This is a genomic window from Vibrio ostreicida (genome assembly GCF_013074385.2).
GTDB lineage: Bacteria > Pseudomonadota > Gammaproteobacteria > Enterobacterales > Vibrionaceae > Vibrio > Vibrio ostreicida.
Genome location: NZ_JABEYA020000003.1, coordinates 173015 through 230685, shown reverse-complemented (window position 1 = coordinate 230685; position 57671 = coordinate 173015). Strand labels below are relative to the sequence as shown.

The 57671-nt window shown below is 47.3% G+C and carries 51 protein-coding genes (1 of these 51 cut by a window edge); 18 read left to right on the top strand and 33 right to left on the bottom strand.

The features are described from left to right. Positions 1 to 512: the beginning of an NAD(P)/FAD-dependent oxidoreductase gene (locus HLM86_RS08015; protein WP_076588521.1), read on the bottom strand. 1108 nt of this gene lie to the left of the window's left edge; the window shows 512 of its 1620 coding nt (coding positions 1-512); the start codon lies at positions 510 to 512; its stop codon lies off the left edge, out of view. Between the two features lie 215 nt (positions 513 to 727). On the opposite strand from HLM86_RS08015, the gene fdxA reads away from it, so the two are divergent. Next, complete coding sequence (fdxA, locus tag HLM86_RS08010; RefSeq protein WP_076588519.1) at positions 728 to 1051, top strand: ferredoxin FdxA; 324 nt, start codon at positions 728 to 730, stop codon at positions 1049 to 1051. 31 nt (positions 1052 to 1082) lie between these two features. Here the strand turns inward: fdxA and HLM86_RS08005 are convergent, their stop codons facing one another. The 5 genes from HLM86_RS08005 to HLM86_RS07985 all read right to left on the bottom strand — a co-directional run bounded on the left by HLM86_RS08005 (position 1083) and on the right by HLM86_RS07985 (position 7168). Continuing rightward, positions 1083 to 1817: an RNA methyltransferase gene (locus HLM86_RS08005; RefSeq protein ID WP_076588517.1), complete on the bottom strand. Its 735-nt coding sequence runs from the start codon at positions 1815 to 1817 to the stop codon at positions 1083 to 1085. 321 nt (positions 1818 to 2138) lie between these two features. Then, positions 2139 to 3317 (bottom strand): MFS transporter, encoded by a 1179-nt coding sequence (locus tag HLM86_RS08000; RefSeq protein ID WP_076588516.1) that lies wholly within the window; start codon positions 3315 to 3317, stop codon positions 2139 to 2141. Between the two features lie 102 nt (positions 3318 to 3419). Next, positions 3420 to 4421 carry a phosphotransferase gene (locus HLM86_RS07995; protein ID WP_390226243.1) on the bottom strand — a complete coding sequence of 334 codons (1002 nt, stop codon included), beginning with the start codon at positions 4419 to 4421 and terminating at the stop codon, positions 3420 to 3422. Further along, positions 4388 to 4678 (bottom strand): GNAT family N-acetyltransferase, encoded by a 291-nt coding sequence (locus HLM86_RS07990; protein WP_170882555.1) that lies wholly within the window; start codon positions 4676 to 4678, stop codon positions 4388 to 4390. Before HLM86_RS07990 ends, HLM86_RS07995 begins: the two co-directional genes overlap by 34 nt. A 354-nt stretch (positions 4679 to 5032) precedes the next feature. Next, positions 5033 to 7168, bottom strand: a complete 2136-nt coding sequence (locus tag HLM86_RS07985; protein WP_170882554.1) for a TcdA/TcdB catalytic glycosyltransferase domain-containing protein — start codon at positions 7166 to 7168, stop codon at positions 5033 to 5035. 1001 nt (positions 7169 to 8169) lie between these two features. Here HLM86_RS07985 and HLM86_RS07980 point away from each other — a divergent pair. Continuing rightward, positions 8170 to 8907, top strand: coding sequence for a PilZ domain-containing protein (locus HLM86_RS07980; RefSeq protein ID WP_076588510.1), 738 nt, complete (start codon positions 8170 to 8172; stop codon positions 8905 to 8907). A gap of 52 nt (positions 8908 to 8959) precedes the next feature. On the opposite strand, the gene HLM86_RS07975 is transcribed toward HLM86_RS07980, so the two are convergent. Beyond that, positions 8960 to 10390, bottom strand: coding sequence for a methyl-accepting chemotaxis protein (locus HLM86_RS07975; RefSeq protein ID WP_076588508.1), 1431 nt, complete (start codon positions 10388 to 10390; stop codon positions 8960 to 8962). A 272-nt stretch (positions 10391 to 10662) separates the two neighbouring features. Here HLM86_RS07975 and HLM86_RS07970 point away from each other — a divergent pair, with 272 nt between their 5' ends. Beyond that, entirely contained in the window at positions 10663 to 11127 is a 465-nt protein-coding gene (locus HLM86_RS07970; protein WP_076588506.1) for a GNAT family N-acetyltransferase, read from the top strand. On the opposite strand, the gene HLM86_RS07965 is transcribed toward HLM86_RS07970, so the two are convergent. Beyond that, the gene (locus tag HLM86_RS07965; RefSeq protein ID WP_170882553.1) at positions 11124 to 12026 is read right to left on the bottom strand and encodes a DMT family transporter; all 903 of its coding nucleotides are present in this window, start codon (positions 12024 to 12026) and stop codon (positions 11124 to 11126) included. The genes HLM86_RS07970 and HLM86_RS07965 overlap by 4 nt on opposite strands. Positions 12027 to 12252: 226 nt before the next feature. Continuing rightward, positions 12253 to 13404, bottom strand: coding sequence for a tetratricopeptide repeat protein (locus HLM86_RS07960; RefSeq protein ID WP_170882552.1), 1152 nt, complete (start codon positions 13402 to 13404; stop codon positions 12253 to 12255). Between the two features lie 357 nt (positions 13405 to 13761). On the opposite strand from HLM86_RS07960, the gene nagB reads away from it, so the two are divergent. After that, positions 13762 to 14562 (top strand): glucosamine-6-phosphate deaminase, encoded by an 801-nt coding sequence (gene nagB / locus HLM86_RS07955; RefSeq protein WP_076588501.1) that lies wholly within the window; start codon positions 13762 to 13764, stop codon positions 14560 to 14562. A 179-nt stretch (positions 14563 to 14741) separates the two neighbouring features. Here the strand turns inward: nagB and HLM86_RS07950 are convergent, their stop codons facing one another. Continuing rightward, complete coding sequence (locus tag HLM86_RS07950; RefSeq protein WP_076588499.1) at positions 14742 to 15512, bottom strand: PilZ domain-containing protein; 771 nt, start codon at positions 15510 to 15512, stop codon at positions 14742 to 14744. Between the two features lie 454 nt (positions 15513 to 15966). On the opposite strand from HLM86_RS07950, the gene sstT reads away from it, so the two are divergent. The 6 genes from sstT to HLM86_RS07920 all read left to right on the top strand — a co-directional run bounded on the left by sstT (position 15967) and on the right by HLM86_RS07920 (position 20990). Then, positions 15967 to 17217 (top strand): serine/threonine transporter SstT, encoded by a 1251-nt coding sequence (gene sstT / locus HLM86_RS07945; RefSeq protein WP_170882551.1) that lies wholly within the window; start codon positions 15967 to 15969, stop codon positions 17215 to 17217. Between the two features lie 335 nt (positions 17218 to 17552). Beyond that, on the top strand, positions 17553 to 18506 hold the full coding sequence (locus HLM86_RS07940) for an MBL fold metallo-hydrolase (RefSeq protein WP_076588496.1): 954 nt from the start codon (positions 17553 to 17555) through the stop codon (positions 18504 to 18506). After that, complete coding sequence (locus HLM86_RS07935) at positions 18496 to 18810, top strand: hypothetical protein (RefSeq protein ID WP_076588495.1); 315 nt, start codon at positions 18496 to 18498, stop codon at positions 18808 to 18810. Before HLM86_RS07940 ends, HLM86_RS07935 begins: the two co-directional genes overlap by 11 nt. Then, entirely contained in the window at positions 18798 to 19676 is an 879-nt protein-coding gene (locus tag HLM86_RS07930) for an MbnB/TglH/ChrH family RiPP precursor modification enzyme (protein WP_076588494.1), read from the top strand. Before HLM86_RS07935 ends, HLM86_RS07930 begins: the two co-directional genes overlap by 13 nt. Then, positions 19657 to 20388, top strand: a complete 732-nt coding sequence (locus tag HLM86_RS07925) for an HvfC/BufC family peptide modification chaperone (protein ID WP_170882550.1) — start codon at positions 19657 to 19659, stop codon at positions 20386 to 20388. Before HLM86_RS07930 ends, HLM86_RS07925 begins: the two co-directional genes overlap by 20 nt. Beyond that, the gene (locus HLM86_RS07920) at positions 20385 to 20990 is read left to right on the top strand and encodes an HvfX family Cu-binding RiPP maturation protein (RefSeq protein ID WP_076588491.1); all 606 of its coding nucleotides are present in this window, start codon (positions 20385 to 20387) and stop codon (positions 20988 to 20990) included. Before HLM86_RS07925 ends, HLM86_RS07920 begins: the two co-directional genes overlap by 4 nt. Positions 20991 to 21135: 145 nt before the next feature. Here HLM86_RS07920 and pstB read toward each other — a convergent pair whose 3' ends face one another. The 4 genes from pstB to HLM86_RS07900 all read right to left on the bottom strand — a co-directional run bounded on the left by pstB (position 21136) and on the right by HLM86_RS07900 (position 24673). Further along, positions 21136 to 21885, bottom strand: coding sequence for a phosphate ABC transporter ATP-binding protein PstB (gene pstB / locus HLM86_RS07915; RefSeq protein ID WP_076588602.1), 750 nt, complete (start codon positions 21883 to 21885; stop codon positions 21136 to 21138). Between the two features lie 58 nt (positions 21886 to 21943). Continuing rightward, positions 21944 to 22807, bottom strand: coding sequence for a phosphate ABC transporter permease PstA (gene pstA, locus HLM86_RS07910; protein ID WP_076588489.1), 864 nt, complete (start codon positions 22805 to 22807; stop codon positions 21944 to 21946). An 18-nt stretch (positions 22808 to 22825) separates the two neighbouring features. After that, positions 22826 to 23758 (bottom strand): phosphate ABC transporter permease subunit PstC, encoded by a 933-nt coding sequence (gene pstC, locus HLM86_RS07905; RefSeq protein WP_076588487.1) that lies wholly within the window; start codon positions 23756 to 23758, stop codon positions 22826 to 22828. A 93-nt stretch (positions 23759 to 23851) separates the two neighbouring features. Continuing rightward, positions 23852 to 24673 carry a phosphate ABC transporter substrate-binding protein gene (locus HLM86_RS07900; RefSeq protein WP_076588485.1) on the bottom strand — a complete coding sequence of 274 codons (822 nt, stop codon included), beginning with the start codon at positions 24671 to 24673 and terminating at the stop codon, positions 23852 to 23854. A gap of 363 nt (positions 24674 to 25036) precedes the next feature. Here HLM86_RS07900 and HLM86_RS07895 point away from each other — a divergent pair, with 363 nt between their 5' ends. Further along, positions 25037 to 26680 (top strand): methyl-accepting chemotaxis protein, encoded by a 1644-nt coding sequence (locus HLM86_RS07895; protein WP_170882549.1) that lies wholly within the window; start codon positions 25037 to 25039, stop codon positions 26678 to 26680. A gap of 91 nt (positions 26681 to 26771) precedes the next feature. On the opposite strand, the gene HLM86_RS07890 is transcribed toward HLM86_RS07895, so the two are convergent. Further along, the gene (locus HLM86_RS07890) at positions 26772 to 27491 is read right to left on the bottom strand and encodes an SDR family oxidoreductase (protein WP_076588480.1); all 720 of its coding nucleotides are present in this window, start codon (positions 27489 to 27491) and stop codon (positions 26772 to 26774) included. 149 nt (positions 27492 to 27640) lie between these two features. Between HLM86_RS07890 and HLM86_RS07885 the strand changes: the two genes are divergently transcribed. Then, on the top strand, positions 27641 to 28540 hold the full coding sequence (locus tag HLM86_RS07885) for a LysR family transcriptional regulator (RefSeq protein WP_076588478.1): 900 nt from the start codon (positions 27641 to 27643) through the stop codon (positions 28538 to 28540). Positions 28541 to 28640: 100 nt separating this feature from the next. Here HLM86_RS07885 and dsbD read toward each other — a convergent pair whose 3' ends face one another. The 18 genes from dsbD to HLM86_RS07795 form a co-directional block, all read right to left on the bottom strand. Beyond that, positions 28641 to 30398 (bottom strand): protein-disulfide reductase DsbD, encoded by a 1758-nt coding sequence (dsbD, locus tag HLM86_RS07880; RefSeq protein WP_170882548.1) that lies wholly within the window; start codon positions 30396 to 30398, stop codon positions 28641 to 28643. Continuing rightward, complete coding sequence (locus HLM86_RS07875; RefSeq protein ID WP_076588470.1) at positions 30395 to 31276, bottom strand: FAD:protein FMN transferase; 882 nt, start codon at positions 31274 to 31276, stop codon at positions 30395 to 30397. Before HLM86_RS07875 ends, dsbD begins: the two co-directional genes overlap by 4 nt. Continuing rightward, complete coding sequence (locus tag HLM86_RS07870; protein ID WP_076588468.1) at positions 31266 to 32489, bottom strand: DUF3570 domain-containing protein; 1224 nt, start codon at positions 32487 to 32489, stop codon at positions 31266 to 31268. The genes HLM86_RS07875 and HLM86_RS07870 overlap by 11 nt, the downstream gene beginning before the upstream one ends. A 23-nt stretch (positions 32490 to 32512) precedes the next feature. Then, a complete protein-coding gene (locus tag HLM86_RS07865) occupies positions 32513 to 32977 on the bottom strand; it encodes a DUF4266 domain-containing protein (protein ID WP_076588466.1) in 465 nt (154 codons plus the stop codon). Further along, positions 32974 to 33435, bottom strand: a complete 462-nt coding sequence (locus HLM86_RS07860) for a TlpA family protein disulfide reductase (protein WP_245798188.1) — start codon at positions 33433 to 33435, stop codon at positions 32974 to 32976. Before HLM86_RS07860 ends, HLM86_RS07865 begins: the two co-directional genes overlap by 4 nt. 28 nt (positions 33436 to 33463) lie before the next feature. Then, positions 33464 to 34657 carry a vWA domain-containing protein gene (locus HLM86_RS07855; RefSeq protein WP_076588464.1) on the bottom strand — a complete coding sequence of 398 codons (1194 nt, stop codon included), beginning with the start codon at positions 34655 to 34657 and terminating at the stop codon, positions 33464 to 33466. Further along, positions 34650 to 35228, bottom strand: coding sequence for a tight adherence pilus pseudopilin TadF (gene tadF, locus HLM86_RS07850; RefSeq protein ID WP_245798187.1), 579 nt, complete (start codon positions 35226 to 35228; stop codon positions 34650 to 34652). The genes HLM86_RS07855 and tadF overlap by 8 nt, the downstream gene beginning before the upstream one ends. Then, positions 35212 to 35652 (bottom strand): TadE/TadG family type IV pilus assembly protein, encoded by a 441-nt coding sequence (locus HLM86_RS07845; RefSeq protein ID WP_076588462.1) that lies wholly within the window; start codon positions 35650 to 35652, stop codon positions 35212 to 35214. The genes tadF and HLM86_RS07845 overlap by 17 nt, the downstream gene beginning before the upstream one ends. Further along, positions 35646 to 36377 carry a tetratricopeptide repeat protein gene (locus tag HLM86_RS07840; protein WP_076588459.1) on the bottom strand — a complete coding sequence of 244 codons (732 nt, stop codon included), beginning with the start codon at positions 36375 to 36377 and terminating at the stop codon, positions 35646 to 35648. Before HLM86_RS07840 ends, HLM86_RS07845 begins: the two co-directional genes overlap by 7 nt. After that, on the bottom strand, positions 36377 to 37231 hold the full coding sequence (locus HLM86_RS07835; RefSeq protein ID WP_076588457.1) for a type II secretion system F family protein: 855 nt from the start codon (positions 37229 to 37231) through the stop codon (positions 36377 to 36379). The genes HLM86_RS07840 and HLM86_RS07835 overlap by 1 nt, the downstream gene beginning before the upstream one ends. Next, a complete protein-coding gene (locus HLM86_RS07830; protein WP_076588455.1) occupies positions 37228 to 38136 on the bottom strand; it encodes a type II secretion system F family protein in 909 nt (302 codons plus the stop codon). Before HLM86_RS07830 ends, HLM86_RS07835 begins: the two co-directional genes overlap by 4 nt. After that, a complete protein-coding gene (locus HLM86_RS07825; protein WP_245798189.1) occupies positions 38133 to 39425 on the bottom strand; it encodes a TadA family conjugal transfer-associated ATPase in 1293 nt (430 codons plus the stop codon). The genes HLM86_RS07830 and HLM86_RS07825 overlap by 4 nt, the downstream gene beginning before the upstream one ends. A 44-nt stretch (positions 39426 to 39469) precedes the next feature. Next, positions 39470 to 40633 carry a CpaE/TadZ family protein gene (locus tag HLM86_RS07820; RefSeq protein ID WP_076588449.1) on the bottom strand — a complete coding sequence of 388 codons (1164 nt, stop codon included), beginning with the start codon at positions 40631 to 40633 and terminating at the stop codon, positions 39470 to 39472. Positions 40634 to 40635: 2 nt separating this feature from the next. Next, positions 40636 to 41262 (bottom strand): CpaD family pilus assembly lipoprotein, encoded by a 627-nt coding sequence (locus HLM86_RS07815; RefSeq protein ID WP_076588447.1) that lies wholly within the window; start codon positions 41260 to 41262, stop codon positions 40636 to 40638. A 7-nt stretch (positions 41263 to 41269) separates the two neighbouring features. Beyond that, positions 41270 to 42673: a type II and III secretion system protein family protein gene (locus HLM86_RS07810; protein ID WP_076588445.1), complete on the bottom strand. Its 1404-nt coding sequence runs from the start codon at positions 42671 to 42673 to the stop codon at positions 41270 to 41272. A gap of 18 nt (positions 42674 to 42691) precedes the next feature. Beyond that, the gene (cpaB, locus tag HLM86_RS07805; protein WP_076588443.1) at positions 42692 to 43531 is read right to left on the bottom strand and encodes a Flp pilus assembly protein CpaB; all 840 of its coding nucleotides are present in this window, start codon (positions 43529 to 43531) and stop codon (positions 42692 to 42694) included. A gap of 14 nt (positions 43532 to 43545) precedes the next feature. Then, positions 43546 to 43728, bottom strand: a complete 183-nt coding sequence (locus HLM86_RS07800; protein ID WP_076588441.1) for a Flp family type IVb pilin — start codon at positions 43726 to 43728, stop codon at positions 43546 to 43548. 74 nt (positions 43729 to 43802) lie between these two features. Continuing rightward, positions 43803 to 48683 (bottom strand): Lcl C-terminal domain-containing protein, encoded by a 4881-nt coding sequence (locus tag HLM86_RS07795; protein ID WP_170882546.1) that lies wholly within the window; start codon positions 48681 to 48683, stop codon positions 43803 to 43805. A 206-nt stretch (positions 48684 to 48889) separates the two neighbouring features. Here HLM86_RS07795 and HLM86_RS07790 point away from each other — a divergent pair, with 206 nt between their 5' ends. From HLM86_RS07790 to HLM86_RS07765, 6 genes are all read left to right on the top strand, one after another. Beyond that, positions 48890 to 50914: a hypothetical protein gene (locus HLM86_RS07790; protein WP_217702138.1), complete on the top strand. Its 2025-nt coding sequence runs from the start codon at positions 48890 to 48892 to the stop codon at positions 50912 to 50914. A gap of 202 nt (positions 50915 to 51116) precedes the next feature. Continuing rightward, entirely contained in the window at positions 51117 to 51839 is a 723-nt protein-coding gene (gene nfsA, locus HLM86_RS07785; RefSeq protein ID WP_170882545.1) for an oxygen-insensitive NADPH nitroreductase, read from the top strand. Between the two features lie 392 nt (positions 51840 to 52231). Then, entirely contained in the window at positions 52232 to 53992 is a 1761-nt protein-coding gene (locus tag HLM86_RS07780) for an SgrR family transcriptional regulator (RefSeq protein WP_170882544.1), read from the top strand. A 167-nt stretch (positions 53993 to 54159) separates the two neighbouring features. Further along, positions 54160 to 55158 carry an ABC transporter substrate-binding protein gene (locus HLM86_RS07775; protein WP_076588434.1) on the top strand — a complete coding sequence of 333 codons (999 nt, stop codon included), beginning with the start codon at positions 54160 to 54162 and terminating at the stop codon, positions 55156 to 55158. A gap of 69 nt (positions 55159 to 55227) precedes the next feature. Continuing rightward, on the top strand, positions 55228 to 56127 hold the full coding sequence (locus HLM86_RS07770) for an ABC transporter permease (RefSeq protein ID WP_076588431.1): 900 nt from the start codon (positions 55228 to 55230) through the stop codon (positions 56125 to 56127). Next, on the top strand, positions 56120 to 57343 hold the full coding sequence (locus tag HLM86_RS07765; RefSeq protein ID WP_076588429.1) for a quaternary amine ABC transporter ATP-binding protein: 1224 nt from the start codon (positions 56120 to 56122) through the stop codon (positions 57341 to 57343). Before HLM86_RS07770 ends, HLM86_RS07765 begins: the two co-directional genes overlap by 8 nt. The last annotated feature ends 328 nt before the right edge of the window (positions 57344 to 57671 follow it).

Below are 57671 nucleotides of genomic sequence, written 5' to 3'. Positions count from 1 at the left end.
TGACTGTAGAGCTTGCCATCAGAAAAGGTGCCAGCGCCGCCTTCACCAAACTGAACATTAGATTCCGTATTCAACGTACGTTTACGCCAAAATCCGAACGTATCTTTCGTCCGTTCGCGGACTTCCTTTCCACGCTCGACAATAATCGGCTTAAAACCCATTTGAGCAAGCACAAGGCCTGCAAATAAACCACAGGGACCAAAACCAATCACGACCGGACGCTCATTCAGATTATCTGGCGCTTTAGCAACGAATTTGTATTCCATATCCGGCGTCAGTTTAACGTGGGGATCACTGACAAATTTCTCGAGCACGTCTTGTTCGTTTTCAACTTCAACATCAAGCGTGTAGATCAACTGAATTTTGGTTTTCTTTCGAGCATCATAGCCACGTTTGAACATATTGAATGCAAGAACCTGCTCGGGTAGGATCCCAAGCTTTTCAATAATGGCCTCAGAGATTGCCGATTCTTCATGTTGCAAAGGCAATTTAATTTCAGTTAAACGTATCATGTTGCTGTCTCGTTTTGGTCGGTGTCTTAGCCTAGATCGTCATGCGACTGGCTCACAATGGCGCGCATTTTACGAGAAATTGATTTGTCTGTCATACTAAATCCAAACCTTGCTGGTTTTTAGTGGAAGATTAACGAGCTGGATTGTTGAATTTTGCTTTGGGATGGGTATCATCCCTTTTTTCCAATTTTGACTAACCTATAGAGCACAACATCATGGCCTTTGTGGTAACAGACAACTGTATCCAATGTAAATACACAGATTGTGTCTCGGTATGCCCTGCGGATGCCTTTCATGAAGGCCCTAACTTTATGGTAATAAACCCTATCGAGTGCATCGATTGTGGGCTTTGCGTCGACGAATGCGACGCCAATGCGATTTTTCAAGAAGATGAGGTTCCAGCCGAACAATCTCTTTTTGTCGAACTCAATGCACAACTGGCCGAACTATGGCCTGTGCAAACCGAGGTCAAACCCGCACTAGACAATGCTGAAAAATGGAACGGCGTACCAAATAAACTGTCCTTACTTGAGAAATAAAAGCCCTCATGGGATACCTGCCAAAGACTGCCTAACCTTGTTGCCGACACCAATTGTCCAGAATGATGCCAGTTGCCATCGCCACATTGAGTGATTCCGCGCCACCAAATGCTGGGATGGTAATTTTATCTGTGACCCATTTCGCCGCGTCCGGACGCACACCATGAGACTCACTGCCCATCAGCAGAATACCTTGAGCAGCAAAGCCAGTAGCGTGAACACTTTCTCCCTCCAAAAAGGCCCCATAGACAGGCAACTCTGCCTGTTCCAGATAGCGTGGTAAATCCAACTGACTGACACTCACTCGTCCAAAACTGCCCATCGTGGCACTAATGGTTTTTGGGTTAAATGGATCGGCGCAATCGGTACTGGCCACAATGTGCTTAATCCCATACCAATCCGCAACGCGAATGATCGTCCCTAAATTACCTGGGTCAGCCACACCATCTAAAGCAATGATCATCCCCTCAGCGACTGGCGCATCAACAGCTGGCATTTCAACCACAGCGATAGCTGCATTATTGCTGACTAAGGTACTTGCTTTGGTTAACTCTTCCAACGAAGCTTCAATACATTCAAACTGACCAAGTTGGTCATGGTGCTGAACCAGTATCTCAGCCGTCGCAAACACATGCTTTACCTTTAACCCACAGCTGGCTAACTCCAGCACATTTTTTTCACCCTGAACGAGAAACAGGCCCTGAGCTTTACGCTGTTTCTTTTGACCCAGAGCACGAAGGAGTTTGAGTTGGTTTTTTGAAATCATAATTAGTCCAAGGTAAAAACGGGATTTCCCCAAAAAGGCGCGACAATTATAATGTAAAGCGTCACCGGGCTAAAGGGAGAGTATCCTCCCCCCTTTCTCGCCCATGACAAAGTACACCAAAGCTAACGCTTTTTCGTGGTATTGTTGACCAAGTCAGTCTGAAGATAAAATGAGAGCCACGAGTGCATAAGCTTTATCGTACTCCCTCTAATTCGTTATCTTCTTTTTCGTCTTGCCCATGTCACGGTCGCTCTAACGATCACATGGGCTAAGGTCGTAGGGCTTAGAAAAGTTCAACCGATTTAGGCAATAACACCCTTTTTAGTTCCAATGCAGTATGCGAACCTCATTACCTTGTTGCGGTTTAGCGGGCACATTGAGCGACAATATCAGCGATAGTAGCGCCATTGCGGCCCCGATATAGAAGACGGCGGGCGGGAAGACCAACCAGATAAGCCCAAAGGAAGCCGGAATAAACACCGCAGCAATATGGTTTATCGTAAAAGCAACCCCTGCTGTCGAAGCCATATCAGCGGGATCGGCAATTTTTTGCAGGTAAGTTTTAATCGCCAGCGCTAGGGCAAAGAATAAGTGATCAACCACATAAAGCGCCGCAGCCCACTCAGCAGTGTGAACCAAGGCATAACCAATGAATACACCAATCAGACCGGTGTATTCAAAAAGTAACGCAGTGCGTTCACCGACTTTACCAATAAATCGACCAATTTTTTTAGCAAATAGGAAATTAAAAAGGTAATTAATCAAAAAGAGTAGCGTAATATCCGCGGCGGAATAGCCAAATTTTTCAACCATGAGAAATCCAGCAAATACGGTAAATATCTGTCGGCGAGCGCCACTCATAAAGGTCAGAGCGTAATACAGCCAGTACCGCTTTCTTAATACCAACTTCTTATTTTGTTGGACATGTGTTTCAAACTGAGGAAAAGCAAATGCTATCCATACGACCAGCAAAAAGCCTACGCCACCAAAACAGAGATAAACCCATTGAAAGTCGAGCTTTAGCACCTCAAGACAAAACCAGAGAGCACCGTAAGTGGCAAGCGATGCCAAAGCCCCGATAGAAATAAAGGTGCCTAACATTTCTGGTGCTTCTTCTTTGCTCAACCACTGCAAAGACAAAGATTGCTTGAGCGTTTCAAAATAATGAAACCCAGTGGACATCAACAAGGTGGTGAGTAATAAGCCGACGAGGGAAGGGAAAAAGCCTGTTATCGCCGTCCCTAATGTTAAACCACCAAGAGCAAGTAACATAAACCTTTGTTCACGAATAAACAACAAGACAAAAACAGCAGTAAACGCTAAGAAACCGGGGATTTCGCGCACACTTTGCAGCAACCCAATATCGGCACCATCAAAGTTGGCTTTTTCGATAACAAAATTGTTCAACAGCGCCATCCAACTTGAAAAAGCGATGGGCACTATAATGGAGATAAGCATTAAAAAACGTTTTGGGGATTTCCAGTCAGTAGAATTATTCATTATTTTTCCTTATTAACCGACGTCGAATATAGACAATCATCAGGACCCATTAACCTGTTGCACACGAGGAATCATGTTTGGGGCGTCATTGTGGGCTCACTTTCAATAAGCACTCAGTTGCGCCAGAGCCTTTTTCGTCAGTGCTTCGGTATACGCGTTGATTTTCCAGTGGTTAGGACTCCAGCCTTTCACAAACCGTTGGAAATCGGCCCAAGCGATCGGAAAAAGTGGCCGCCATACCAGTTCAACCTCAGCTTGATTCAGCGTCGGCTTTAGGGTCGATAACGCCTCATTAAGGTGGGTAAAGTACGTATCCAAGATCCAATTTTCCATTTCAAAACATTGCTCGGGGGGCACGGAACTGCTCATAAATAGAGCCACATCTTTCATGGCACACCCACCACCTACGTACTGAAAATCCACCGCTGCTGCCTGTTTACCATCATTGGAGAAACAAAAATTGGCCAGCTTGGCATCACCATGAACCAGCGTTTGATAAGGCGAATGTTGTAATATCTGATCAATGCTTTCTGCCGCCGATCTCAAAGGTAAATCAGCCAACGCCTCCAGCTCGTCAGGCCTCGTTCCAAGGTGCCAATACGTGCCAGTCGTCCATAATCTTTCAGTCTCCGGCTTGATGTGAGAGGCGTGGAACCAAGCCAACCATTTTAGACAAGCGTCTTTTTCAACAGACGTGGACGACGTTAAGGTTCGGCGGAATCCCCGTTGAGACAAATCCTCCATCACTAACAACAGCTCATGGCTCCCCTCTTTCACCAAAAGAGGCTTAGGCTGTGGGCAATAAGGATGGGCTTTCTGGGCATAATGCAGATACCAATTGAGTTCGACCTGATAGGATTTTAACTTACGTTGGTGGGCGTGTTGGGTATTCCAACCCCGTGGATGAGAGGACGACTCGGGCAGTTGAATATGTTTGATCACCACACTGGTATCATCGACAAAAAGTCTCACCAACTGTCCATACCCCGCCCACAAGGACTGTATCGTTTCTCTGTCCACGATCCGATTAAAGCCTAGCGACTTGATAAGATCGAGATAGTTTGCCTCACTCATCGCGTTGGCTGCGCGACCAAGTGTGACCATTCAGGGTGCTTTTCAAGGTAGTGAGCCACGTAACTGCACAGCGGTTCAATTTTAACCTCCATACGCTCTAGCTCTGGTAATAAAGCCCTCATCATGACTTTTCCATAGCCCATCCCTTGCAGTGCTTGGGGGACTTTTGTTGACGTTATACAGTAAATACCATGACGAATTTCAAATCTCACAATCGCATCATATTCTGCTGTTAATTGAATGCGAAAAAGGGCGTTAGTCTTATCCAGAAAGAGTTCGTTTGTCATTTACCGCTCCAACAATGATCCTTAGAGTACAATTATGCCATGTTGGTCATTGAATCAACGCCAAAACAGACAACAAGTTAAGCTATCTCTGGCATAGTATAACGAACACGATCAGTGACGAGAAGCTGTCTCCTCACAATAACATGTTAGCGATGATCGGAGCTAGATGAAACAAGCACCAAGCGCGCGCCGGTTCCATCTGCGATCCATTTGCCGATGAACTTTGTCACCGCCATCGGCGAGTGTTCAACCGCAATGTCTCAAGGGCCATGCATCAAGATCACTTGGCAAACATGCCCCTTTCAACTCGCTCCTGTAGGAAAGGGCTGAGACACGTCCTCAGCCCATTCGCTTCTAACACAAAGTAAAATGCCCTTGAGTCTGGCCTGTGGAATCCAGCTTAATGTCAGCAATCGCTCCACGCTCTTCCATGGATTTATGTCCATTTACCACAGCGTCGAATTGGGCTTTATCTTCCTGTTGTCTTACACTTTCAGGGACAGGATTCTCGATCTTTTTACTGACGTCTCTCTGAACACGCCTTTCCATTGACTCGTGATAGTCAACATCTAATTGCACAACCGGATGTTGGTTATCTTTGATCAAATGAGGGACAATGATTCCTTCAATGATGTACGTATCCCCTTTTGGTACATTCACCTTCTTTTGAGCACCGTTAGGATCTCGTTCGCCTCTTGGGTAAGGGTCTGATTCTAAACGAACGTTTTCCTTAAATTGTGAGGGTATCGTATACGTAAACTCTTCCCCTTGACTGATGGCTTTAAGCAACCGTTCCAAACTCTTCTGATCGTACGATTCTGGATGGCCATGAACCACTTGCCACTGCGCAACCGGTTTGCCTTTGTTGGCAGGGTGTTGACTCAGATCAGAAAACGATTTTAAGAAGTGATCCGTTTTGACCGTGACCAGCTTACCCTGACGTTGCTGGAGCGCTTCAGATACCGTCGACTTACCAGAAGCCGAAGGACCCGATAGGAAAACAATGTCTGGTTTACCTGGCTGCGATTTATCTGCAATTTTTTCTTCAAGCAACGCTGTTAACCGCTCAAGATTGATCGTGGAGGCAACGTTCGCAGCAGGTTCTGCCATCGCTTTTGTTGCACTGTCAGCCTGTTCTGGCGTCTCAAATTCAATTAAACCTTCAGGGAACGTAAAATGGGAATCAATGGCTTTCCAAATATCGCTATTGACTTGCTGTGCTTTATCCCAAATACGCTGCGATTTTGAATCAATATCGTTGCGAGGTTGCTTGAGTTCTTTGGCCACCTGCTCTCGAAGCTTGTTTGGACCCGTCCTTTCTATGGTCGCTTTGTTTGCTCTGGCAAAATACCTTGTACCTAAAAAGTCATTCCCTTTGAGGCTATTGTATTCTGTTCCAATGTCCTTGATAAGTTCATTGATCATATCGCTATCCTTATGGGACGCAATAAGCGCATTCGCAAAATACGGGGTTGCGTTTCCTGCCTCTTCTTTTTTGGTCGCCGCCATACCCACTAATATTAGATTAGGGTGACTTTTTATTTGGTCAAAATCTAGGGTTTGCTTACATTCCAAATCAACATCCGTATAAATTCCACCATGCTGGCTAAGGATTTCATATCGAGCAATGTCAGAGGCGGCAGGGTAGGCTCCACCACGGCCTATCATTTCATGCTGATAAGCGTCTTCATTTTTCAACGTGATATCCGATTTATTAGATAGATCTTTGACGTGTATATTATTAAGCCCCAGTTTTTGTAACTCTTGACGCAGATTGGCTAGGCTAGCCGTATCACTATTTAAACCACTTTTGTAATGATCCCAGGACTGAACGGTATGACTGAGCAACTTAGCGTCCGCTTCAAGAAACTTTTCTTCATTTTTTGCCAGAACGCTATTTAAGTTTTTGAGCACTTTCTCACAATTTAACGTCGATACCTTGTCATCTTTTCCTAGCACCGCTTGCTTGAATGTTTTGCAGTCCCCTTTTAGGGACTTGTTCAACTCAGCGATTGATAAATTGAGCGCCGCTTTATCATTTCGTGAAACCGCTAATTGTTGTGTCAGGTTACGAAGTTGATTCTCGACGCTCAGGTTCGCAACATCAATTCTGGCTGCCGTATTGGCTGTTTTGTTTTTTCCATAAGTCTCGAAGTGGCGTGAATCTACCCATAAATTAATCGACGCCGATGGATTTTTTTGCGCCCAATCCTTAACATACTTAACCTGTACGTCCTTGGGCAATGAGGCCACCCAAATCATATGGACTTGCTTAGGAATCGCTTTAAACTCACGTTCTGGAAAGCGAGATTGAGTCAGTTCAAGCAAGCTGATTGCTTTGCCATCGGGCTTACTGAGGTTAGGTAATGACGTCTCGGCCTTGGCGTGAGCGTGAGTGACTTTTTTGGCCTGCAGTGTATCAGACGCATTGTGAGCAGTGACATGAGGTTGGGTATGAGATAATTGGGTTGTCGCGAGGTCAGTTCTCATTATAACTCCTGAGTGAATGATTGATTAAATAAGGTCAATTTTGGGGCAAGACAAGCCCGTCCCGAATGCATTCAGTGTTATTCCGATGTGTTTTTGTCCACAAATGATTAGTTAGTACTTTTTATCGATTTATCATTAAAAAAATCAATAAAGCAAAATACCCATTTCCTCTACTCTCTTTATGTCAGGCGCCCCTTACACACTCTAAATGAGTAATCATGGCATATCTTGAAGAAGGCAGAACCTACACAAACCCTTGATTATAAGTAATTATTAGACGTCATTAACTTTATTTATTTTTCGAAAGAATCCATAGGCGCTATAGATAACTTGAGTTGACATGAGCTCTTTTCCAATGACAAAATCTAAATGGAGCTAAAGAGAAGCTTCCGTTTCGTTTTATCCTACCCGACGTTATTCGCGAAACCATCCAGTGCGATATTGCGTTTTGCCTCAGTAATCAGGAACAGAAGAGATTCAAACGAAAGGCGTTACGCCTTATTACCCATCCAACCACCATTAAAGAGTGCGAAATAGGCGGCTAAATTGCCTTTTATAATGAAAGCCGTTCCTCACCTCGTACAATTGACCGCCTCTTGAGTGCCGGCCACGATAGGTTAGCCATGCTTTTGCAGCAACGTTCTCTTCCTGAATAAGGTGGTGGACCAAGTTCCTCCATGTCAGTCGTCATCAGCCCGAGGTCGGGCACCATAGACTGGCAGTCGGCGTATCCTATTCATATTATTTATGAATGTTACAGGTTCGAAATATTCAGTCATCCATTAAATACGAAAAGGGCGTTGGCTTAAGAAAAAGCATTCATTTGTCATTTTTTGGCGTTAAAAAATGATCCTTTGCGCAAAATTGTTTGCTATGTTCATAATTGAATAAACGTCCAAACGTGCAATAAGGTCAGGCCATCTTGAACCGAGCGTGGCCAAAACGAGAAGGGCTTAGAACCTGTCTTATAACAAGAGCATGGTAGCGATAATGGAGGCGAGATGAATACCGAAGAGGTTGACAATTTAAACCAATTACCGCCTACAGCTGACAGGGAGAAAAGTGTCTCTACGATCAACAGTACGGATGCTTTAGCCATGCTTGAACATGGCGGTGAACTCACCATAGGGATTACCACCCCAGTTGGAACCACCTTCCGATGCAAAACAACCTTCATTGGGAGTCATTCGACTAACGTCATTTTGGCAGAGCTGCCTAAAATCTCCGATAGCGATTTAGATTTTTTCTTTCAAGAGGGCTTTTGGGCGGCGATCCGTGCCATCTCCCAAAGGGGCGAAGGGGCGCTCATTCATTTTCGAAGCCAGCTCAAACACGTGATGAACCTACCCATTCCGATGGTCGCCCTCACTGTGCCCAATGCTATGCAAGTCACACAATTACGCAAAGAGGCACGATACGATGTCAATCTCGCGGCACGCGTTTCGGCCTCAACACATCGATTGGATTGTGAAGTGCGGGATTTATCAAAAAGCGGATGCCGGTTCATTACTACACCACTAAGCAAACCTTTTCAGGTAGGCGATGACGTCATTTTAGAAGTGCGAATTGGCACGAGCAAAAACCCACCCCTCGAACCGTTGTATGGTAAAGTATGTAACTTGCAACGCTCACTGCACTATTCACGCTATGGTGTACAATTTGACGACCAAGGTCAGGAAAACACCAAGCAATTGTTAGCCAGATTAAAATTTGATGGCACCAAATTAACACTGCGTTAAAGTACTTTTCAAAGAAAAAGGCCCGACTGAGTCGGGCCTTTTTAAACAACGATTAAGTTCGGTATTGACTCAGTATTTCAGCCAACGACACCGATGCCTGAGTCAAGTTAGCCACCCCTTGTGAAGATTGCTCTGCCACAGTTCGGATGGTATTAGACTGAGTGCGAATATCACTCAACTCGGCGGCGATACCATTGGCAACCGCACTCTGCTCTTCTGCTGACGCCGAGATCTGAACGCTCATATCAGTGATGCCGCGCGCTGATTCGGAAATGGACTGAACATCATTACCTATGTCTTCAATCAACGCACTGCTTGTTTTCGCTTGCTTGACCGTTTGACTGGTGATCGAAGCAATGTTGTGGCTTTCGGTTTGAAGCATTTCAATCATTGACTGAATTTCTACCGTTGCTCCCTGTGTGCGACTTGCCAAAGTCCGAACCTCATCGGCAACGACAGCAAAACCGCGGCCTTGTTCACCAGCACGGGCTGCTTCAATCGCCGCATTCAGCGCCAACAAATTTGTCTGCTCAGAGATGGCATTAATTGTGGTAATGACTTCATTAATCTGTGAGGCATTCTCATTGAGCGTCGTCACTGAGCTTGCAGCTCGTTCTATATAGCTTGATAAGGTTTCAATCTCATGGATAGCCGATTGAACACGTTGATAGCTAAGGTCAATATGCTGAGAATCCCGCTCAGTTTGTTCCATACATTGCAACGAGATAGACGACACCTCTTTCGCAGAAGCCGTCATTTCTTCCATCGCGGTAGCCACTGAATCCAGAGAGAAATATTGTTGGCCTATTTGGCCTTCACTTAACTTCATCTCCTGTTCAAAAGACGCAGAGGTCTCGTTCATTGTGTGTGCGTTTTTTTTAACGTTATTGACCAAATCACTAAGGGTGTCCATGGCCTTATCCAATGCACAACCAATCGTCCCGAACTCATCCCGGCCGGGATGAAAGCCCAAACGAGAAGTCAAATCCCCTTCGCCAATCTTCTCCGTAGTAGTAAATAGAACCCAAAGCGCCCCTCCAAGAAACGTCGCAACCCAATAGCAAAAGACAGCAAATGGGATCGCCCAAACATAGCTTAACAACAGGTCAGACAAGGCGTCGGTGCGCGCTTTCTGATCATCGATTTTATTGTTCAAGGTCAATTGGTAAGCCTGACCATTAGAGTCTGATTGGTAGACAGTGGCTACGCCATTTATGTAGGTGGGTTCTCGTACTGTGTTCACTTTAGCTACATTCGACTGCCGCTGCATCGAAGCTTCAGAGCCCGCCCTCATCATACCCTCCAGCTGATGGGTGGCAGAGAGCACCGTCGAATTCTCAATGTGCTCCAGTTTCGAATAATAACTGCCACCAGCAATTCCCGTTAGCGCCGCTAGGAACAAAGCAAAAATCACCCACATTTTGTCGTTAATAGACATCTTGATGAATAATTTATCGATCGTTCTGAACTCAACTTCTCTCATGTTAATCCGTACCTCATTGCCATCACTCCCTAAGTAGAAGAGTCAATCCTAGTAAGTTATCGGCCTATAAGAGTAATTTACGGGATCTTTATCAAGGTTAAATGTAATACAACGCTAATGAAATTTTAATAATGAGATCTAAAGCCAGAGTAAACCATACTCTGCCCGATAATTAAGCCGCGCTATGGCCGACCAATGAGTTGAATGACGCCTGATAAATGGCTATGTTAAATTGAAAATTTGTTTAATCGCAAAGGTAGGCTGTGGGAAATATGGAAATAATCGTCGATGATCTGAAGCACCCTGATGTCATTTCGCTGCTTGAACAACATAGGGCGGATATGAATGCCACCTCGCCACCAGAAAGTGTCCATACTCTTGACCTTACTGGATTAAAAGCCCCTGAGATGACACTCTGGACAGCATGGAGAGAGACGGTACTATTGGGTTGCATCGCCATTAAGACCTTGTCCGAAACACATGTGGAGCTCAAATCTATGCGGACAACAGACAGGGCTCGTAACCAAGGCGTGGCTTCTTCCATGCTGACTCATGCCATCAATGAATCAGCAAAACAAGGTTACCGCCAAATGAGCTTGGAAACAGGTTCGATGGCATTTTTTAAGCCCGCTCGTAACCTATACAAAAAATTTGGCTTTACCGATTGCCTGCCCTTTGCGGATTACGGGGCCGATCCCAACAGTTGTTTTATGACTCGCAAGATCGATCTGAATTAACGCGGAGCTAGGCCAATTGCACGATTTTTCTTCAAAAGCTTCAAGGGTGAGAATCCTGTCACGAGCATCGTCCCGCCTAAGACCAACAGGGTGCCAAGCGCGGTATTGAGGCCGATCGGTTCATCAAGAATCAACGTGCCCCACAGAATGCCAAAGACGGGAATAATGAAAGTCACAGACAGGGCCGAGGCTGCGCCTTCATCAGCAACCAGACGAAAGTAGAGCAAATAGGCTAAACCTGTGCACACCACACCTAAAGCCACAACAGCAAGAAACTCATAATGCGTCGGTTGGCCTCGCATTGGGATCAAAGGCAACAAAGGTAACACCCAAAGAACAGCAGCCCACATGTTGCCATGCGCATTTTCAAACGAGGCGATCTTTGGCGCAGATCGCGTATAATTCGTCGCCACGCCATAACTGCATGCAGCCATGATACTTGCAGCAATTGGTAGAGCCGCACTGAGACCAATGTTAGCCGCATCCCAACCAACCAACACCACGACGCCACTGACACCAAGTAACATGCCGATAATCGCTTTACCTGTCAAAGGCGTTTTATGCCAAAACACCCCAATCAATGCTCCCCAAATAACCGACGTCGAATTCAGTACCGACAAAGTAGAGGCATTGAGTGTCTGAGCCGAGTAAGCAAACAGCAAAAACGGCAAAGCCGTATTGAGTAACCCAAGTGTCATAAAATGTCTAAAATGCCGAATAAACGAGAGTTTTTTACGCAAAAACAACGCAATCAGTAACAGGCTAAGTGCCGCAAAAGTCACGCGAAATTCTATCAGGTACGCGGGGCCAAATGTACTGGCGGCTATTTTCAAAAATAGGAATGAGCCACCCCACAGAGCCGCAAGACAGATAAGACGCATGAAACTGGCGATAGACATGGAAACTTCCTCTCATTCATTGAGCGTAATATTGATCAATTGTTAATAAACATCAACCAATATGTAAATTAACGCTCTAACAAGGGCAAGGACCCGTTGTTTCACAGATCACGCCTCTACTTTGCACTGGAAGAGGCGTGGTGATGAAGATCGTCCAAAGACTGAACGAAAGCGGGCGTAAAGTGAGACGGGCTGTCGCTTCGCCCTCTTAATCAAAGGCGAACACTTAGGCTTTGTCTATATTGGACTGAGAAAAATCAAGTTTATCGTCTGCGGGCGTCTCACTAGGGATTTCAGTGGCTGCCCCATCGGTCTCAGAAACTTGAATCAACTCCGTTTCCGTATCAGGTTCTTTAGGCAACGATGTCTCTTGCTCTTCCAAAGGAATATTGCGTTGATAGAGTTTATTTAAAGCATTAATGATGGAATGCTTGCTGACTTTTTTGTCACGAATCCTTTTCGCAATCGGCTTAGACAATGACTGTAGACCGACGACCGTATCCACCCCGATCCCGAGCGCCACCTGATCTCGCATGACTCGAGAAGGTTCATGTCCGAGCTGACTCGCGAGAAAGAGCCAAATATACGCAATCGACTCGCCATTCGGACGCTGATCAATCCAAGCTTCTCCAGCGCTGTACATAGCCTCAGTATGCCCTCTTTCTGCGGCGCGCTCCAACCAGTAACATCCCCGCGAAAAGTCTCGATTGACACCAATGCCATGGATATAATTAAGGCCCAGCTTCATTCTAGCTTCGTTGCTCTGACGGCCAGCCGCTTGCCGATAGTACTCTACCGACAAATTAAGTTTAGGCTCGGGGTTTTGCGACGATTTGTACCAATCGCCTAAAAAGATCATCGCTTCAACATGGCCTTGATCCGCTGCCTGCGTCATCACGCTGATGCCTTTCTTAATATTGGCCTCAGTTCCTTTACCGTGAAAAAGAGCACTGGCCATCTCAAATTTGTGCGCGACGCTGCCTTCCGCTGCCGCTATACAGATTTCCCAGAACTTCGCTTCTTCGCGAAGAACCATATCCTGATTTAATTTATCACTAATGCGGACAACGCCATACATGCCTGTCACATTATCCAGTTGTGCGGCCTTGGTGTACCAGTAAAGCGCTTCTTTGACTCGTGAACGTTCTGCTTCTTTAGCAAGAAACAATATCGTCGGGATATGGCCACTTTCTGCTTTTGCAATTCTATCTTCATTTTCCTGCTTACGATTCTTTTCCAACGCTTTTCGATAGGCAAGTTCTCGATCTTTACGTTCCTGCTCCATACGCTTTTTACGCACTTGAAGCGCCAGCATCCAAACAAACATGCAAAGCAACAATAAACCGGTCGCTCCAATAGCGATCCCTATAACATTCATCTCTTTATTTTTAACCTTTTGCTGGTTTAATCGTTTGACAACTTACCTACCAGCCATCACCAAAGTGGGAAAGTTATACCATCTTTCCTTTATTGTACCTTACTCCAAGAATTAAATGATGAATAAAACCGAAGGCAGGTCACAGGAGTGCAGTAACCTAGTCACCACACCGCCTTAATTTTCAACGTGAATTTTTCAATCCAAACCTCAAAAAAAAGGCAATATCACTGAGTGTAATTGGCCTTAAAATTAATATCGAACAAAACAACATCGAAAGTTATAGCCGAAACACAGGACTTATTTTATAATGCAAAATAATAAATCTAAGCATCATCCTTCCAACATTAGGGGCAAACTATGAGACTTATCCCGTTAAGTAGAACAGAGCAGGTCGGCCATTGGGCGGCGGCACATATCGCCAAGTGTATAAATTCTTATCAACCTACCGCTGAGCGCCCTTTTGTACTGGGTCTGCCAACTGGGGGGACACCTCTTGCAACCTATAAAGCGCTGATTGAGCTCTACCGTGTTGGGAAAGTCAGCTTTGAGCATGTGGTGACCTTCAATATGGACGAATACATTGGTATCCCTGCTGACCACCCTGAATCTTATCGCTCGTTCATGTACAACCACTTTTTTAACCATGTCGACATCAAAGAAGAGAATATTAATCTTCTCAATGGCAATACCGATGACCATGATATGGAATGTCAGCGATACGAAAAGAAAATGAAGTCTTATGGCAAGATTAACCTCTTTATGGGGGGAGTCGGGAATGATGGACACATAGCATTTAATGAGCCAGCGTCATCACTCTCTTCACGAACTCGGATTAAGACACTCACTGAAGAGACACGGATCGCTAACTCGCGCTTTTTTGAAGGTGATTTAAATCAGGTCCCTAAATACGCGCTAACTATTGGCGTAGGAACGCTGCTCGATGCGGAAGAAATTATGATACTGGTCACCGGTCACAACAAAGCGCTCGCCTTGCAAGCTGCCGTAGAAGGGTGCGTCAATCACCTTTGGACGGTCTCCGCACTGCAATTGCACCCCAAAGCCATCATCGTTTGTGATGAGCCATCCACTCAAGAGCTAAAGGTGAAAACCGTAAAGTATTTTACCGCCCTCGAATCTGAAAACATCAAAGGGTTCTGAGTAAAAACTAAGGCAAGATAAGCACTGAAGAAATGACGACAATCCGATGCATTCAGTATCGGATTTGCTCCCTCTGCTGCTATGTGCGACACCACCCCCTTCATTGACACCATATTCGTTAGAAGACACACCAAATATCCATTTAAAAAGAAACCTTCATCCACCATCAATCGATAGCGTTATAAGGTAAACTTTTGACTTATTTGACAAAATTGCAGGTTTTCAATCATGCTGGCCACCAACGCTAAGCTGCTTTCCTCAAATTGAACCCCGAATTTGCAGTAGCGACTAGTCAGTTTGATGTTTTTCACTATGGCTTCTAAGATCTGTGGCTCAACCACCTTGTTTTGTTCTGTCTCGAGCAGACTCAGAGCAATGAGATCACCCACTTTTTGCTTAACAAGATGGCGATCCACCACGATCAAACAACCCTGATTGGATATGTCCCGTATCTGACACTTTAAGTGATTTGACTGTGGGGACAGAATACCGTCAACCGACATGTTCAAGCGTACACTTTCCCTCAGACCTTGGTTAACTTGGGTCGTGTCTGGTAATGAGATCATGCACAAGCTATTACGGCCAGCGTCGATAACACACGCCACTTTACTTTTAAAATAGATTCTTGCCCCTTCGCCTTTTTCAGAGATCACGCACGCTTTGATCACAAAACCTCGTTGAAAAAAGTCGGCGAATGCTTTTGGGGACACATTAGGCATTTCTAACATCACAAGGTTATTGGAATTTAATCCAACATATTTGGTTTTTCCCTTTAACGTTTTCCCCGTCGGCGTCACAATCACAAAGGCCACTTCACTCAAAGGCTGAATGTCCGTAAACGCATCTTCACCGTACTTAATATTGTCCGAAGGTAATGCAGACGAGTGAGCATTTAACGTCGTCTGGTGCGCCCTAGGTTTGTCTGTGTCAACGCTTACCTTTTCCGCCATGACGTCGCCCTAAATGCAACAGGTTACATACTTTAAGTTTAGAAACGAACTCTCCATCTCAGCAAGAAAAGTTTTCTCTGAATGCCTAGTCATTGAGATCCTTATTAAAAACACAACCAGCGCACGAACAATTAACGGGCTTCCTTCACGGTTGATCTTCGATGCAAGCAACTAATAACAAATCAGCCATCAAGTTACTTGCATCAGTCGCAGGCGCACCGCGGCAACCCTATCGACTTTGTCGTGCTCAATAAAAGCGCATCTGGTTGAGTATTGCAAAAACAACTCGGTAACATGAGTAACATCATGTTGATAATTTAACATTTTTGATAAATTATCATGCTAAAAATCAATTAATTCTAGACACATTATTTCAACACGCTAGTATTGTCGGCCTCAGTTACCCGTAACTGAAAACACACACTTAATAATATAATTCTTTGCAGGGATAACTATGCAACACAACTCTATCTTTGCCCGCTTTGCGCGTGGAAATCTGGTACTGCAGATCCTAGCCGGTATCATTCTCGGTGTCGGTTTAGCAACCGCCTCACCAGAGCATGCACAAAGTGTTGGCTTACTTGGAAGTCTATTCGTGGGCGCACTTAAAGCGGTCGCTCCTATTCTCGTTTTCATTTTGGTTGCAGCTTCCATCGCTAATCAAAAGAAAAACCAACATACCTATATGCGTCCTATTGTGGTTTTGTACCTTTTTGGTACGTTTACTGCCGCTTTAACAGCCGTCGCACTTAGTTTCATGTTCCCAACCACACTCACCTTGGTTTCAGGTGCACAAGGGGCAACACCACCTCAGGGCATCGCTGAAGTCATGAACACGTTGCTGTTTAAAATCGTGGATAACCCTGTCAATGCGCTCATGGACGCCAACTATATTGGTATTCTTGCTTGGGCTGTCGGACTTGGACTCGCGCTGCATCATGCATCAGCAACCACCAAAGCAGTCCTAGAAGATTTAAGCCACGGCGTCTCTCAGATTGTCCGTTTTATCATTCGTCTTGCTCCGTTTGGTATCTTCGGCTTGGTCGCATCAACATTGGCGACAACGGGCTTTGATGCGCTTTCAGGTTACGCTCAACTGCTTGGCGTCTTGCTAAGTTCGATGCTGGTCATCGCTCTTGTGGTTAACCCAATCATTGTTTTTGTGAAAACAGGTGAAAACCCATACCCATTGGTTTTACGCTGTCTTCGAGAAAGTGGGGTTACCGCCTTCTTCACTCGCTCAAGCGCGGCAAACATTCCTGTCAACATGGCGTTGTGTGAAAAGTTGAAACTTGATGAAGATACCTACTCGGTATCCATTCCTCTTGGCGCAACGATTAACATGGCTGGCGCTGCCATTACGATCACAACCCTTACCTTAGCGGCTGTGCACACGATGGGGATTGAAGTCGATATCTTCACCGCTGTCTTGCTTAGTATTGTTGCTGCGGTTTCAGCGTGTGGTGCATCAGGCGTTGCAGGTGGCTCTTTATTACTGATCCCTCTGGCATGTGGACTCTTCGGTATTCCAAATGAAATTGCGATGCAGGTAGTCGCTGTTGGTTTCATCATTGGCGTGATCCAAGATTCAGCAGAAACGGCACTGAACAGTTCAACAGATGTCATCTTTACTGCGGCCGTTTGTAAAGCGGAACAAAAACAACGAGGGACACAGGCTGTCACAGAAAGCGAGCAGCCTTCTTAAGCACAATGTGCCCAAAGGGCCTGATAACCATCAGGCCTTTTTTCCAACGCGATTTTCCTCTCTCACTCTCTCACTCTCTCACTCTCTCACTCTCTCACTCTCACTTTAATCATACATATCGAGACATCACGACAGTCTTCCTTGTGTTACATCACTATCGTTCAATTGAGTTGAACGTCGCTTAAAAATTACTGGATATAACTCATCATTCATATTGGATATCTTCTTTAGGCACTTTAGCGGACATCAACGGCTTGTTTTTGCCCCTATCGTCACGTCTTTGGACACGCTCTTAAAGACAGCCTCAATAAAAATTAGATGTATAGGTATTCAACATGAAATGGCCTTTAAAAACGTTGGCAATTGCGCTTGGGCTTTCCTTAGCAACCAACAGTTACGCACTATCCCTCGAACCTCTCGATAAAAATTTCACTTTGCAGCTGCTTGGCTCTGGTGGGCCTATCTCCGATGACCTTCGAGCCTCATCAGGAGAGTTGATTTGGTGGAAAGGAAAATCTCGCATCATGATTGATGCAGGCGGCGGAGTTTACCTTCGCTTTGGTCAGGCTGGCGGTAAACTTGAGGATTTAGACTTCCTCGGTTTAACCCACTTTCACACCGACCATGTTGCAGACGTCCCTGCCTTGTTGAAAGGGGGCTACTTCTTTGATCGTCAAGACCCTCTCGATATCTCAGGGCCAAAATCAGGTTCCGCTTTCCCTAGCCTAAGCGAGTATATGAACGCCTTATTCGATGGTAATAAAGGGGCTTATGCCTACTTAAACGGCTTGTTTGATGGCAGCGATGGCTTATTCCCAATCACGATGACCGATGTGCCCTATAAAACCACACAGCGAACCAAAGTGTATCAACATGACGGCTTAACCATCTACGCGATGGGCATACCACACGGTGATGTGCCTTGCCTCGCTTACCGAATTGAGAGCGCTGAAGGTGTCATGGTCATTTCTGCCGACCAAAACGGCACTAACTCCGCGTTTATCGACTTCGCGAAAGGGGCTGACATTCTGCTGATGCCCCTTGCCATTCATGAACAGGCCGACCCAGTTTCTTCCTTTTTGCACGCAAAGCCATCCGTTATCGGCAAAATCGCCGCACAAGTGAACCCAAAACTCTTGGTGCTCAATCACTGGATGGGGCTGGGTCTCAAGCTCAAACCCGAGTCTATCGACATTGTCAAACAATACTATCAAGGCCAAGTGATCGCAGGCCACGATTTATCTAGCTACCCCATGAGCGCTGCAAAGGAGATATCCAATGAACAATAAACTTGCCCTTTCCATTGCAATGACGTCAGTCATTAGTTTGAGCTCAGGAACGGTATTTGCGGATACCCAAACCGAACCCCCAATTGAAGCTCAGTCAAGCACCCAACATGGTGGTAAATGTGCAGCAGGTAAATGTGGCACGGAAAAACGTTTTGAAAAGAAAGAACTCAAAAAGGATCCACAGGGTCATTTGGTACGCGCTCGAGATGGAAAATGCGGGATAACCGCGGAAGGGATCACCCCCTCAAGCGACACCATTAAGTTCACTCAAAGCAAAATCACAGGTGGCGTATGCGGACAATAAGCGACACATCGAAAGGCATTGGACTGCGCAGTGAACACCTTGATTTATTGTGCCAGTTACCAGAACACCCTGATATTGACTTCCTTGAACTCGCACCGGAAAACTGGATGAACATGGGTGGATTGAAGCGAGAGCAACTTCAAAGCATTGCCCAACATTATCCTCTCATCGCCCACGGCTTGAGTTTGTCTATTGGCGATTGCCAGCCATTAAACGAGCACTTTGTTAAAGAGATCGCTCGCTTTCTCGATGACTTTAATATCGAGATATATAGCGAGCACCTGAGTTTCTCAAGAGATAAACAGGGCTATTTATATGAGCTGCTTCCCATCCCTCGATACAAACAAAATATTCCCTACTTGGTTGAACGTATTCAGCGCGTGCAGGACATCATTCAGCGCCCATTGGTATTGGAGAATATCTCTTACTACCACGATTACGGGCATGAAATGCCTGAAGGCGAGTTTATTGCCCAAGTGTGTCAACGCAGTGGCTGTGAGCTACTCATCGACATCAATAATGTCTTCGTTAACAGTCACAACCACCACTACTGCCCTTACGACATGTTGAATCTGTTACCGAGTGAAGCGATTCGCTATTACCACATAGCAGGGCATTTAAAAGAACAAAATGACTTCCTGCTGGATACTCACGGTAAACCCGTATCTAAAGACGTGGTCAATCTTGCCCGCGAGACCTATTGCCGGCATGGCCAAAAACCATTGCTATTGGAACGTGATCATAATGTGCCATCGCTGTTGTTACTGACCGAAGAACTTCGCCGTATTCATGGTGAGATCGTCGATTGCAGCCAACAACCTCCAGCACGGCCTAAGGAGGCGTTAGATGCTTCGTCCACCCAGTAAAATGCACGCACAAATTGAAGCATTAACCGCTTTAATTCGTGCCCCCATCAAACCGCCTATGTCGTGTCGGTATCGCGAGGGTATCCGCGACAACCTATTTGATGTCCTTGCAACTACGTTTCCTCTATTTTCTGCGCAATTTACCGAGGAACAACGGACACGCATGGTGAATGACTTTGTCAATAATCATGGTGCGTCCGAACCAACGTTTCATCATATCGCGACTGAGTTTATGCAATTTTTGCAAGCCCATCGTCAAGCCACAAAGCACACAGTCTCCAGCGATCAGGTAGCCTTACTTGAATATGAGTGGGTAACATTTAGCATCGAAATAGATCCGCTAGGTGGTCCCACATCACTCGTTCCTCATCGGTTACTCGAAGAAACGGATACCTTACAGATCACTACAGGGTTGCAACTTCTCCAGCTCCCCTTTTTGTTACATCAAGACTCGGTGACTTTCTTCGCTTGCAGGCGTCACCCTATATTTTATGCCGTTTTTCGCGATGCATTGCATCATGTTAAATCGCAAAAACTCAGGGCCATCGATGTCGCATTCATTCAATATTTACAAGAGCACCCCTCTCTCACAATCACTCAATTGCAACAACATGCCGCTCAGCACATGGCGAGATTTAATGTCATGGAGTGGATTCAGAACTTCAATGAACTCGGGCTAGTTACCGCCCATCCTCAGGAGAAAAATGTATGATTCAGTCTGCCCTTAATTGGTTCGATACTTTGGTTAAACAATATAGAAAGTTCGACTACTTGGCGTTGCTTGCGATCCGTCTCTATCTCATTCCTGTGATTTTTGTTGGCGCTCGTTCTAAAGTACTCGGCTTTTCAGGGACAGTCGCATGGTTTGGCGCTTCTGCTGCAGACGGAGGACTCAACTTACCCTTTCCGGAACTGCTGGCCTTTTTAGCCGCCGCAACGGAAGTGTTAGGTTGTCTGTGTATCGCATTGGGTTTGTTCACGCGAGTGATGGCACTCCCTATGATCTTTTTGATGAGCGTTGCGAGTGCCATGGTGCACTGGAAACATGGTTGGGATGCCATTGCCACCAGCAGTATGGAAGCAACACTGCGTCTCAATGGCTTGATTGAATGGTTAGCAACCAACTTCCCGGGTCGATACAACTACATCACCGAGCTGGGTGATCCGGTCATGCTCAACAACGGGATGGAATTCGCTGCCACATACTTCGTCATGTTGCTTGTCTTATTCTTTTATGGTGGTGGGCGTTATGTCAGCCTAGACTACTGGTTGAAAAGAAAGCTGCGCAACCAATCCACACCAACAAGCGCTTAACCAAAAAGCCTGATCTCTTACTCACATCATGATGCATCATTGTTTGAAACGATTCATCTGTCAGACAAAAAAAGCCCCTCTTGAAAGAGGGGCAAGGTACCATCGCTTATTATTATAGTGATAATGCTTGTAAACGCGTCGATGATTAACCAAAATCACCGTTTACGTAACCTTTTGTGCGCTCGTCTTGAGGGTCGTTGAAAATGACCTGCGTTTCATTATGTTCCACCAGCTCACCCATTAGAAAGAAAGCGGTGCGGTCAGAAATACGACGTGCTTGCTGCATGGAATGCGTCACAATGACGATGGTATAGTTCTTTTTCAGCTCTTCCATCAGCTCTTCAATTTTATGCGTCGCGATTGGGTCTAGTGCTGAAGTCGGTTCATCCATCAGGATCACATCGGGTTCCATAGCGATCGTCCGAGCGATACATAAACGTTGCTGTTGGCCACCCGATAAACCGAACGCATGAGACTTCAATCTATCTTTCACTTCATCCCAGAGTGCCGCACTGCGCAATGAACCCTCAACGACTTCATCGATATGCTTCTTATCTTTGATGCCCTGCGCACGCAAGCCATAGGCCACATTTTCGTAGATACTCATAGGAAACGGGTTCGGTTTTTGGAAAACCATTCCCACTTTGATGCGTAAATCTGCCACATCAATATTACCGTAAATATCCGTGCCATCCATGTCTAATTTGCCCGTAATTTTAACCCCTTCAATCAGATCATTCATGCGATTTAAGCAACGTAAGAGCGTTGATTTTCCGCAACCAGAAGGCCCAATTAAGGCCGTCACCTGACGAACCGGAATCGGTAAATTAATCGATTTAAGTGCTTGGTTATCGCCATAAAACAGATCTAGGCTTTCAATATCAAATTTGTTCATAGTCATAATCTCGTCGTATCTTAAATTCGTTGTGTGCTAAATAAAGTGAGGTAACCAATCAATAGTTCGCCGAGTTAAAGCGGCTGGCGATAAACTTAGTGACCATGTTAATCATAAGAACAACGACAATCAGCACAGTTGCTGTCCCATAAGCCTGATTCCACTCATCAATAGTGAACAGCTCAGTGGTTAGCTTGTAGAGGTGAACCGTCAACGTACGTCCCGAATCGAGGAGCGAATCGGGGATACGTGCAACCATACCTGCGGTTAGAAAAACCGGAGCAGATTCACCAATAACACGACCAATACTGAGAATGACCGAAGTTAAGATACCTGGCATTGCACTTGGCAATATCAAACGCCAGATGGTGTAGATTTTTGAAGCGCCCAATCCATAAGATCCTTCACGATAGGTTTGCGGTACTGCCATCAAGGCTTCTTCTGTTGTGCGTATAATGACCGGAAGAATCAAAATGCTCAGTGTCAATGCGCCAGAAAGAATGGAAAAGCCCAACCCCAGAATCGCAACGAAAAACGTCATACCAAACAAACCAAAGATGATTGACGGTATGCCCGCCAGTGACTCGGTACAAAAACGAATCACTTTCACTAGCCGGCTACCGACTTTGGCATATTCCGTCAGGTAAATCGCCGTCATGATACCCAATGGGGCGGCCACCGCGATCGATGCAATGACCATATAGATAGTTGCAACAATCATCGGAAAGATACCGTGCTCTTCTCCGGTGCGAGTGTAATTATCGGTAATAAAGTTCCAGTCTACATATTGCAATCCATTGGATAAAATGTACCAGATTATCCAGAACAAAAAACCGACGGTCAGTGCTGCAGATGCCCAAACAAAACCGTTAAAGATATTGTCTTTAATCTGTCGTGCTTGTTTTAATTTTGCGCGTTCCATACTCGTTACCTTCTCGCTTTAGTTCGCTTTTTCACGATTTAAGTAAAGTAATGCTGCATTGAGCATCATAATAAACGCCAGTAAAACAACCCCTGTCGCATACAGCGCACTGGCATGTACACCACTTGCGTAAGACATCTCAATAGCAATATTTGCCGTTAATGTGCGAGCCGAATCCAGAATACCTTGTGGCATGGCAGGGGCATTGCCCATCACCATGATGATGGCCATGGTTTCACCTAACGCACGGCCAATGCCGAGAATAACGCCTGTCATAATGCCTGAACGTGCCGCGGGAACGAGCAGTTTAAAAATCGTGAATATTTTGGACGCGCCAAGCGCCAAAGAGCCTTCTTTATACGTGCGAGGCACTGCTCGAATAGAGGTTTCTGAAACCGTGATTACCGTCGGGAGGATCATCACTCCCAACACAATAATGCCCGCCAAAATTGTATTGCCTGCTGGCACATCAAAGATGTTCTGAATCAATGGAACAATGATAACGAGGCCGAAGAAGCCGTAAACAACCGACGGGATACCCGCTAATAATTCAACCGCAGGCCGAATAATGTTCGCCAAACGCTTTGGTGCAATTTCGGCGATAAAGATCGCGGTAAGCACACCCACAGGCACACCGACAATCACAGCACCAAACGTAGACACGACGGAGGCAACAATCATAGTCGCCACACCATAAAGAGCGGGTGGCAGCCAGTCTTGGCCTAGCACGATGCCAGACAATCCCGCTTCCTGAAATGCAGGGATGGATTCTTTTACAATAAAATAGGCGATGATCCCCAGAGAGACAATGCCAATAACAGCACTGGTAAGGAATAAGCCATGAAAGATGCGCTCTCTCCAGTCAACACGACGCTGCGTGCGTAAACCAGATTTTGCAACAGGCGATGCTTCAGTTTGCATAATCTTGTCACTATTAGTTGCGATGGTCATAAAATTCTTACCTTTCCGTGAGTAAATGGCTCACTTGAAGTCAGAAAAAGCTCAGCCCAAGGTGGGCTGAGCAATGGTGTAAATTATCTAAGATTAGTTAACTGAGATGTAACCATTGTTGTCGACCAGTGCTTGTGCATCAGAAGACACCATCCAGCTCAAGAATTTTTCAGTTTCAGCAGAAGGCTTGCCTTCTTTGTAAAGGACAAGGAAAGGACGCGCCACCTTGTAAGAGCCATTTTTTACATTGCTGACGTTTGCTTGCACGCCATCGATAGCCACTGCGTTCACTGAATTGTCAACCGTGCCCAATGAAATGTAACCAATGGCGTAAGGGTTAGAGGCAACCATCGTTTTAAGTGCGCCGTTACCATTCGCGACTTGAGCGCGCTGAGAGATGGCAGACACTTTTTTGCCTGAGATTTTCTTTTTCAGTTTCATGATGTCTTCAAATGCACCACGAGTACCAGAAGCAGTATCACGAGTGATGGCGACGATAGGTTTGTCAGCGCCGCCTACGTCTTTCCAGTTAGTGATGTCGCCTTTATAGATAGCCGTTACTTGCTCAGCCGTAAGTGCTTTAAGCCCATTTTTAGGGTTAGTGACAACCGCAATGCCGTCCATTGCTACCGTCAGTTCTTTCAATGCCGGCTCTTTTTCAGAATCTTTCAGGTTACGAGAAGACATCCCCAAATCAGCAGAACCATTTTTCGCGGCTTTCACGCCCGCTGAAGATCCTGGCCCCTGGACTTCGATAAAAACGTTTGAATTTGTCTTCATGTATGTTTCAGAGAAAACTTCCATCAGTGGAGTAACGCTGCTAGAGCCCACTGCAGAGATTGTTTCTTTAGCAGAAACTGAAGTCACTGCCATTGCGCCTAGAAGTGCGATTGCACCGATAACTGTCTTTTTCATCACAATATCCTTAGTTGGCATAATTGCCGTTGTGTTTCACTCAACGGTGCTCACTTTAGAACTGAAATATGACAATTGTGTTTCACTTAGTTGAAAGCTCTATGACAGCCAAAAAATGGCCGATTTCTCATTATTACCATTAATAACAGATCACACACTAATGCAACAAATTGCAAAACTTAACCCACGAAAGTCAACATTAGAGTTTTAACTCAGTGAAAAATAAGCGAAAAATATTCAATATTTTGATAAAAAGACGAACTATTGATTGAAATTTCCCCAAGAAAACTTAGAATCCGCTCCCTTATTCGCTAATGACAGAAAAATCACCTTAATTCACTTCCTTTCATAAGAGGACCAACAATGCGCCAATTACTTAGCGGGCTTTCTATTAAGCTTCAGGTAGTCGTTCCTGTTATCTTCACCTTGCTGCTTCTGGTAGTGGGTATTAGTTACAGCACAACCAGTCTAAAAAATGCCTTCAATGATGTTTCGGCCTCGACGGAAAACCTCATTAAGCATAAAGATGAACTGACCCAAATCATCGACAATACTTATGGAATGAGAATTAAAGCCATCTACAGTCTATTTAGGGCTGATGATGTGAATCAGTTAGCAAGCCACCTAAAATCCAGACAAAATGAAAGCCATCAACTGCTCGAGTCACTCAATGAGATTGAAGGCATGCAACAAGAAGTTGAGTTGATGCACAAAGCCATTGACCATTACGTCGACTACTCGATTAATGTCATGGGCCCATTGATCAAGATCCGTCACAGCAACCAAGATCTCAGTCGGGATTTTGAACGCCAATACACTCAAGCCTCTGCCAACTACCGTGCGGCCGGCAACCAAATGGTCAACGCGATCGAGCGATTATCAAATAAACTCAATGCACTTGCGTTACAAAAAGTAGCGGCTAACGAAATCACACATTCGAGCGTAATGACCAATGCGATCATTGGACTTATTGCTGTTCTCGCAGCGGCACTCCTCATTAGCTGGATATTGGCCGGGATCATAGTAACGCCGATCAAAGCGTTGCAATCGGCGATGCAAGAACTCGCGCAAGGTAACCTTCTGGTGTCAGTAAAAGAGGAAGGTGACAATGAGATCACCGCATTGTCTCGTGACTTTAATAGCACCGTCAGTCAATTACAGCACACCGTTGATTCCCTCGTACGTATTAGTGTCGACGTCGCCTCTGCTTCCACGGAGCTGGCCGCTGTGATGACTCAGTCAAGCGTCAATTCTGATCAGGAAAAAAATGAAGTCGAACAAGTTGCCTCAGCGATCAACCAGATGGAAAGCACGGCCACTGAAGTGACGCTCAGCGCAAGTCATGCCGATGCTGCATCAATGGACGCGAATAAACTGGCTCAGGAAAACCTAGAAACCTTCGAGGAAAACGCGCGTGCTAGCCAAAAAATGATGGCCCAGCTTTCTCAAGCCGCAGGCGTTGTCAATACGCTCAAAGAGCAATCGGAGCAAATCGGCCAAGTGATTGAAGTGATTGAAAGTATTTCTGAGCAGACGAATCTGCTTGCGCTCAATGCCGCGATTGAAGCAGCACGGGCGGGAGACTCTGGTCGCGGATTCGCTGTCGTGGCCGATGAAGTGCGTATGCTGGCGGCACGTACTCAGGAATCCACCAAAGAAATTCAGACCATTATCGAAGATCTGCAACATCAATCTGGGGTCGCCAATGAGAGTATGCACTCAAGCTTAACGCTGATAGAGCAAAATCAACAACATGCTAAACAAGCCAGCCAAGCGCTCACACACATAGGTACTTCCCTCTCCGATCTCACCACAATCAATGCTCAGGTTGCCGTTGCTTCTGAGGAGCAAAGACAAGTCACTTCTGATGTGAATAACAATCTAAGTAACATTTATAACCTGGTCAGCCAAAACGTGACTGGTATTACGCAGGCCGCGGCGGCAAGCCAAGAACTGTCTTCATTGGCAGAAAGGCAAAGACAGCAGCTTGATTTCTTTAAAGTCTAGCCACTGAAAAAACCTGTAACTGACCGTGCCCTCATCAAGTGAGGTGGCTCGCTTAAAGTGCTGAAGGCCTGAGTAATCAGGCCTTTTTCGTTTAAGGTTGCTGCTTCGTGGGTGCGAGAGCGATTTCACGGATACAGACACTTTGTGGCTGCTGATAAGCAAAAACCACCGCGCGGGCAACATCATCTGGCGCCAGAACTCCCCCCATATCGGCTTTCCAGTCATCGTACCCCTGTTTAATTTCCGTTGAACTCGTATGAGTTAACAACTCTGTTTCAACAGCGCCTGGGGCTATGGTCGTCACCCGCACATTCGACGCCGCCACTTCTTCCCGCACATTTTCAGACACGGCATGAACCGCGAACTTGGTGCCACAGTACGCGGCATGGTTTGGGAACGTCTTTTTACCCGCAATCGAGCTGATATTAATGATAGTACCCGAGTTACGTGCAATCATGGGAGCCAACACCGACTGCATTCCATTCAATAAGCCAAGGACATTGACGTCAAACATACGTTGCCACTCAGCGGGTGATTGGCTATCAAGCGAGCCAAGCAACATCACGCCAGCATTGTTGACCAAGCCGTCTACCGGCCCAAATTGTTGTTCTGCTTTTTCAATCGCACGATCAAACGATGCCTTGTCGGTGACATTAACACGCTCACACAAGGTATTGGGCAAGTCCAACGCCTCAAGACGTTCGACACGTCGTGCAAGCAATAGCAAAGGATGGCCTTGTCGGCTTAAGTGCCGCGCAATCGCCTCACCAATCCCTGAACTTGCGCCAGTAATCGCGATAAGTTTTTTCATATTGTTCCCTTTGGTCGTTGTTTAGCAGTCGGATTGACTGGGATGTAAAGATCCTACGCCAAAATATTTTGTTGATATACATCACCCTTGTTGAAAGACTGTTTCACCAGTGCAACAATAAAGCTATCTCACCTGATCAAGCGATATATATGCTCAACCAAATTAGTCTCTCCGATGTCCGTACTTTTGTCCTGATTGCTCAACGAGGGAATTTCACTAAAGCCGCCGACGCCCTCAATGTGTCTCGCTCTCATGTATCACGTCAGATTGCCAGCCTAGAGAAGAAAATGGGGGTCACGCTGCTGATACGAACCACTCGAACGATGAGGTTGACTGAAGCAGGACAAGCCTTGTTTGACCAGTGTCAGCGTTCATTTGAAAACATCAATCAAGCCTTACTGGCAGCGGTAGATCAAGTAGAGAATATCCAAGGAGAGATTCGCATTAACTGCGTTGGGGGGTATTTGGGGGAGGAATTAGTCGCTGAGATCACCACTTTATTTATGCATAAGTATCCCGACGTTCGTATTAAACTCGATTTTAGCAGCCACCGAATCGACCTAATAGACGACGATTTCGATCTTGCATTTCGTATGGGCAAACTCGATGATGCCGGATTTATTGCTCGCCCGTTACTCGCCATTAAGATGGGCACATTAGCGAGCCCAAGCTACTTGCAGCAATCCGGTACACCTCAGCACCCGAAAGAGCTACTGCAACATCAATGTCTCACAGGTTCCGTGACAAAATGGAATTTTGAAAATGACACCGATTCCCAACATTACGATGTGTTGGTAAACAGTCATTTACAGTGTAAAAATGGTCGAGTACTGGTCAAAGGGGCCATCAAGGGTAACGGCATCGTTCGCATTCCCCTGATCTATTGCCAGCAAGCCCTTGAGCGCGGAGAACTCGTCGAGGTATTCGAACAGTGGACCATCCCAAGTGTCGATTTTTCCGTCATCTACCACAGTGACCGCTTCATGCCCAAACGATTTAAACGGTTCATTGACTTTGTGGTGGACTATTTTGCAGCGTATTCCAAATAATGAGCGCCCTATGGTCGCGATCAGGGCGCCACTCGCTGTCAATCATATGTCGACGGTTATATAAGATCCAGCGGCACCATGACGCTCATGACCCTAGAGGTCACATATGTACAGTCATCGACTGAAATTGTTCCAACCCAATCGCGCCAAGGATACGTTTTTTATCCAGTTCACGACCTTGTGAGTCAAAGAAGAACAAGGCTGGCGGACCAAATACATCGCGTTCAGACAACCATGCCAATTGCTCTGGCGTGCCCTCAGTGACATCAAATTTTATCATGTTCCAGTCAGAAAACTGGCTTTGAACCGAAGGATCACCAAACACCTCTTTTTCAATCACCTTACAAGAGACACACCAATCAGCATACAAATCAATCATGACCCGTTTATTGTGCACTCTCGCCTCGGCGAGCTGTTGATTAAGCACTGACACGGAACGGACAGTGGCAAAAGGCAAGGTTGCCGGTCTGTTGTCTCTCGATTCTGTCCTGACATTTAAAGGCTGTAGAGGATCTTCTGAGCCCGTCAGCATACCGATAAACAGCACCAGACCATAGAATAAAGACATAAAGGCCACCAGTTTTCGTGTCCGTTCCCAACCGGGCTTTGCTGAATCTAATCCACCAAAGTGAATCCCACTGCCAATGGCCAGTAACGCCCACAAAAGCATGCTAACCCAGCCAGCCACAAAACGACTCAGAAGCATCACCGCAACGGCCAGCAATAACACGCCAAAGAGCTGTTTGACGACGACCATCCATGAACCACTCTTAGGCAGGAGTTTACCTCCGCTAACGCCAATTACGATTAATGGAATGCCCATGCCCAACGCCATCACAAATAAAGTCACCCCTCCAAACATCCAATCCTGAGTGGTTGAAACGTATAACAAAGCACCGGCCAAAGGTGCACTAACGCAGGGAGACACTACCAAAGCAGACACTGCCCCCATCAGGTAGACACTCATCAACTTACCACCACCCAGTTTCCCTGATTGGCTATTGAGCCTTTGCTGCAACGCCGCAGGGAGCTGTAATTCATAGAACCCAAACATTGCGAGAGCGAGAAGAACAAAGACCACCGCAAAACAAGACAGCAACCAAGGTTGTTGCATAGCAGATTGAATATTGATGCCCTTGGCCAAGGTGGTGACCACGATTCCAGTCAACGCATAACTCGATGCCATACCCAGAACATAGGAAACCGACAAAGCAAAGCCTTTACGGCCTGAAATATGCGCCTGTCCCCCGATGATACTAGACAGAATCGGCACCATAGGTAGCACGCAAGGGGTCAGTGACAAACCCAGTCCGAGTAGAAAAAAAATCATTAAGGCTTGTGGTCTAGACACACTGCCAAGCAAGACGGAGAGGCCCGCAGTATCTTGAGCAAGTCCCTCTACTTTTTCCCACCATGATGATGACTGAGGCACAGAGGCCGCCTCATCCAAAGCGGGCAAGCTGGGCAGATCTAACCGTATCGTCTGAGGCAAATAACATAAACCTTGTTGCGCACAGCCCTGATATTTCACTTTAAGCTGACCGGCTCCGTGATAGGGGATCTTAATCGTCACGGGCTGGCTGAACACCACGACTTCACCAAAATACTTATCGTTTTTCAGATCACCGGGAATGGAGAATTCCACGGGTTTAAGTGCGACGCCATCCTCTGCTGAGACTTTAAAACGTGATTTATAAAGGTAATATCCCGGCTGTACAGAAAAATGGACCTGTGCACCATCTGCGACCATCTCCCATTGATAGGGAAAAGCCTGTTCGACAGGCAAAAACTCGGTATTTTCCGCCAAGCTTAACGAGGAAAAAACGAATATAAAGAAAAGGGTAATTCGGCATATCATGCAACAAACTCCGTGTCCTGATGAATGGCTAACTGATCGTCAATAAACACCACCCCCACCTCTTGGGGAACGGGTAGGGTAGGATTCAATGTCAATGCCGTGCTGAGTATCCCTGCCTGCAGGGCCGTCGGTGCCAACACACTGACAGAAAGCACCTGAGGGTGCGGTCCACACTGAGACAAAATATGAGAGCAGTTTTGGTCAGAGAATGACTGACGTCGTTCATAGTGAGCCGATGTGGTTAACGCCGCGTTGGCAAGAGGTAAGGAAAAAAACGGTTCTGTTTTATCCTTGGGGTTAAGAACCGCAACCTGAAAAGGAGACCCATCAGGCTTAGAGCCCAACGCGCGAATATCACCACCAAAATTCACTAAAGCGGAAGAGACACCATAACGCTGAGCAATCAGCACCGCTTGATCCACTGCAAATTCTTTAATCACACCACCTAAATCAAACTGAGTGTCACGGTGGGGAATATGCAGCCGCCCTTCATCCACTAACCAAGCGTCGACGCCCATCGCCTTGTGAGCGCGCTGGTACACAGCCTGTTTACTCAGACTAGGGTGGGCTTTGACCAACGCTTTTATCGTGCCGACACAGGGATCAAATGCGGCGCCCGTCACTGCGACCATTTGTTTGACCCACTCAAATACGGCGGTGGCTTCGTCATCCAGTGTCACCCAAGCGTCCATTCGGCGGTTGACCTCAACATTCAGCCATGAATCCGGGTCATAAAAGTTAAACTTCTTCTCCAATCTGGCTGTATTCGACTCAATCCTCTTGGCGATCCTAGCGGCGTCACTGACCGTGAACAATTGAACTTCACAGGGCACCGTCATTGCCGTAAAACGATAGGTAAACGGTCGACTAAAACTCATACGTTGCCCCCACAGCCCACCACTGAGCTTCAAAACCGTTCGACTGCTCATAGTAGGCCCCCAGCACATTCAAGCGCAGCTTTTTATGGACTTTTACACTGGCACCCAACTCGTAAGCATTGGCGGTAAACTCCCCCATCCTGAGATCTGAAGTGGCATAGCCGGTGGCGGCAAACGTCGGCGAATCAGCCTCAGGATCACGGTAGAAATCCGCCCCACTCTGGCTATAGAAAAAATAGCCAGGCGCCAGTGTTAACCAATTATTGACCGTCCAGGACACCTTGCCACCCAACTGATGAGAAGACACCCCCCAGTCATCGGTAAACCATTTATAACGTGGACGAACAACCCATTGTTCAGACAAGGACCAAAAAGCCTGAATATTCACCCCCCCAGACCATCGTTTGTCCGGCCGAGAATCCTGACCAAGAAACACCTCGTCGTCACCAATCGATCCATTACCATCAAGATCCACTTCACGCAAAACAGTCAGGTAGTGATTGCTCAGATAGCCCGAACGATAACCAGCGTAAGCCGTCATCACCATGTAGTAATTCGGCGTAAAAGTCTGCGACAGTCCGGCTTCAATACTGCCAGTAAAAATATCTTGCCAAGACTGGGGGTTCGTGGCTGTCTGATAGCGATCAAAAGACAGGGTTTCATCGAATAACGTCGAGGCCCCTAGGCTGTATGAGCGATTTTTCTGTGCGTCTGCATAAATGAGCGCCTTACCATTGAATCCAACACTGCGGTAATCTTCTTCATTGGAAAAATTCGCACCGAGTGTCCACTCATTGCGCAATGAATCACGATACGTTGCACTGGCGTTAATTGACTTACGCGTATCTTCCAATTCATATTTCTGAACTTTGTAACCACTTCTTTGTGGATCGTAACCCGCACGTATCACTTGATCGGTTTGGTTTTGTGCTGCTTGGGTCTTGCTCGCTCGGCTGTTCGCATCGGCAACACTGCCAACCGGTGTGGTCGGCCCCCATGACGGTGACGCTCCGGAAACCGTGTCATAACCGAGCTCAAGGTTAATGGTCCAATCTAAGCCGAAACTCTTTTCGATCGATAGAATACGATCGCCCGCTTCCACTTTGTCATCGTACTCTTGGTAATTGAGATAATGCACAGAAATATGATCGTCTGCCACTACACTATTGGCCACTGCCGCTGCACTAAGCAACGTTAAAGGTAATTTTTTCATGTGATCTTTTTATTCTTAAATTCTTAGTTACATCCACAACCGCCGCCACCGACGCCACCGCCACCCACAGACCCTTGCTTGTAGGAAAAAACTTTCTCTGAAAACAGGTCAAATTCGGGTACCGGACCTCCGGGCTTCATCTCTTTCTTTGCAAGGGTGCCTTTTTGCCAAGGTTTAACGGGGTTAATTCCCAAAGCTTCATCAACAAAAGCCAACGCTGACGGCTGATTCACCACAGGCTTGGGCGCATCAAGGTGCAAATCATCGGCCGTGGGTTTAGCCAGTTCAACATTGCGTCGAGCGCCTATCTCCGATCGGCCACTGGTATACACCTGACTGGAAATCACCTCTTCCTCTGTGCTGGACGCCTTCTCTATCGGCTCAACATTTTGTGACAGTGGCTTCCCTAAATGGCTCAAATCAAGCTTTGGTGCAGCAGTTGCCGACAACGGTATAACCAATAAGCAAACGAAAGTCGTCAGCCTCATAGTTGCAGCCCCATTTCCGCCAAGTCTTGTAAAATCACGTTGCGGATGTCATTAATCGCACCAAAACGAACTTTGAGCACTTCACCCTGATAAATGTAATACAGCGCTGGCATACCAATGGGTTGGAACTCAGCGATCAAGGCCTGTTCAGGATCATTAACCACCGGAAACTGCAACCCCAAAGATTGTTGAAACGCCAGTCCTACTTCGACTTCTTCATCGACATCCACCCCAACCACCGTGACACCCGTTTGTTTAAGATCGCGGTAAAGCTGATTGACCAATGGCAGTTCATGACGACAGGACACACACCACTCGGCAAAAAAATCCACGATAGTCAATTGACTATTATCAAGTTTTAGCCCAGCAGAAGCCGTCTCCGTCAACTTATCGCCTTGTTGAAAAGCCATTGCCGAAAAAGACATCCACAATGTGAATAACCAAACCCATTTCTTCATTATTTTCTCCATAAATTATTGTTTTATATCAGTTAGTACCAAAATTAAGTCGATTGTCGTATTGCACCTCCAACACTTTGGAGAAATAGTCATCCAACTCTTGAGTGTTGGTTGCAGAAAACACCTGACCGCGAGCCTCACCTGCCCTAGCCGAATTCACACAGTCACTAAACTGGTCCAGTCGCCGACTCGGCACACTGAATCCGATAAAATTCAGTTGTATGCCAAACTCATTCGCCAAACGGTCACACAAACCTGCAGACACAAGGTCATCAAACACAGAACCACTATCAACACCATCGGTCATCAAAATCAGTTTTTGGGCCGGCGTGACAGAGTAAGAGTGATATAACCACTCTCGACGCCATGAAGGGATCAGTTGACGAGCGCCCCAAATAACCCCCTGATAAGAAGCCGTTCCACCCGTTGTCGACAATTGACGAATTGCCTCTTTGACCTGATTCATGTCACGCGTCAGTGGCAAGATCGACGCCGACTCACTGCAATCACCAAGATATTGTTCGGGCGCCCTGTGTTTCACAGGGTGTTGGCCATGGGTGAGATCAAGGTTGCGCACAGTGTCATCAACGTTAAACGTTCCACCGCTTTCTTTGGCTAAACCATCGACGCAAAAAATGCCTTTTTCATCTAGCCAAGGCGCATTCTTGACCGACACCCCATCCGAGAAGGGCACCACTGCAATACTGATCGCCCTTTGTCCATCAATCAGCACGTTATCTTGTTCTATGCGGTCAATAGCGCGGAGCAAAATTGCTTTTAATTGGTCAACTGAATCAAACATCGAACTTGAAATATCCAACACAAGTGTCATCTCAGTGGGAACGACACTGGCCGATTGGGAAACATGCGCATGCTCCGTCGATTGCCCTTGAGTGTGGTAAGACGCTCGGGCGAAGGTCAACGATGGAAACAGGCCCGTTAGCTGATAGCCCATCTTAATTTCACAGCCCGATGACGCATCGGCCTGAGTGGTCACTTGTTTAATGTTTGGCTGATAATAATCCAGGTAGGCATGGTTAAGAACTGGGTTAGATCGGTCGGAAAACGCACAAGCGATGGCGGCCGAGTCCACTGCCTGCCCTGCCCTCCCCGACAAGATCACCTGAAACCCAATCATTAGGGTGGCGACCAACATCAGTAAGATAGGAATAAGCAGAGCCAAAAACGATAAGGAGACGGACCCTAACTGACGCTTAGGCATGATAATTTCTCCCGATCATGACCGCCTGACTGCTCATCTTCAAAGGCAGCGCCAGCAGTAACCAATTCACGAGAGGAATATCCGTCTCAAACGGTGCCGAAACGCATAGCGTTACCTGAAATAAATCCGCGGTTCTCCCTTTGAGTGAGGCAATTGGGCTTGCACTGATCGGCGCCAATGCCCCCAAACTTTCAATGGGTTGCCGGACGTCACAGTCATGCCCAGCCCGCTGGCTCATTACCTCAACCGGAGAGCCCTCAGCAGCAAGCCGCATTTCCAATACCAGCCCTAATTTTTCCTTGGGTAACGTATCCGCCAATACTCTCTGAGCCATGCGCAGCAAATCGCTTGCACTGTTCTGGTCATAGAGCATGCGAGTGTGAGGTGGCACCAAGGCAACCGCCGATGCATCCACCATCGAAAACGCGGTGCGGTCAAGCCGGCTTTGCAAGTGTAAAAGCTTGTGCACAACCACCAAACCTGACATGACCACCATTAACACCAGCGCGATGAGAGGCAACTCAATCACAGCGACACCTTTTTGCTTCAATGGCTTACGCATCATAGTCATAGGTCACCAACACCTGTCGGGTGAGCGTCAGATGCTCAGAAAATTGCTCAGATAACCTCGGAATCAGGACAAATGAGAACTGATAGACAATCTGATAGTGAGAGATGATCGCACCAGAAGAGCCAATACTTTTATTGTTGGCTAGAGATTGGATGCTATCAGCGTAACGCGGTTCGCCCACTTTAATCTGACTAAATTTCAATAAGGGGAACGCCGCTATCCTGTCTTGAATACGACGATCAACCATTGGCGATGGCGGCAAAACTCTGACTTCTCTGACTGCCGCTTCCACCGCAGAGTCAAAAATTATCTTGACCCACATCAGGCGCGTAAATTCGAAGGTCGCAAGCAGTAAAATCATCAAAGGTACCAACACCAAAGCAAACTCGACCGTCTGACTGCCCGACTGTTTCTTGACTACCATACCGGCGCCTCCAGTGAAGCGATTCGTTGATAATACTCAAGGTTATTTTCCAACTCCGCTTTACTGAGATCCTGACTGGCAATCGCACGAGCTGCGTCTAAACGGCCCATGAAAGCATAAGATAACGCCAGATTAAGCCGTAACTTGCGACTTGCCTCTCCCCGTTGATAGATAGGGTAAAGGATCTCAATACTGTGTTGCGGCTGACCGTCAAGCAGCCAGCTCAGAGCAAGGTTATTCTTATACTCTTCGCTATCAGGCCTGACAGTCAGCGCTTCCTGAAAGGATTGCCTTGCTTTGCCATATTGCCTGTTAAGTGCATAGCTGACCCCTAAGCTATTGAGCGCGACATCATCCTGATGACGTTCCACCACAGAGTGCTCCAAAGCAGCGCTCGCCAAACTGATGTTACCCAGAGCTAAATGAGCACGCCCCAGCTCTCGTTCAAAAGCCGCGGAAGGCGCCAATTGATGCCCTTTGACCAAATAGTGCAAAGCTTCATCATAGCGAGCGGCTTGATTACAGGCACTGCCTGCCAAGAAAAGCAATCGAGGATCATCAGGGCTCTCCTTCAGCTTCTGTTTGTAAATCGACAACGCATTTTCCGCATGACCATTGGTCATCGCGGTTTGCGCCAATTGAAAGTCCTCCTCGTGGGTGTCTTGCCCAGTCGATTGACAACCCACCGCCAGCAAGCTGAACCACACCCATATCCATGACTTCATTATAATTTCTCCAAGGTCGTAAAAAGGCTCAGAACAACAGGCGCTACGATCACCACCACCACAGGCAGCATAATGAATACGACCAACGGGAAAGACATCTTCGCGGGGATTTTTCCCACCCATTCCTCCAGTTCAAGCAACTGATACTGACGACTGTCAGCGGCAATCAAGCTCAGAGATTGCGACATGGGAGTCCCAAAGGTAAGCGCTTGAGACATGGTCACCGTCATATTGTGGATGTCCGTCAGTTCCAGCCTTTGATCAAGGTTAAGCAACGCTTGTTGTGGTGAATCGAGTACCGACATTTCCGTCGCCGTTAACACCCATTCGCGTGACAAGGCTAAAGACACTGATTTCATTTCTTCCCCAACAGTGCGAAACGCATGTTCAAGGGTTAACCCAGACGCCACACACACGACCATTAAATCCAACGCATCCGGCAGAACTCTTGAGATGGTTTGGCGAATGCGCTGAACTCGCCATTGAAGAGCACGATCAATACCAATGCCGCTGAGCATCGCGATAACGGTGCACTGGGCGAAATCTGACGCAGACCACTGTATGGACTGGCTAAAAAACCAGATAACCGCCGCCAATAACATAAAAACAAAACGACCGATCACAAACCCCGTTTCGGCATAAGGGTGAGTCAGCCCTAGCAAGGCCAGTTGTTTGCGCCGAAGTGGCTTAGATGCCCAGCGCCATTTTTTGCTCACGGAACGGGTTGCCGATGGCGTCACACTGACCTGCTTCAAGCGTTGAAACAGCACCTCTTGCTGTTGCGTCCGTTGATAAAGCAGGACAGAACTCACTAAACCCATCACGATTAAGAGGGCCGCTAACATCGAAATCATGAAAATGTCCTGTTTTTCGTCAAGGAATGTAAAATCAGTCCACCCAGACAAATACTCACCGAGCAATACACCAGCACCGACTGCCCATTCTCCGAATTAAGCAATAATTGCAGCAACGACATATCCGTCCATGCCATGGCCGACATGAGTAGAAAAGGAATGAAAAATAAGAACTTTGCCGTGATCCTAGGCTCAGAAGTCATGCTTTTGACTTTTTTTTGCATCGCACGATTATCGTGCATAGTTCGGCTGAGGTTATTCAGAATATCCCTCAGTTGACCGCCGTTGCTCTGATTGAGGATCAGCGCAATCGAAAAATAGCGGAACGTTCGATACGGAAGACGGACACAAGCATCATCAAGGGTTTGCCGCAACGGGATACCCAATGCCAGATGATCACGCATGAGACTAAACTCCCTCGCCAGCAATCCCGCTTGGGATTGAGCGACCTGCTCTATCGCCTGCGGCACAGAGAGGCCTGCCGACACCGATCGGCTAACCAACCCCAGAACTTGCACAATATGAGTCTCAAATTCCTCGGTTTGTTGTTGGCGGCGCAGTACAAAAAGTAGCGTAAACACTACCCAAAAGCTGGCGACTCCCAAACCAAGCTTCCAATACCACATCAACGCTGATAACCAATGGCCACTTGCCAACATGATCAGCAAAGCAACCACCCCAAGGGTGACTTTATCTTTTTTGCTCAACAGTATTTGGGCACGATCGACGAACTCACGCACACGTCCACCAGAGCGATGCGCTTTGACAATCGAATGCTCAGGTCGCAAAGGAGTGTCAGACCCTATTAACAGCAGGCGTTGCTTAAGCCTAACGCGGCGCTTGTAGTGATAAACGCTGAGCATCATGAGAACAACTAGCCACACCAATAGGATCACTGGGATCATACCGTCATCTCCATGGCCGCTTTGAGCTGAGGACCGAGCTGATAATAGTTGGCTTTCGTCGCAAATGACGGCAGACTGCCCGCACTCTGGTACTTTCCAGACAACTGCCCTTGATGGTCTTCACCCACCACTTCAAATCGATAAAGGTCTTGGGTCACATATTGCTCACCTTCTAGACCAATGACTTCTGTGATTGCCACCACACGTCGCTGACCATCTCGCATTCGCTCAACCTGAATCACGATGTCGATAGTCCCTGCGACTTGACGACGCAAAGCAAAAAGCGGCATGGAAGATTGTGCCATCAACAGCATGTTTTCGATTCTGATCAGAGCATCAAGGGGAGAGTTGGCATGCAACGTCGACAAAGAGCCTTCATGGCCAGTGTTCATCGCTTGCATCATTTCGAATGCCTCATCACCGCGGACTTCGCCCAGAATGATTCTATCTGGGCGCATTCTTAATGCGTTCCTAACCAGCTCTCTCTGGCCAATCGCGATCAAACCTTCTGCATTAGCCGGACGCGTTTCTGAACGAATCACATGTGGCTGTTGCAATTGCAACTCCGCCGCATCTTCAATCGTAATGATGCGCTCATTAGGCGAAATACTGAATGACATCGCATTAAGCAACGTGGTTTTACCTGCGCCTGTCCCACCAGCAACCAAAACGTTGAGGCGACAACGCACAATAATATCGAGTAAGCGCACCATACTGTCTGACATCGCTCCACTTTGAGCCAGTTGATTGAGGGACAGCTTGTCCTGACTGAACTTTCGTATCGACAAACAAGTACCATCCAAGGCTAAAGGTGGGATCATGACATTGACCCGGCTACCGTCATCAAGCCGAGCATCGACCAAAGGCGAGCTCTCATCAACCCGTCTCCCGACCTTACTCACAATACGGCGCGCAAGGTTGACAAGCTGAGCTTCACTGCGAAATTCAATCTGAGTTTTTTTCAGCTTGCCTCGCCTCTCCACATACACTTCCTGATAACCATTAACCATAATATCGGTCACCGAAGGATCGTCCATGAGCGGCTGTAATGGGCCCAGTCCCAGCAGCTCGTCCACCAATTGCCTGACCATAGTCGACACATCTTGGTGGCCTATGGGTAACTGTTTGCTGGCCACAATATCGGTGACCAGCTGCTGTATTCTTGTCTCCAGCTCCTGAGCACTCAGTGTCACCACGACGCTGGCTTCTAGCTCATTGATGATCTCAGCGTGGATAAGATGGTAGTGATCACGATGAGGATCAGCCGTTGCTGGAGTTGAGCTGGCCATGTAATTCGGCACATGAGTCGCCCGAGGCTTGGTTGAACTGAACATCATGCACTCCTGTTCCAAAAGCGATACGACGGCATCGCTGGCTCATCGAGGACTTTATGCACCAATTGATTCAGCGCATTAAGGAACGGTCTATGACCTTTAAGTGGTGATTGACCCAGCGAGTTGCACGACAAAAAGTGCTTCGGTGCAAACGGCACTGAAGCATCAACGTCGATACCGAGGGTACGATGAATTTCCTTGAGTCCAATCAATGATGCATGGTTCGACTTGGTATGATTGACCACAATCAGGGTTTTCTTGTTTTCGTTCATCTCAGAGCCACCCGCCAAGCCCTTGATGATTTGTCCTGCGTTGCGAATCGAGGCCAGTGTCGGTTCAACAACAACAATCCGCACATCCGCACTCTTGAGCACGCTTCTTCCCACCTGATCACGCAGTGAGTAAGCCGGTATATCAAAAATAAGATTATCGGTATTGTGCAAACAGTCACGACTGAAATGGCTAAGCGCCTGTTTATCAGGCCAAAAAGGTGCACTGTCGAGTGGCAAATACCCCGTAAACAAGGTCAACCCAGACTGTATATTGATGCCACAGCGTTCAAACACCACCGGCTCTAGGCGCTCTGGGTACTGCAACATTTCAACCAGAGCTTCGTTGCCCTGAACATTAAACTGCAAGTCCAAATCCCCAGCAGAAAAATCAAGATCGACCATGGTCACCGACTGCTGACGTTGATTCAAAGCTCGGGCTAAACTGGCGACCAGAGTCGATGTCCCTGCCCCGCCTTTCGCACCAACCACAGAAATCACTCGTCCTGAGTGGCTCGCAGGAGAAGGCGGCGCAAAATTCAACGAGGAAAAACAATCGGGTGCAGCAGGGTTGACCACATAGTCAACCGCGCCAGAGGCCAGCATCTCGCGGTAGAAGGCGATCTGGTCGTTGTTGCCAATAACCACAACTCTCCCGCCCGTTCGTTGGACAATATCACGCACCCAATCAACCGCGTCTTCCAAAGCCAGAGCGATCACATCCAGCACGATCACTCCATAGTCCTCCATTAACGCCTGTTTGATGATTTGCTCTCGGTCAAGTGAGACCTCAACTAAGCGGGTAATCCCCTGTTCGGCAAACGCCAAGCTGAGCGAGTAATGATCCATCGCTGGGGAAAAGGCGACCAACGCCGACACACTTTGTGTTTTCATGTTCAATTCCCCCCCGAGGCTTCAGACAACGCTGAGCCTGAATTCTGGCTGATGTTGTTGGCCGTTGCGGGGGCAACATACGCTTCTACCGCTGCAACGGCCTTAGCACCATTGGTCGGCCCCAGTGGCTCTCCCACAATCAGATCTTTGGGGTTCGCCACCATTTGAGCGAGGGCCGCGGCATTTGTACACCCATAAGACGGATGACTTTTGTATTGATTCAACACCACAGGCGCTAACTTACCTGTATGACAGGCGTTCACTTTGGCGCGAAAGGATTCGACGATAATCTGAATATCCCCCGAGCCAAGCTGCTTGGTTCGTTCGGAAACCATTTGATGCTGAGCCACACCTTGCGTCACCAACCCGCGTTTGATGGTGGCGACCTGAGCAGCCCCTTTATCTGAATAACTCAACAGTTTTATTCTCAATCCGTAGGGCTGACCTCGTTGAGAGATAAAGGCTTCTATATCCTGCTGCTGTGATGACGAGAGTTGATTGTTTTCTACCGTCAGGGTCAGCGTATTGCTCACTGAAACCACATCAATGGCAGGCTGTCGGTGCAGGGATTCAGAAGCACAGCCTCCAAGCGCCACCGACAACAGTAGTATGCATGGTGTTAATTTCATAAGTACCTCAGTAGTAAAATCCATTGTCACCCAACAGGCGGGGCTTGCGATTATCGGTGTAGGAGGATTGACCAGCCGCTCCTACCGGTTCTTCATCCGGCAAAGCCAGTAACCGCTCCAGATCGCTTTGTGGGATTAAAGCGTCTGTTGGCAAAGGCAAGTTATCGCTTCGGGTAGGCTCCACCAGATAGGCGGTTGCGATGATAATCAGTTCCGTTTCACTACGCTGATACTCATTGGAACGAAACAACCCACCCAAGATCGGAATATCGCCAACACCGGGCAACTTTTGAAGTTGTTCAATCTCACTGCTTTGAAGCAATCCCCCCAGCGCAAAGCTTTGCCCACTGGCCAGTTCGATAGTCGTCGAGGCTCGACGCGAGGTAAACGAAGGTAAAACATTGCCATTGAAGACCGTCTGGTTATCCACTGAGACACTGCTGACTTCCGGCTCGACTTTGAGGCTTATCCGGTCTGGACCAAGGACGACGGGTTTGAAATTGAGATTGACACCAAACGGCTTATATTCAATCGTCGCGTTATCCCCCTGAATCAGCGGGATCGGTACTTCCCCCCCAACTAAGAAATTCGCTTCCTCACCTGACATAGCGGTCAAGTTTGGCTCAGCCAAAATGGACATATCTCCGGTCGAGGCCAATGCATCCACTAAGGCACTCAAGTTGGGTTTCCCCCAACTGCTGACATCCCACGATTTGTTGTATAAAAAGCTGCCAACGACGTTATCAACCGAGCTGCCGTTGGAGACCAATGACCCCCACTTAATACCAAGTTTGTTCGACACATTACGTGAGACCTCAGCAATGCGGACCCGAATATTGACCTGCGTGGGCATCGTCACCACCATTTGGTTGATCAGTTCATCCCTGCGGATAGACGTTGAGTTATCGGAGCCACTGTTTGACGACTCACTCGACTGTGACTCACTCTGATTACCTTGGGGTGCCGAAATGGGCGATAAGTATCCCCGCGCAACATTGACAATGCTGTGTGCCATCGCTGGCGTTGGCACACTCCCTTTTAGCCACAGCTTGCCTCCTAAAGACTCCGAACGTACAGAGGCATCGGGGAATTGGGTTTTAATCAGGCTATCGAGCTCTTGGGTATCGTGCACAACACGGATTTTTTTGTGATAAATCACCTGCTCTTTTTCGTTTAACACCGTGATGGTCGCGGTGCCCGCCTCAATCCCAAACACCATAATTTTTGTGTTAGTCATCGGCTGGTAATCGGCAATATGGGTGTTAGAAATAAAAATGGATTTCGCCTTTTCCGACAAACGGATCATGGTAGCTTCATTAATATTCACTTCTAACGCATTAGCCCATGCTGGAAGTACCATCATCCAGACGCAGAGCAGCACTAAGCGCCACCGGCGAAGTAATTGGTTCATTGTTGTGTCCTGAAGTTGTTAGTTTTTGTTGGGTTGCGCTCTTAACTGGATCAAGCCGACATCAGGGGCGACTTGCTTACTTTCTGGGTTAATTTCTGTGGCGGTGACGGTATAAGAAGCAGGAAGAGAGGCTTCTAGCTCACTGGCGCCCCGCAAAGAAAGCGTCAAACGACCCAACTGATTGGCCAAAACAATCTGAGTGGCTTGCTCTGGCGTGACCTCCAGAGAAACCGAGCTGTTATCCGGTATCTTGGCACCATAGTCGTGCCGCTTTTCCTGAAAACCCTGAGAGCTCGAAAGATTGTTAAACGCAAGAATACGGACATTTGTCGCAATAGTGCTGACATACAAACCTTCGACCAGATTGTCGTACTTTTTAAGTTCACTCACTTTTGACCCCAGTAGAAGTATATCTACCTTGTCACCTGGCTGGACAAACCCAGAATTTGCGGTGACCTGATCAACGGGGACAGACACCGCACGAAAACCTCGCCGAACATTGAGAGCAAGCGAACTGCCACCTTGTGGGGGAACCAAATCCGCCGCCCCCAAGATCTGATCTTGCTTCATTTCAATATGAGCGATGCCGCTGGCGAGATGAATCGCATCAAATTCCTCTTCCGTAATAAAATCCACATAATCAGACAGTTCATTTTCGGCAACAGATTTCCAGCGAAACATGTTGGGCGTATACACCTGACCAACACCGATATTCTGGCCAGAGACCAACACCCGCTTAAACACTTCTTGGGGCGTTTTTTCTGTTTGTTGTACGGAGTTGCTTTGACTAAACAGCAACAAGCCTATGCCAATAAAAGACAAGAGGATCGACAACATCATTAGGCGCTTAGCAGTCATGCTCAATCCTTAGATTAATTTCCCGAATCTTTCGTTTGCTCTAGGGAGTCGATGACGGTGTTATAGGCACCGACAATCGCTTGGGTCAACTTACCTTCGCTGCCACCGACAAACGTCAGTAACACCACCGACATCGCTGCCGCCAATATGGCGTATTCAATAGCTGCCGCACCACGCTGTTTTTTTCTGATTGACATTAAATGCTCCTAAGAAAGAGAAAGGACAGCCCAACCACTGGGCTGACACGATGATTATTTAGATAATCCTCCGGTTATTTGGACACAAACCGATAAAGGTAATGACCGCCTTTTCCTCCATACAAAATGGACTCGCTGACGTTACCTTTAGAAAAATCGAACAACTCCAAACGCTCGTCCGTTGAAGCGTCGGTTAAATAGAGTTTTTTATCATAGCCATTTTGATACTCAGGCTCGGTGCCAGAAAAAGCCGTTTCATCCCAAGGGATTAAGCTCGTCAGTTCAAAATGAGAGGGCAACCGCCAATGAGACTGACCACACCATGATTGTGCATTTGCTACACCGAGAGCTTGTTTTACTTCGCTAAAATACTGATAACGGTCAGCCGTGTTGGGCTGGTATATCTGCCATATTTCTCCTGAACGTGTATTTTTGGCACATTGGGCGTCCACTCGCCGATCCGTGAGATCACCATTCGAGGTCAGGTACTGCCATTGAACCGGATCTTCACGTACCAACCTTGCCAACGTCACCTCACGCTGACCGCTCTCAGCGTCTCGAACGTAGGACTGCAAACTCGCTCGATTATGAATGGTGGAAAATTGATACGCGTACTGCTGTGAAGCGCTGGATGCCAGATTTGTCCAATAATAAAATCGAACCCCGCCTTGGTAATGGGAAAGGTCATACTCCGGTAACAACGCTTTATGATGGTGAAAGACATCAGTGTTGATCGTATAACCATCATTCTTAACGTTATCCACCTTGAATGTGGCAAGACTTTTCAATTGCACAACATGGGGCAATGCCCAATCATCAAATCCACACAGTTTTTTCTGGTTGACGTGTTCTAGCAGGCCTGCGGCCCCCATAACACTGCGAATATCAGCGCCAGAGGTGTCAAAAGGCATATCGTCTTGGCCGTTGGGCAACCCATTGTCGAGCAGCATCCACAGACGACGCTTTCCACCAGTAGAGGTATCCTCTACACATTTCCAGACATTATCCTCAGTCACCGACACCGGTAAGTAGCGTCCGAAAAGATCGACCTTAGCAAACCGCCCATCAATCAGCGCTTGCGCCGAAGTCACGGCATAGCCAGCCTGATGAGCACGGTTCAAACCATCATTCGCGACCAGAGACAGGGATTCAACCTGATCCTTGATAGACAAAGACAGCCACTCAAGTTTGATCGACTGGGCGAGAGTGCCCAAAGTGGGAAACCCCTCTAACAGACCAGCCAAGCTGCTATCCAGCGTCTTCTCAATCGAGCTGATGTTTAAAAGGGCTTTCTCCAGTTCAGCGAGAGTACGGTGAAGATCCAGTGAAGCTTGATGGATCTCTCCCCCAACATTGGCCGCTTTAACACTGTTTTGTTTGAGCACGGCTAACTGATAGTGGTGATTAGCCTGACTAAAGGCAACACCAAACTGAGCAAGATTGACGGTGGCGGCCAAGGCCTGATTAGCCTGAGTTAACTGCTGGATCTGGGTTCGATATTGCGCCACTTTCTCTATAAAGCCGACGCTGTCTTGGTCTGCTCTGTTGTTGACAAAACGCGCCTGAAATTCAAACTTTGCCAAACGCACGCTTGTTTGCTCTTGATGCCCCTGTAATCGGGTCAGGGTTGAGGAAAGCTGGTCACGCATTTGAGCACTGTCGCTGTCAAGTTCAGCTGGTGTTTTAGTGCCGTTCTGACTTGCCAAGAGCCAAGCATTAAAAAAGGTCATCGCCTCGTCCAATTCGGCCGCTTGTTCACCAAGTAATGTCGTCATCGTCACCAGCTCTGAGCTGATGTCCGCTAGCAAATCTTGACTCTCGGGGATTGCCCAACGAGCGAAAACGAAATTGGAGTAGCTCGCAGGTGGGACTTCTACCCCATGCCTTAACGTCACGAACTGACCTGACTTATTCGCCCAAATGGGATAATCATTAGCGTCCGAAAGTAAATACGAACGTACCCCTTCGGGGAGGCTATCATGAGTTCTCGCCGACCGTTGCGCAACATCATCAAAATTAGGTACAGCCCAATAGTCAATGTCGCACACAGACAACTGATTGACTTTATCTAACAGGGTTTCTTTTTTCGGGTGAGAAAGCCTCAGCGCCCAGAACACGGGTGTCCCCTTACCTTGGACATCATATTCCGCAATACAATTTACCGCAGACCACCCACCGTGGGTTACAAAATCCGCCGCTGTTGAGAAGGTGTTCATCGGTACATACTGCAGCGCCGTAAACTCACCGGATATGTTGCTTGCCCATAACACCTCACTAGAGGGACTTTCCAAACCCGATATCGCATTTTGCTTAAGTCGCAGACCGACAATACTCTTATCATACGCCTGAGAACCCACAAATTGAGGCCTTTTGGAAGCCGTTTGCCAGCTCGCCCCTTGATCGACGGTGAACTCATAATATTCTGGCTCATTAAAATCAACCCGATGGCCATCCACTGAAGCAGACACGTAATCCCACCGAATCGAATTCGAGTTTATGCCTCGATAGGAAGCAATATGTCCATTTGTTGGCGCAGGCAACTTAGGCCGCGCCGTATACATCGCGCCATTGGTCGCCACCGCTCCTGCTTGTCTTCCATTAACTCGGTTAGCACGAACTCGAAGGTAAACTTCTCCGATTGGTTTTGCGATATCTCCAACAATCAGAGGTTTTTCTGGAACGGGTGCCCATTCGCGCCCTCCATTGACGGACCATTCGTAATCAGATAAAGCAGAGAATCCTGCCACATGTATCCAGTCAAGTGTGTCACGAATATCATCCACTTTTAGACCCGTTGGTGCCAAAGGCGCACTCGGTCGCTTTGTCAACGCCGTCGCGTTTGCCAGCACCGCACTCGGTTCACGACCATTGGAAGGGTCCCTCTTAATCCGAACTTCAATACTCCCAGAGAGGTACTCCCTATCGTCCAGTTGAATCGGCTTGGCATCGAGTGTTCTCCATTGTCCTTGATCGATACGGTACTGATAGTGGTTTGCTGACTCGAAACCTGATACCCATGCCCAATTAAAGGTGTTCAACGCATCATCAACGACCCCCTGCGAAGGTGCTGCTGGGGTTGGCGGCCTGACCGTGAAGGCTTGATCCGAACACAGACTATCACCGACAGCCCCACCCATGAGCGCAGCTACCCGAATACAAATCTGGCCAGCCTGAAACGCATCATTGCCAATCACTTGAGGTTTAGAGGTAACAGGGCGATAAGAAACCCCATAATCAAGCGAATATTCATAATGTTCGAGGTTGTCGTAGTTCGTAACCAATTTCCAGTCAAACCTGTCCTCAGCATCATTGACCATCGAAGCTTTAGGTGCCGCTGGCTTGTTGAGCACTTTGTGAAACGCAGTATCAACCACCAAAGACTGTCCCCAAAGGCGGCCATTGGTCGAATTTGCTTTGACTCTCACTTTAATCGTGTTGGCAGAAATGCTCACGTTGCCTATATGATAAGGGTTAGCCGTCACCTCTTGCCAACCCTCGCCGACATCGATTTGATACTCTTGCGCCTGTTCAAAACCTGGCACCCAATTCCAAGACAGGAGATCCGAGTCATCATCAACAAATCGCAATGCAGGCGCAAGTGGAGTGTCCGGTTTTAGTGTCATCGCTATCGTTGATTTCACCACGTGCCCAGCGGGACTTCCTGAGGTAACATTTGCCTTTACCCTCAGTTTCAGGTGCCCGATAGGGACAAACACATCGCCAATCGGTTGGGGTTTTTTCACGACATCAACCCACGTTTTTCCATTATCAAGCGTATACTCATAGGCAGAAAAATCAGGGTAGCCCACCGAGTCTTGCCACACAATTTCATCACGTCCGTCATCTAGGCTCAGAGACACTGGCGCTGCGGGTATCACTGTTTCAGTGAAAGCCTGTGAAGAAATCAATGCCATACCGGCAGCAAGTAACCGCTCCCGATTGGCTGCAATGCGTATTTGAACTTCACCCTTAGGGATAGGCTTCGCGCCAACAGGTAGAGGTTTAGCCGTCACCGCCTGCCAGCTTTTTCCTTTGTCCAGTGAGTATTGATAATCTTTTAGGTCAGGAAAGCCACTTAGCAACGTCCAGTTGAAGGTGTCTGCCGCGTCGTTGACAATGCCATGCTTTGGCGCACTCGGACGCAACAGAATTTGGTCCCCATGGATATCGTCTTGAGTGATGGAAAGTTGGTGCCGATAGTCATAGCCAATCTCATTCAACTCGTCATTGGTATCACTCCAGCTCATCCCATCGGGGATCTTGTCTGTGCGAGACTTAACGTCTGCGATAGCCAGTTGCCCTAAGCGCTGTAGCGCTCCTTTTCGCACTAAACTGGGAGCTAAACCGTAATTGGCAGACTGTATCATCCCCAATTGGAGCGATCGGGCGATGCCTCTGGCCAACTGATGCAGCTCACGTCCCTGCAATGAATCTTGCGTGACATAATCAGACACAATCATGTCCGCAGATAGGTTGAGATCATTGGCCAATTTCTGAGCCGCTTCATCAAATCCTGTTCCACTACTTGCGGCTAAACTGGCGACCATCGAGGTAAGCGGGCTTATCACTTGATGTCGATACGATGGCACTTCTAAAGTAAAACTGTGCGCTAACGCTTGCCCCTGATCATCTGAATCTAAGGTTTCCCCTGCGACAGCCTCGACCAGCAGCATATAATTCTCGATCGCCCCTTCATAGGGTAACGTGTAGCGACCCAATTCATCAGTACGCACGATCTCGCCATCACTTGAGTCACAAAAAGCGTTGCTGTTTTTGTCTAAGCAGACGATGGCATTTTTAAGATAGCCATCGAGTACCACTCCAGAGAGAAAAAAACCAGATTGAAGCGCCACAGATGGCGTCTCTAGTTTAGGGTCAGATTCATTCCCACCGCCACAACCGATAAGCAGGATAGATACCGCTCCGGCACTGAGCATTTTCGTCAGCATGGTCACCGCTCTCGACTCCTTAAAATTATAAATCCATTCAAATTTGAGGCGGTGATGTTAATTTAAATGATACTTACTATCAATATCATTTGATCTTTTATTTCATATAATGATTAAATGTCAGTATTAACCACTAGATTAAAAATGACTTTATAAAACTATTGGTTAAAAAACCTGAGATATAAACAACGTTATAAAACTATTGGTTAATTATGCTTACTAAAACAAAAAAACACGCGGTCGCCATAGCAGTATCTGGCGTGCTCACTTTAACGGCTTGTGGCGGCAGTGATAGCGACTCTGGAGGAGCCTCATCACCCAATGTTGTATCCACCTACCACTATCAAAAAATCGCCACCTGCGCCGATCCCGACCTTGATGGTGTCTGCAGTCAATACGAACAACAGGTCGCAGCAACCAGTGACTATTCACGCATGATGGAGGTCGACGGCGCCATACTCACCTCACCAGCTGAAATCCGTATTATTTCCCCCTTCACAACGTTGCTACACAGTGAAATGCTTTACAACCCAGATCTGGGCGCGAGTGTTGAGAAATCCAAACAATATCTCAATGAAAAACTGGGTAAACACGTTGGGGTTGACTTTCTTTCTCTTGACATCAGTCATGGTCCTGTCGATGCCACTGCCATGCTTATGGCCTCGTTACGGCAAGCTCAGGAACAGGGCTCAAGTGATTCATCCATGGTCAATATTGCGCAAGCCCTTGACGCCATGATCAAATACAAAACGCTGGACTTGTCGGCGATCAATTTACGGACTCAGCAGTCTCGGCATATCTCGTTGGATGGCTCCCTGCTGATTCACGGCTCTCAAAGTGATACCGGGCTGACAAGGATGAAGTCCATCGCTCTCAACCCAGCAAACAGTCGGATCATCTATGTTGATGCCAATGACAATATCAAACAGCTAGATACATCGACTCGACAAGCCATCGCGTACCGTGCTGCTGAACAAACAACAATCACATCATTTGACGATGATGATGACGACGATGATGATGATGACCACTATGGAGGCTACATGGATTACCTCTATGGTTATATTAAAAATACCTCCAATGAACTCAAACAAATTGTGCCAGCACTCAATAGCGTTCAGTCCTATAAGCTGTACACTCCGACTCTGACCTCGACAGAGAGCTTTGTGTGTAATAACACCGGTGGCAATGGTATTTTTCTCACCAGCCTTCAGGATAAGGCCGGTAACATAAACGCGTCAGTCCCCATCGCTCGAGCAACAAGAGACACCTTATTTGATAGCTATGGCGGAGCATCAGGGAGCGAAATTCCGCTTCCGGTTCCCGCTCAACCAACGGTTCCACTGTCGGCATCGTCCTGCTTTAATGATAATTTTGAATGGATGGTCCCTCTCTACCAGAAAGGCATCATTGTTGCCGAGATCAATAATGGATTTAACGCCAATGGCGATCAGCTACGAAAGTTAGATGCAAAAACACTGGCGATGGACCCCGAGGTCTATTTGCTGCGATCAGATCAAAATACGGTGGTTTTTTCCAAAGATGACCGCGAACTATTGCTGATCTCCGACGATCTCGCAGCGCCTCAGCTGCTTCAAATTAATGATTTCAGCCGTACATTACCGCTGACGATCAATGATGTAAGCACAGCCAGTTTCGCCACAAATGGGCAACTTGTCGTCGCTCTCGCCTCAAAAAACACACTCATTTGGACCAATAAATTGCCGAATACCCAGCAGCTTGGAACGGTCGATATCGATGGCAAAGTCAAACTGATGGACTCATCACCGAACGGAAAATTCACGGTCGCCGTCACCACGACCAGCCTGTATTTGCTCGACAACGTGACACGAACCATCGCGAGGACCCTCCCGTATGACGCGAGCAAAACCACCCACTTGTTTGTCCAAAACGACAAAGCGATAACCATCCATAACACAGGTGTGGAATACTTCCAGTTTGCTAATATTTCAGGTCCAAGGCTTAAAGTCGCCGCCCAACTTGTCACCAGACAACTGATCGACAATTGGCAAAACACGAGCGCACCGGTATGGGGGCCCACCAACCTTAGCTTCATTCTCGACCCTACCGAACAAAATGACCAGATCACAGAAACCTTTAGCGACATTGGCCTCAACTGGATTCCCGCCTCCGCGACACAAGCCAATCAGGTTACCGGCGTCTACATTACAGGGAGAAATCGAGGAGAGCGCACCAAAATATACAAACCCCTCTAGGCAATCTTAGCTTGGTGTTTTCTAACCTAGTCATTTTGAGGCCATCTTAAACCGATGGCCTGATTGCCACGCGTATCGACTCCAAACACAAATAAGCGATTTCGTTACCCGCCAAATTGATGACCTCACCTTGCTTTATGACTCGACTTTTTACTAAGCAATCGCTATGTTGCATAAAAAACTGTTCAAGGAGCCATCCATAATGACACCTGCCATCGAAACTATTCTATCTCACCGTTCAATCCGCAAGTTTACCTCTCAAGCCATTGACTCTAATCAACTTGAGACCATATTGGCATCGGGTTTGGCCGCATCATCGTCCAGTATGTTGCAAGTGGTCTCGATCATTCGAGTCACGGATAAAGAAAAACGTCGGGCTCTCGCGCACCTGTCCGGCGATCAGCCTTATGTGGAAAGTGCCGCCGAATTTTTGGTCTTTTGTATTGATTACCAACGGCACTTTAAAATCAATCCTGAGGTACAACCCGATTATACTGAATTGACCCTGATCGGCGCCGTAGACTGTGGGATCATGGCACAAAACTGCCTGTTAGCCGCAGAGTCGATGGGGTTAGGTGGGGTCTATATTGGTGGATTAAGAAGCGCGGCTGAATCCGTTGATCGCTTACTTGAATTGCCTGATTATTGCGCTGTTTTATTCGGCATGTGCCTAGGCCACCCCGACCAAGACCCTCAGGTTAAACCACGTCTGCCCACCAAAGTCATGGTCCACGACAATCAATATCAGGCGCTCAATCTGGAAGACATCGCCAGCTATGATCAAACCATGCAAACCTATTACGCCCAGCGCGGCAGTAATCAAAAACAAACAAACTGGTCTCAACAAGTCACGGGCAAGCTGGCGGGGGAATCTCGACCCCATATTAGGAGCTACCTTAATAGTAAAGGCCTCGCCATAAAATAATCGGTTCGGCCCTGTCCAAACACCTATCGAACAAGAAAAACAGCACTGGCCACCCGTTGGGGGGTAGGAGCAATAAGGTTGCCAGTGCTGCGTTATTGATCAGCCCATGTCAAACACACATTGAGCATAATCGAGCCAAGCATGACAACCCTTAAGCCATCCAGCCCTTGTCATCACACGACAAAGCAGATGGCCATGTTGGTGTTTCAGCTCATGCCTTAGCCTCGCTATTGTCCCTCTTTAATAGGCAGACAAAAACCGAAATAATTATATTTTATCCATCCTTATTTAACCGAAAAATGCCTTAATTTGACTTATAAGCCACCATTTTCAATTAAAATAGGAAATTATTGTACGAAATTGGTGCTTATTTTGATTTTTCCGGAGGACTTATGTCCGATTTAACCTTACTGCGTTATTACACCCGCTTAACTTCACTTGGGACAGGTGAGGCGGTCAAAGTTGTCTTGCCCCAGCTCGCCGAACTCTGTTGCACTAGCCCTCGCCACGCTCGAAATTTACTCCATCAGATGCAACAACACGGTTGGCTGATATGGACACCTAAGGTGGGCCGGAATCAACGCTCTAGCTTGCAACTCAACCTTCCTCTCGACCAGCTCAAGCAGCAACTGGCCTCCGAACGGGTGCGACTTGGTCAATACCAAAAAGCACTGCTTATTCTTGACAATGATCAGGCCGCTTTTGGCCGCCTGCTGCGTACGACCTCCGGTGCGTCGCTCAGAGAAGGACGACTCCATATACAATTGACCTACAAACGTTCCTTTGAACGACTGGTGCCTCACCAACTGCAACGATCAAGCGAACGGTTTCTTCTTCGTCAAATCTACTGCTGTTTGGTGAGCAGTCATAGGGATGGGACCCTTGAACCGCAATTAGCGCATCACTGGCATTACGATCAAGACACATATCAGTGGACCTTCTATCTCAGACCCGCACTCACCTTCCATGATGGAAGCGCACTGGACGCTGACGGTATTGCGCGCTTATTCACCAAACTCTCGACGCTCCCCAACTATCGCCAAGAACTGTCCCATTTAGTCAACATTACCGCACCGATGGCCAATCAAATCGTCTTCCAACTAGACAAACCCGACTTCGGTTTTGGTGGGCTGATATCGGGCGTAAAATACGCCATTCAACCCATGAGCCAATTAAGCGAGAAAAACAACCTAAATGTTATTGGTTCTGGTCCTTTTAAGGTAAGTGAACATTCACAAACACGACTTTGTTTAGACGCCTTTGAGCAATATTACCACTGCCGAGCTTTGACCGATCAGGTCACCATTTGGAAGTTAGAAGAACATCAACTCGCCGATAAAAAAATTCAAACCAATCAGCCAGGCGCCCAAGAAAGCCGTGAATGTCGCTACTATCTGGCGGCAGAGGCCGGTCATCAGACCGACGATGATTCGCATCAATCTCGCATTGAGGAAGGATGCCTGTTTGTGTTGTTTAACCAAACCAGCACAGCCGGGCTCAATGAGGATCAACGCCGATACCTCTCTTCATTCCTCAGCGCACAGCGCGTTTACCAGCAACTCAGTCAAAGCCAAACATTGTTTGGTTGCGAGCAGGCCAGCAATCTACTGCCAATGTGGCAACCCATTGTGCGACCCAATGCCCCAGCAACGGATTTGCCCCACCACATCACGATCGCCGTTTACGATTACTCTGCACTGAAAAACTGCGCCTACGCCATCCAAACCATGCTGGCTTCGCTGGGGACAGAAGTCACCGTCAATGTCTATTCTTATCGCGCACTCAGTGAACTCGCCCAAAACAATAAACTGTCAGAGACTTTGGTGATCACCAACATTAATTTAGATGACAACCGCCACGCCTCCGCCTTTAGTAGCTTGTACCACAATCCGGTGGTGCAACACTGCTTGGGGCAAACATTAAGTGATTGGTTAACCCATTCGCTCAACACCCTGCGCTCAACCACCCAACTTGAACATTATCTTGAGGCATTAGAGCCGATTGCCTCCGCCATGATCACCCAATATTGGTTAAGCCCCCTCTTCCATCACCGGCAGACTTTGAGATTTCATGGCGTCCTAAAAAACGTCCAACTGACCAACTGGGGATGGCCAGACATCAAAAATGTGTGGTCAACAGATTGGCCAACTTAATTAGACCTCTAAAAGAGATAAGAGGAAGGGTTATCACTTTTTATGCAATATACCGATAAATTTCCCTAAAAAGTGACATGAAACACCCATAATCACAAGATGATTAGTTTGAACTCTAAACATTTATTGAGTAAGCTATCTTTATATACATTAGAAAGGAAATCGACATGTTATACAGAACCGCTGTGCTCGCTTTACTCGCCGCTAACACCGCCATTCATTCACAGGCAATGGCGAGTGAATGTGGCAAAGTCACCATCGCCGATATGAACTGGAATTCTGCCAGCCTTATTGCCAACATCGACCGCTTTATCCTCGAACACGGCTATGATTGTGACGCCGAACTGATCCCCGGGGATACCATGCCCACTGGCACATCCATGGTTGAGAAAGGCCAGCCGGATGTGGCGCCTGAGCTATGGAGTAATGGCCTTAAGGTCGCGCTTGATAAAGGCGTGGCCGAGAAACGAGTTCGCTATGCGGGTTATTCCTTTAAAGAGGGCGGTGAAGAGGGATTCTGGGTACCCGCTTATTTGGTTGAAAAACACCCTGAGCTGGCGACCATAGAAGGGGTAATAAAACACGCCAACCTGTTTAAACACCCTGAAGACCCTGAAAAATCGGCCTTCTACACCTGCCCTGCTGGCTGGAATTGCCAGATCAGTGCTGGCAACCTATTCAAAGCATTGAAACTGGATAACTCTGGTTTTGAGATAGTCGACCCCGGTTCAAGTGCTGGCCTATCCGGCTCAATTGCTAAAGCCTACGAACGAGAACAAGCTTGGTTTGGTTATTACTGGGCCCCCACAGCAGTGCTGGGCAAATACGAAATGGTAAAGGTCGACTTTGGCAGCGGCATCGACGAGAAAGAGTTTGTCACCTGTGTGTCACAGGAGGAATGCGAGGCTCCTAAAACCACCATGTACCCTCCTTCACCTGTGCATACCGTCACCACAGAAGATTTCGCCAACCGAGCTCCTGATGCTTATCAGTATTTCACCAAACGTGGCTTTACCAACGCCGATATGAACCAACTGCTGGCGTGGATGGAAGACAATCAGGCCGATGGTGAAGAAGCCATGCATTACTTCTTGGAAGATTACCCACAAATCTGGACAAAATGGGTTTCAAAAGAAGTTGAAAATAAAGTTAAAAAAGCACTTTAACGGACACCAAACCTGTTCGATGTACTCCAAAGCCAGAATCTCTGGCTTTGGTTTTAAAAGGAATGAATGATGTCTTCAGAAAACTGGTTTAATCACTTCCCAGAAATGGAACGTTCTGACCTCAGAACGATTCGCAAAACACTGGATGGGGCCTACAGAGAATTCTCTCGCGAATATGGGGATTTCATTGAGTCTCTTTTCGACCCTCTCCTCTCTTTTCTTATCTGGTTTGAAAAATTACTGCTATCAACACCTTGGATGATTGTGCTCGCTGTGTGCACGGGCTTAGTGTTTCTTGCCAGCCGCTCTTGGAAACTGTCACTGGGTTGCTTTGTTTCCCTGTTATTGATTGGTTACTTTGGCATGTGGGAAGACACAATGCGTACCCTGAGTATTATCACGGTCTGCACCCTTCTTTCTATTGTTCTGGGTATCCCCATTGGCATTGCAATGGCGCGTTCAAACCGAATTCAATCGACCGTCACCCCCTTACTGGATGTCATGCAAACCATGCCCGCTTTTGTCTACCTCATACCGGTAGTGATGCTGCTGGGTATCGGTAAAATTCCGGGGCTTATTGCGGTCATCATTTATGCGATCCCTCCCGTCATTCGCTTAACCAACCTTGGTATCCGTTTGGTTGATAAAGAAGTGTTGGAAGCCGCCACCGCTTTTGGCGCCAGTGCCAAGCAACGGCTTTGGGGCGTTCAAATGCCTCTGGCCATGCCAACCATAATGGCGGGCATAAACCAAACCATTATGATGGCCCTGTCGATGGTTGTCATCGCCTCAATGATTGGCGTAAAAGGACTGGGTCAACCCGTGCTTAAATCTATCACTAACCAGTACTTTACTTTAGGACTGCTCAACGGTTTTGCTATCGTCGCGCTGGCTATTTTGTTTGATCGTGCCTCGCAAGCCTACGCGAAACGAACTCAATCTCACTTAGGAGACATTAAGCATGACTAAACCGCTTATTGAGATCAACGGCTTGTATAAGGTATTTGGCCACAAACCTCAGTCAATTATGGCTCGGGTAAAAGCCGGCGAAAGCAAAGAACAAATATTATCTGAAACGAGCCACACCGTCGGTCTTAAAGACATCAACCTTAAGATCAATCAGGGTGAGATTTTTGTGATCATGGGCCTTTCAGGCTCAGGAAAATCCACCCTTATCCGCCATTTCAATCGCTTGATTGACCCCACAGAAGGCCAGATTTTGGTCGAAGGCATTGATGTAATGCAACTCAACCAGAAACAGTTAGAAGAATTTCGTCGCCACAAAATGTCGATGGTCTTTCAACGTTTTGGTCTACTTCCGCACCGTACCGTAGTCGACAATGTCGCCTATGGACTCGAAATTCAGGGGATAGAAAAACCCCAACGACACTCAACAGCCTCACAGTGGCTTGAGACCGTTGGCTTACAAGGGTACGAAAACCAATACCCCTCACAACTCTCAGGCGGTCAGCAACAGCGCGTCGGTCTCGCGCGGGCCTTGTGTACCGATGCGGAAATTCTGTTGATGGATGAAGCCTTCTCCGCCCTTGACCCCCTGATCCGCAGTGAAATGCAAGATCAACTGATCGAACTCCAGCAAAAATTGCAAAAGACCATTGTCTTTATTACTCATGACTTAGACGAAGCCCTGCGCCTTGGCGATCGCATCGCTATTCTCAAGGATGGCCTCTTGGTTCAGCAAGGCACACCGGATGACATTCTGCTTCATCCTGCCGATGATTATGTTGAGGCGTTTGTGAAAGATGTGAATCGTGCGCGCGCGCTCACCGTAGAGACCGTCATGCAGCCCCCTGCTTACCGCATTACGGCCACCAACATCCAAGAAGCCATTGCGCAAATGAGAGGGTTTAAACAGGATTACGCCTATCATGTCACAGAAGACGGCTATCAGGGCGTTGTCACCAAAGAAGGCCTGCTCGATGCCGCAAAAGACAAGACCAGCAAGGACATCCATCAGGAAATCTACGAAGAAGTACCCGCCATTTCGCCAGATTCTGCCATTGAAGCCGTGTTAATGGACAGTATTTCCTGCGACTATTCATTGCCAGTCGTCGATGAAGACGGCAATCTTCAGGGGAAATTAGAGCGCAGTGATGTCGCAGAAATTTTCTCAGAACAATCAGAGGATGGCACCAGCGACCCAAAGCTCAATAAAGCCTCTTAGGCTGCCCCACCGAATAAAACTCGGAGACAAAAGGGAGGTCATCAACTCCTCCCTCTTTTTTGCATCAAAATCAAAAAGAATGCTAAGCGCAATGAAGTGAAAGACAGGCCAGACAACCCCACCCTAGAGACCTTGATGGCCAACCCTCTCTATGATAATTTAGTTTTTAATTTTAGATAGTTACCTACGGTTAATAAAGGCTGGCATATTGGCATGAGGTAATAGGTTCACTCAGGTCAATGCGCAACGGGTACCCCTCAGTGCAAAGCGAGCTTATCAACATAACCATTGAAGTAATTACCCCAAGTGTTGCTTGATGCTCTACGCC

What these genes read in the sequence shown, in the direction of transcription:
- HLM86_RS07860 (WP_245798188.1), bottom strand. Translation starts at nt 33,435, where the DNA reads ATGAAGAAATGGGTTTGGTTATTCACATTGTGGATGTCTTTTTCGGCA.
- HLM86_RS07960 (WP_170882552.1), bottom strand. Translation starts at nt 13,404, where the DNA reads ATGAATGTTATAGGGATCGCTATTGGAGCGACCGGTTTATTGTTGCTT.
- HLM86_RS07820 (WP_076588449.1), bottom strand. Translation starts at nt 40,633, where the DNA reads ATGAAAACACAAAGTGTGTCGGCGTTGGTCGCCTTTTCCCCAGCGATG.
- HLM86_RS07870 (WP_076588468.1), bottom strand. Translation starts at nt 32,489, where the DNA reads ATGAAAAAATTACCTTTAACGTTGCTTAGTGCAGCGGCAGTGGCCAAT.
- HLM86_RS07940 (WP_076588496.1), top strand. Translation starts at nt 17,553, where the DNA reads ATGAAATGGCCTTTAAAAACGTTGGCAATTGCGCTTGGGCTTTCCTTA.
- pstB (WP_076588602.1), bottom strand. Translation starts at nt 21,885, where the DNA reads ATGAACAAATTTGATATTGAAAGCCTAGATCTGTTTTATGGCGATAAC.
- tadF (WP_245798187.1), bottom strand. Translation starts at nt 35,228, where the DNA reads ATGACTATGATGCGTAAGCCATTGAAGCAAAAAGGTGTCGCTGTGATT.
- sstT (WP_170882551.1), top strand. Translation starts at nt 15,967, where the DNA reads ATGCAACACAACTCTATCTTTGCCCGCTTTGCGCGTGGAAATCTGGTA.
- HLM86_RS07950 (WP_076588499.1), bottom strand. Translation starts at nt 15,512, where the DNA reads ATGGCGGAAAAGGTAAGCGTTGACACAGACAAACCTAGGGCGCACCAG.
- HLM86_RS07845 (WP_076588462.1), bottom strand. Translation starts at nt 35,652, where the DNA reads ATGGTAGTCAAGAAACAGTCGGGCAGTCAGACGGTCGAGTTTGCTTTG.
- HLM86_RS07800 (WP_076588441.1), bottom strand. Translation starts at nt 43,728, where the DNA reads ATGTCAATCAGAAAAAAACAGCGTGGTGCGGCAGCTATTGAATACGCC.
- HLM86_RS08005 (WP_076588517.1), bottom strand. Translation starts at nt 1,817, where the DNA reads ATGATTTCAAAAAACCAACTCAAACTCCTTCGTGCTCTGGGTCAAAAG.
- HLM86_RS07830 (WP_076588455.1), bottom strand. Translation starts at nt 38,136, where the DNA reads ATGATCCCAGTGATCCTATTGGTGTGGCTAGTTGTTCTCATGATGCTC.
- HLM86_RS07990 (WP_170882555.1), bottom strand. Translation starts at nt 4,678, where the DNA reads ATGACAAACGAACTCTTTCTGGATAAGACTAACGCCCTTTTTCGCATT.
- HLM86_RS07975 (WP_076588508.1), bottom strand. Translation starts at nt 10,390, where the DNA reads ATGAGAGAAGTTGAGTTCAGAACGATCGATAAATTATTCATCAAGATG.
- HLM86_RS07980 (WP_076588510.1), top strand. Translation starts at nt 8,170, where the DNA reads ATGAATACCGAAGAGGTTGACAATTTAAACCAATTACCGCCTACAGCT.
- HLM86_RS07810 (WP_076588445.1), bottom strand. Translation starts at nt 42,673, where the DNA reads ATGAACCAATTACTTCGCCGGTGGCGCTTAGTGCTGCTCTGCGTCTGG.
- HLM86_RS07815 (WP_076588447.1), bottom strand. Translation starts at nt 41,262, where the DNA reads ATGAAATTAACACCATGCATACTACTGTTGTCGGTGGCGCTTGGAGGC.
- HLM86_RS07970 (WP_076588506.1), top strand. Translation starts at nt 10,663, where the DNA reads ATGGAAATAATCGTCGATGATCTGAAGCACCCTGATGTCATTTCGCTG.
- HLM86_RS07965 (WP_170882553.1), bottom strand. Translation starts at nt 12,026, where the DNA reads ATGTCTATCGCCAGTTTCATGCGTCTTATCTGTCTTGCGGCTCTGTGG.
- HLM86_RS07790 (WP_217702138.1), top strand. Translation starts at nt 48,890, where the DNA reads ATGCTTACTAAAACAAAAAAACACGCGGTCGCCATAGCAGTATCTGGC.
- pstC (WP_076588487.1), bottom strand. Translation starts at nt 23,758, where the DNA reads ATGACCATCGCAACTAATAGTGACAAGATTATGCAAACTGAAGCATCG.
- HLM86_RS07935 (WP_076588495.1), top strand. Translation starts at nt 18,496, where the DNA reads ATGAACAATAAACTTGCCCTTTCCATTGCAATGACGTCAGTCATTAGT.
- HLM86_RS07895 (WP_170882549.1), top strand. Translation starts at nt 25,037, where the DNA reads ATGCGCCAATTACTTAGCGGGCTTTCTATTAAGCTTCAGGTAGTCGTT.
- HLM86_RS07840 (WP_076588459.1), bottom strand. Translation starts at nt 36,377, where the DNA reads ATGAAGTCATGGATATGGGTGTGGTTCAGCTTGCTGGCGGTGGGTTGT.
- HLM86_RS07890 (WP_076588480.1), bottom strand. Translation starts at nt 27,491, where the DNA reads ATGAAAAAACTTATCGCGATTACTGGCGCAAGTTCAGGGATTGGTGAG.
- HLM86_RS07995 (WP_390226243.1), bottom strand. Translation starts at nt 4,421, where the DNA reads ATGGTCACACTTGGTCGCGCAGCCAACGCGATGAGTGAGGCAAACTAT.
- fdxA (WP_076588519.1), top strand. Translation starts at nt 728, where the DNA reads ATGGCCTTTGTGGTAACAGACAACTGTATCCAATGTAAATACACAGAT.
- HLM86_RS07900 (WP_076588485.1), bottom strand. Translation starts at nt 24,673, where the DNA reads ATGAAAAAGACAGTTATCGGTGCAATCGCACTTCTAGGCGCAATGGCA.
- HLM86_RS07885 (WP_076588478.1), top strand. Translation starts at nt 27,641, where the DNA reads ATGCTCAACCAAATTAGTCTCTCCGATGTCCGTACTTTTGTCCTGATT.
- HLM86_RS08000 (WP_076588516.1), bottom strand. Translation starts at nt 3,317, where the DNA reads ATGAATAATTCTACTGACTGGAAATCCCCAAAACGTTTTTTAATGCTT.
- cpaB (WP_076588443.1), bottom strand. Translation starts at nt 43,531, where the DNA reads ATGACTGCTAAGCGCCTAATGATGTTGTCGATCCTCTTGTCTTTTATT.
- nagB (WP_076588501.1), top strand. Translation starts at nt 13,762, where the DNA reads ATGAGACTTATCCCGTTAAGTAGAACAGAGCAGGTCGGCCATTGGGCG.
- HLM86_RS07875 (WP_076588470.1), bottom strand. Translation starts at nt 31,276, where the DNA reads ATGAGTTTTAGTCGACCGTTTACCTATCGTTTTACGGCAATGACGGTG.
- HLM86_RS07985 (WP_170882554.1), bottom strand. Translation starts at nt 7,168, where the DNA reads ATGAGAACTGACCTCGCGACAACCCAATTATCTCATACCCAACCTCAT.
- HLM86_RS07920 (WP_076588491.1), top strand. Translation starts at nt 20,385, where the DNA reads ATGATTCAGTCTGCCCTTAATTGGTTCGATACTTTGGTTAAACAATAT.
- HLM86_RS07825 (WP_245798189.1), bottom strand. Translation starts at nt 39,425, where the DNA reads ATGGCCAGCTCAACTCCAGCAACGGCTGATCCTCATCGTGATCACTAC.
- HLM86_RS07865 (WP_076588466.1), bottom strand. Translation starts at nt 32,977, where the DNA reads ATGAGGCTGACGACTTTCGTTTGCTTATTGGTTATACCGTTGTCGGCA.
- HLM86_RS07780 (WP_170882544.1), top strand. Translation starts at nt 52,232, where the DNA reads ATGTCCGATTTAACCTTACTGCGTTATTACACCCGCTTAACTTCACTT.
- nfsA (WP_170882545.1), top strand. Translation starts at nt 51,117, where the DNA reads ATGACACCTGCCATCGAAACTATTCTATCTCACCGTTCAATCCGCAAG.
- HLM86_RS07770 (WP_076588431.1), top strand. Translation starts at nt 55,228, where the DNA reads ATGTCTTCAGAAAACTGGTTTAATCACTTCCCAGAAATGGAACGTTCT.
- HLM86_RS07930 (WP_076588494.1), top strand. Translation starts at nt 18,798, where the DNA reads ATGCGGACAATAAGCGACACATCGAAAGGCATTGGACTGCGCAGTGAA.
- HLM86_RS07775 (WP_076588434.1), top strand. Translation starts at nt 54,160, where the DNA reads ATGTTATACAGAACCGCTGTGCTCGCTTTACTCGCCGCTAACACCGCC.
- HLM86_RS07855 (WP_076588464.1), bottom strand. Translation starts at nt 34,657, where the DNA reads ATGCCTAAGCGTCAGTTAGGGTCCGTCTCCTTATCGTTTTTGGCTCTG.
- dsbD (WP_170882548.1), bottom strand. Translation starts at nt 30,398, where the DNA reads ATGATATGCCGAATTACCCTTTTCTTTATATTCGTTTTTTCCTCGTTA.
- HLM86_RS07925 (WP_170882550.1), top strand. Translation starts at nt 19,657, where the DNA reads ATGCTTCGTCCACCCAGTAAAATGCACGCACAAATTGAAGCATTAACC.
- HLM86_RS07835 (WP_076588457.1), bottom strand. Translation starts at nt 37,231, where the DNA reads ATGATTTCGATGTTAGCGGCCCTCTTAATCGTGATGGGTTTAGTGAGT.
- pstA (WP_076588489.1), bottom strand. Translation starts at nt 22,807, where the DNA reads ATGGAACGCGCAAAATTAAAACAAGCACGACAGATTAAAGACAATATC.
- HLM86_RS07765 (WP_076588429.1), top strand. Translation starts at nt 56,120, where the DNA reads ATGACTAAACCGCTTATTGAGATCAACGGCTTGTATAAGGTATTTGGC.